This is a genomic window from Anaerolinea thermophila (genome assembly GCF_020723905.1).
GTDB classification, from domain to species: domain Bacteria; phylum Chloroflexota; class Anaerolineae; order Anaerolineales; family Anaerolineaceae; genus Anaerolinea; species Anaerolinea thermophila_A.
Map to the genome: position 1 here is coordinate 57,672 of NZ_DYHZ01000001.1, position 54,829 is coordinate 112,500.

The 54,829-nt window shown below is 52.6% G+C and carries 43 protein-coding genes and 2 pseudogenes (1 of these 45 running past the window's edge); 19 read left to right on the top strand and 26 right to left on the bottom strand.

Annotated elements, in window-relative coordinates; genetic code table 11:
• The 4 genes in view from coaE to LHF31_RS00280 are tightly spaced (at most 19 nt apart) and all read left to right on the top strand, a layout consistent with a single transcriptional unit that may run on beyond the window.
• On the top strand, window positions 1–509 hold the final stretch of the coding sequence (gene coaE / locus LHF31_RS00265; protein WP_298008080.1) for a dephospho-CoA kinase. It extends 637 nt beyond the left edge of the window; only the last 509 of its 1,146 coding nucleotides appear in the window; its start codon lies beyond the left edge, outside the window; the stop codon is at window positions 507–509.
• Window positions 510–515: 6 nt separating this feature from the next.
• Window positions 516–1,388 carry a diadenylate cyclase CdaA gene (gene cdaA / locus LHF31_RS00270; protein WP_298008077.1) on the top strand — a complete coding sequence of 291 codons (873 nt, stop codon included), beginning with the start codon at window positions 516–518 and terminating at the stop codon, window positions 1,386–1,388.
• The gene (locus tag LHF31_RS00275; protein WP_298008075.1) at window positions 1,385–2,638 is read left to right on the top strand and encodes a YbbR-like domain-containing protein; all 1,254 of its coding nucleotides are present in this window, start codon (window positions 1,385–1,387) and stop codon (window positions 2,636–2,638) included. The genes cdaA and LHF31_RS00275 overlap by 4 nt, the downstream gene beginning before the upstream one ends.
• 19 nt (window positions 2,639–2,657) lie before the next feature.
• A complete protein-coding gene (locus LHF31_RS00280) occupies window positions 2,658–3,575 on the top strand; it encodes a hypothetical protein (RefSeq protein ID WP_298008073.1) in 918 nt (305 codons plus the stop codon).
• On the opposite strand, the gene LHF31_RS00285 is transcribed toward LHF31_RS00280, so the two are convergent.
• On the bottom strand, window positions 3,544–5,427 hold the full coding sequence (locus LHF31_RS00285) for a U32 family peptidase (protein ID WP_298008071.1): 1,884 nt from the start codon (window positions 5,425–5,427) through the stop codon (window positions 3,544–3,546). The two genes, LHF31_RS00280 and LHF31_RS00285, sit on opposite strands and share 32 nt — an antisense overlap.
• Window positions 5,421–6,494, bottom strand: a complete 1,074-nt coding sequence (gene selD / locus LHF31_RS00290; protein WP_298008069.1) for a selenide, water dikinase SelD — start codon at window positions 6,492–6,494, stop codon at window positions 5,421–5,423. The genes LHF31_RS00285 and selD overlap by 7 nt, the downstream gene beginning before the upstream one ends.
• 77 nt (window positions 6,495–6,571) lie before the next feature.
• Between selD and LHF31_RS00295 the strand changes: the two genes are divergently transcribed.
• From LHF31_RS00295 to LHF31_RS00305, 3 genes are read left to right on the top strand one after another with little or no spacing between them, the layout of a single operon-like run.
• The gene (locus LHF31_RS00295; RefSeq protein ID WP_298008067.1) at window positions 6,572–7,258 is read left to right on the top strand and encodes a hypothetical protein; all 687 of its coding nucleotides are present in this window, start codon (window positions 6,572–6,574) and stop codon (window positions 7,256–7,258) included.
• Window positions 7,255–8,028: a PIG-L deacetylase family protein gene (locus LHF31_RS00300; protein WP_298008065.1), complete on the top strand. Its 774-nt coding sequence runs from the start codon at window positions 7,255–7,257 to the stop codon at window positions 8,026–8,028. The genes LHF31_RS00295 and LHF31_RS00300 overlap by 4 nt, the downstream gene beginning before the upstream one ends.
• Window positions 8,025–8,765 carry a hypothetical protein gene (locus LHF31_RS00305; protein WP_298008063.1) on the top strand — a complete coding sequence of 247 codons (741 nt, stop codon included), beginning with the start codon at window positions 8,025–8,027 and terminating at the stop codon, window positions 8,763–8,765. Before LHF31_RS00300 ends, LHF31_RS00305 begins: the two co-directional genes overlap by 4 nt.
• Here the strand turns inward: LHF31_RS00305 and dtd are convergent.
• Window positions 8,762–9,199 (bottom strand): D-aminoacyl-tRNA deacylase, encoded by a 438-nt coding sequence (dtd, locus tag LHF31_RS00310; RefSeq protein ID WP_298008061.1) that lies wholly within the window; start codon window positions 9,197–9,199, stop codon window positions 8,762–8,764. The two genes, LHF31_RS00305 and dtd, sit on opposite strands and share 4 nt — an antisense overlap.
• Window positions 9,200–9,378: 179 nt before the next feature.
• Between dtd and LHF31_RS00315 the strand changes: the two genes are divergently transcribed.
• Window positions 9,379–10,365, top strand: coding sequence for a hypothetical protein (locus LHF31_RS00315; protein WP_298008059.1), 987 nt, complete (start codon window positions 9,379–9,381; stop codon window positions 10,363–10,365).
• A 68-nt stretch (window positions 10,366–10,433) separates the two neighbouring features.
• Here the strand turns inward: LHF31_RS00315 and LHF31_RS00320 are convergent, their stop codons facing one another.
• From LHF31_RS00320 to LHF31_RS00360, 9 genes are all read right to left on the bottom strand, one after another.
• Window positions 10,434–11,546 carry a M23 family metallopeptidase gene (locus LHF31_RS00320; RefSeq protein ID WP_303773103.1) on the bottom strand — a complete coding sequence of 371 codons (1,113 nt, stop codon included), beginning with the start codon at window positions 11,544–11,546 and terminating at the stop codon, window positions 10,434–10,436.
• Window positions 11,543–12,820, bottom strand: a complete 1,278-nt coding sequence (rho, locus tag LHF31_RS00325; RefSeq protein ID WP_303773104.1) for a transcription termination factor Rho — start codon at window positions 12,818–12,820, stop codon at window positions 11,543–11,545. Before rho ends, LHF31_RS00320 begins: the two co-directional genes overlap by 4 nt.
• A 356-nt stretch (window positions 12,821–13,176) precedes the next feature.
• Entirely contained in the window at window positions 13,177–14,811 is a 1,635-nt protein-coding gene (locus tag LHF31_RS00330; protein WP_298008055.1) for a trypsin-like peptidase domain-containing protein, read from the bottom strand.
• Window positions 14,812–14,833: 22 nt separating this feature from the next.
• On the bottom strand, window positions 14,834–15,007 hold the full coding sequence (locus LHF31_RS00335) for a hypothetical protein (RefSeq protein ID WP_298008053.1): 174 nt from the start codon (window positions 15,005–15,007) through the stop codon (window positions 14,834–14,836).
• Window positions 15,008–15,163: 156 nt separating this feature from the next.
• Entirely contained in the window at window positions 15,164–16,579 is a 1,416-nt protein-coding gene (locus LHF31_RS00340; RefSeq protein WP_303773106.1) for a cell wall metabolism sensor histidine kinase WalK, read from the bottom strand.
• Entirely contained in the window at window positions 16,576–17,280 is a 705-nt protein-coding gene (locus LHF31_RS00345) for a response regulator transcription factor (protein ID WP_298008049.1), read from the bottom strand. The genes LHF31_RS00340 and LHF31_RS00345 overlap by 4 nt, the downstream gene beginning before the upstream one ends.
• Window positions 17,281–17,437: 157 nt before the next feature.
• Window positions 17,438–17,857 carry a hypothetical protein gene (locus tag LHF31_RS00350; protein ID WP_298008047.1) on the bottom strand — a complete coding sequence of 140 codons (420 nt, stop codon included), beginning with the start codon at window positions 17,855–17,857 and terminating at the stop codon, window positions 17,438–17,440.
• A 4-nt stretch (window positions 17,858–17,861) separates the two neighbouring features.
• Complete coding sequence (locus tag LHF31_RS00355; protein ID WP_298008045.1) at window positions 17,862–19,475, bottom strand: NAD(P)/FAD-dependent oxidoreductase; 1,614 nt, start codon at window positions 19,473–19,475, stop codon at window positions 17,862–17,864.
• On the bottom strand, window positions 19,462–20,409 hold the full coding sequence (locus LHF31_RS00360) for an SDR family NAD(P)-dependent oxidoreductase (RefSeq protein ID WP_298008043.1): 948 nt from the start codon (window positions 20,407–20,409) through the stop codon (window positions 19,462–19,464). Before LHF31_RS00360 ends, LHF31_RS00355 begins: the two co-directional genes overlap by 14 nt.
• 259 nt (window positions 20,410–20,668) lie before the next feature.
• Between LHF31_RS00360 and LHF31_RS00365 the strand changes: the two genes are divergently transcribed.
• Window positions 20,669–22,231: an FGGY-family carbohydrate kinase gene (locus tag LHF31_RS00365; RefSeq protein WP_298008040.1), complete on the top strand. Its 1,563-nt coding sequence runs from the start codon at window positions 20,669–20,671 to the stop codon at window positions 22,229–22,231.
• Here LHF31_RS00365 and LHF31_RS00370 read toward each other — a convergent pair.
• A complete protein-coding gene (locus tag LHF31_RS00370; protein WP_298008038.1) occupies window positions 22,228–22,917 on the bottom strand; it encodes a response regulator in 690 nt (229 codons plus the stop codon). The two genes, LHF31_RS00365 and LHF31_RS00370, sit on opposite strands and share 4 nt — an antisense overlap.
• Window positions 22,914–25,475, bottom strand: coding sequence for a sensor histidine kinase KdpD (locus tag LHF31_RS00375; RefSeq protein WP_298008037.1), 2,562 nt, complete (start codon window positions 25,473–25,475; stop codon window positions 22,914–22,916). The genes LHF31_RS00370 and LHF31_RS00375 overlap by 4 nt, the downstream gene beginning before the upstream one ends.
• Window positions 25,476–25,564: 89 nt before the next feature.
• Between LHF31_RS00375 and LHF31_RS00380 the strand changes: the two genes are divergently transcribed.
• The gene (locus LHF31_RS00380; RefSeq protein WP_298008035.1) at window positions 25,565–27,010 is read left to right on the top strand and encodes an MATE family efflux transporter; all 1,446 of its coding nucleotides are present in this window, start codon (window positions 25,565–25,567) and stop codon (window positions 27,008–27,010) included.
• Here the strand turns inward: LHF31_RS00380 and LHF31_RS00385 are convergent.
• From LHF31_RS00385 to LHF31_RS00405, 6 genes and pseudogenes are all read right to left on the bottom strand, one after another.
• Complete coding sequence (locus tag LHF31_RS00385; RefSeq protein ID WP_303773110.1) at window positions 26,994–28,853, bottom strand: hypothetical protein; 1,860 nt, start codon at window positions 28,851–28,853, stop codon at window positions 26,994–26,996. The two genes, LHF31_RS00380 and LHF31_RS00385, sit on opposite strands and share 17 nt — an antisense overlap.
• A 9-nt stretch (window positions 28,854–28,862) precedes the next feature.
• Entirely contained in the window at window positions 28,863–29,585 is a 723-nt protein-coding gene (locus LHF31_RS00390; protein ID WP_298008031.1) for a hypothetical protein, read from the bottom strand.
• On the bottom strand, window positions 29,582–31,801 hold the full coding sequence (locus tag LHF31_RS00395; protein ID WP_303773112.1) for a cache domain-containing protein: 2,220 nt from the start codon (window positions 31,799–31,801) through the stop codon (window positions 29,582–29,584). Before LHF31_RS00395 ends, LHF31_RS00390 begins: the two co-directional genes overlap by 4 nt.
• Before the next feature lie 119 nt (window positions 31,802–31,920).
• A pseudogene (locus tag LHF31_RS14590) lies at window positions 31,921–32,865 on the bottom strand (sigma-70 family RNA polymerase sigma factor); the annotation flags it as partial.
• A 327-nt stretch (window positions 32,866–33,192) separates the two neighbouring features.
• Window positions 33,193–33,552, bottom strand: a pseudogene (locus LHF31_RS14595) (sigma-70 factor domain-containing protein); the annotation flags it as partial.
• A gap of 37 nt (window positions 33,553–33,589) precedes the next feature.
• Window positions 33,590–34,315 carry a tetratricopeptide repeat protein gene (locus tag LHF31_RS00405; RefSeq protein ID WP_298005549.1) on the bottom strand — a complete coding sequence of 242 codons (726 nt, stop codon included), beginning with the start codon at window positions 34,313–34,315 and terminating at the stop codon, window positions 33,590–33,592.
• Between the two features lie 20 nt (window positions 34,316–34,335).
• On the opposite strand from LHF31_RS00405, the gene LHF31_RS00410 reads away from it, so the two are divergent.
• Window positions 34,336–35,562, top strand: a complete 1,227-nt coding sequence (locus LHF31_RS00410) for an O-antigen ligase (RefSeq protein ID WP_298005557.1) — start codon at window positions 34,336–34,338, stop codon at window positions 35,560–35,562.
• Between the two features lie 5 nt (window positions 35,563–35,567).
• Here LHF31_RS00410 and LHF31_RS00415 read toward each other — a convergent pair whose 3' ends face one another.
• Together LHF31_RS00415 and LHF31_RS00420 are read right to left on the bottom strand one after the other, a co-directional pair.
• The gene (locus tag LHF31_RS00415; protein WP_303773117.1) at window positions 35,568–36,107 is read right to left on the bottom strand and encodes an HD-GYP domain-containing protein; all 540 of its coding nucleotides are present in this window, start codon (window positions 36,105–36,107) and stop codon (window positions 35,568–35,570) included.
• Window positions 36,016–38,982 carry a PAS domain S-box protein gene (locus LHF31_RS00420; RefSeq protein ID WP_303773119.1) on the bottom strand — a complete coding sequence of 989 codons (2,967 nt, stop codon included), beginning with the start codon at window positions 38,980–38,982 and terminating at the stop codon, window positions 36,016–36,018. The genes LHF31_RS00415 and LHF31_RS00420 overlap by 92 nt, the downstream gene beginning before the upstream one ends.
• Before the next feature lie 229 nt (window positions 38,983–39,211).
• On the opposite strand from LHF31_RS00420, the gene LHF31_RS00425 reads away from it, so the two are divergent.
• Together LHF31_RS00425 and LHF31_RS00430 are read left to right on the top strand one after the other, a co-directional pair.
• On the top strand, window positions 39,212–42,085 hold the full coding sequence (locus LHF31_RS00425) for a diguanylate cyclase (RefSeq protein WP_303773121.1): 2,874 nt from the start codon (window positions 39,212–39,214) through the stop codon (window positions 42,083–42,085).
• Window positions 42,069–43,274, top strand: coding sequence for an acyltransferase domain-containing protein (locus LHF31_RS00430; RefSeq protein ID WP_298003531.1), 1,206 nt, complete (start codon window positions 42,069–42,071; stop codon window positions 43,272–43,274). The genes LHF31_RS00425 and LHF31_RS00430 overlap by 17 nt, the downstream gene beginning before the upstream one ends.
• 98 nt (window positions 43,275–43,372) lie before the next feature.
• Here LHF31_RS00430 and LHF31_RS00435 read toward each other — a convergent pair whose 3' ends face one another.
• Window positions 43,373–43,840 (bottom strand): carboxypeptidase-like regulatory domain-containing protein, encoded by a 468-nt coding sequence (locus LHF31_RS00435; protein ID WP_298003560.1) that lies wholly within the window; start codon window positions 43,838–43,840, stop codon window positions 43,373–43,375.
• A gap of 10 nt (window positions 43,841–43,850) precedes the next feature.
• Window positions 43,851–44,699, bottom strand: a complete 849-nt coding sequence (locus LHF31_RS00440; RefSeq protein ID WP_298003563.1) for a Flp family type IVb pilin — start codon at window positions 44,697–44,699, stop codon at window positions 43,851–43,853.
• Between the two features lie 244 nt (window positions 44,700–44,943).
• On the opposite strand from LHF31_RS00440, the gene LHF31_RS00445 reads away from it, so the two are divergent.
• Genes LHF31_RS00445 through LHF31_RS00455 form a run of 3 tightly spaced genes read left to right on the top strand, consistent with a single transcriptional unit; the run spans window position 44,944 to window position 47,295 of the window.
• Window positions 44,944–46,167 carry a response regulator gene (locus LHF31_RS00445; RefSeq protein ID WP_298003566.1) on the top strand — a complete coding sequence of 408 codons (1,224 nt, stop codon included), beginning with the start codon at window positions 44,944–44,946 and terminating at the stop codon, window positions 46,165–46,167.
• Entirely contained in the window at window positions 46,160–46,840 is a 681-nt protein-coding gene (locus LHF31_RS00450; protein ID WP_298003568.1) for a family 16 glycoside hydrolase, read from the top strand. Before LHF31_RS00445 ends, LHF31_RS00450 begins: the two co-directional genes overlap by 8 nt.
• Before the next feature lie 17 nt (window positions 46,841–46,857).
• Complete coding sequence (locus LHF31_RS00455; RefSeq protein WP_298003570.1) at window positions 46,858–47,295, top strand: carboxypeptidase-like regulatory domain-containing protein; 438 nt, start codon at window positions 46,858–46,860, stop codon at window positions 47,293–47,295.
• A 4-nt stretch (window positions 47,296–47,299) separates the two neighbouring features.
• Here the strand turns inward: LHF31_RS00455 and LHF31_RS00460 are convergent, their stop codons facing one another.
• A complete protein-coding gene (locus LHF31_RS00460; protein WP_303773127.1) occupies window positions 47,300–47,653 on the bottom strand; it encodes an Hpt domain-containing protein in 354 nt (117 codons plus the stop codon).
• 155 nt (window positions 47,654–47,808) lie between these two features.
• Between LHF31_RS00460 and LHF31_RS00465 the strand changes: the two genes are divergently transcribed.
• The 3 genes from LHF31_RS00465 (at window position 47,809) to LHF31_RS00475 (ending at window position 53,603) form a co-directional block, all read left to right on the top strand.
• Complete coding sequence (locus LHF31_RS00465) at window positions 47,809–48,900, top strand: hypothetical protein (RefSeq protein WP_298010739.1); 1,092 nt, start codon at window positions 47,809–47,811, stop codon at window positions 48,898–48,900.
• 257 nt (window positions 48,901–49,157) lie between these two features.
• The gene (locus tag LHF31_RS00470) at window positions 49,158–50,753 is read left to right on the top strand and encodes a S1C family serine protease (RefSeq protein WP_298010736.1); all 1,596 of its coding nucleotides are present in this window, start codon (window positions 49,158–49,160) and stop codon (window positions 50,751–50,753) included.
• Window positions 50,754–50,861: 108 nt separating this feature from the next.
• Entirely contained in the window at window positions 50,862–53,603 is a 2,742-nt protein-coding gene (locus tag LHF31_RS00475) for a PEP/pyruvate-binding domain-containing protein (protein WP_298010733.1), read from the top strand.
• Here LHF31_RS00475 and LHF31_RS00480 read toward each other — a convergent pair.
• Window positions 53,600–54,802 (bottom strand): MFS transporter, encoded by a 1,203-nt coding sequence (locus LHF31_RS00480; RefSeq protein ID WP_298010730.1) that lies wholly within the window; start codon window positions 54,800–54,802, stop codon window positions 53,600–53,602. The two genes, LHF31_RS00475 and LHF31_RS00480, sit on opposite strands and share 4 nt — an antisense overlap.
• Between the last annotated feature and the right edge of the window lie 27 nt (window positions 54,803–54,829).

Consider the following 54,829-nt stretch of genomic DNA (forward strand, 5'->3'; position numbering starts at 1 on the left):
CACGCCGCGCTGTTCCTCAGGGGGAAATCACTGTATCTCGCGGAAAGCCAAAAGATTCCGAAGAAATTGCCGGTCTGATCAACCGCCTGCGGAAACCTGCCAGACCTCTCACAAGGGAAGACGTGATGGCGGCGTTTGGTGAAAAAGCATTCCTGATTCTGCGCGTGGGTAATCAGCCCGGCGGTTTGCTGGGCTGGCAGGTGGAAAATCTGGTTGCCCGGACGGTAGATATCCTTCTGGATACATCTCTTCCTGCCGCCGAAGTCTTACCCCCTCTCATTGAAGAAATGGAGCGATCTTCCCGCAACCTGCAATGCGAAGCCTCGCTTATCTTTGCGCCACCGGAACTGGCTTCAGAGGCTTTGTGGAAACCATTGGGTTATGAAAAGCGAACCCCTCAGACCTTAGGCGTTTCGGCATGGCAGGAAGCCGCTGTAGAATCCCTGCGACCGGGGACAACCCTGTTCTTCAAACAACTGCGTGCAGACCGTGTTCTTCGTCCGATTTAAAAAACCGTGACCGACCTTCTGGATCAGATTTATTTTCTTATTGAGCGCCTCACCTGGATGAGCGTGCTGGATATTGCTCTGGTCACTCTGATTATCTTTGTGGTGTTAATCATGGTGCGCGAGACTCAGGCGCTCATCCTCTTGCGCGGGGTCATTCTGCTGGTCATCTTCCTCAGTTTGCTCACCAGTCTGGTAAATCTACCCGCCTTTTCCTGGTTGATCCGCACCATCATGCCTGCCCTGTTATTAGCCATTCCGGTCATCTTTGCGCCGGAGATCCGCCGTGGACTGGAACGTCTTGGGCGGGCCAGTTCTACGCCCATACTGGGAAAGGCACGCCCCTATCCCGGGTTAGAAGATACCATCCGCGCCATCGTCACCGCCGCCATCCGTCTATCCAATCGAGGACATGGTGCATTGATCGTCATTCAGCGCAACGACTCTCTGGAAGAATTCATCTCCACGGGCGTACGGCTCAATGCCCGCGTGACCCCTGAACTGCTATTGCAAATTTTCTACCCCAATACCCCTCTACACGATGGCGCCGCCATCATTGTGGATGATCAGATTGCCGCCGCCGCATGTGTCATGCCGTTATCCTCCAGTGGAATCCTGAACCGCTCCCCCGAACGTCAGATGGGATTGCGGCACCGCGCAGCACTGGGAATTTCTGAGGCGACTGATGCCATTGCTGTGGTGGTTTCAGAGGAAACCGGATTGATTTCTCTGGCGCACAACGGCAGAATGATCCGCCGGCTGGATAGCGAACGGTTGGAAAACATCCTGATGGCGTTTTACATGCCCTCTCAACCTGCACCGACTTTTCTGGACTGGATACGCGGCTTGCTGGGTCAAAACCGTCCTCGGGAGGAACGGTGAAACTCATACGGCAAATCCTGAAATACCTGCCCACTTTTTTCCTCTCGCTGGCTTTAGCCATCGCGGTGTGGATTTCTGCCGTCACTGCCAATGACCCTGTGGAAGTCCGTACCTATCCCTTCCCCATCACCATCGAATACGTCGGGCTGGATCCTGCCATGATTGTCAGCACGCAGGAGTCGCGCTCCCTCACCCTGCGACTCAGCGCTCCGCGTTCAGTATGGGAAAAACTCACTCAGGAACAGATCAACGTGAGAGGATTTATCTATCTGGCAGGACTTTCCTCTGGACAGTACACTCTTCCCGTCCAGGTTCAAATTGACAATGCCCCCGTGCGCATTGTTTCTTATTCTCCTCAAACCCTTTCAATCCAGTTAGACGAACTGGCTACCGTTACCCTACCCATCGGGATTGTACAGCGCGGCGAACCTGCAATTGGCTATGATGCAGGCATTCCGTCTCTCAGTGTGGATCGGGCGACCATTTCCGGCCCGAAATCGGTGGTGGAACGGGTAAAAACCCTGCGGGTGGTGATTGACCTGAACAAAGCCGTCGAGACGATCACTCGCAATTTAACGATCCAGGCTGTGGATGAAAACGGACTGCTGGTAAGCAACCTGACCATCTCCCCCGCTGAAGTCACCGTGGTGCAACCGATTACCCAAAGAGGCGGGTACCGCAATGTGGTAGTAAAGGTGGTCACGACTGGACAGGTCGCCAGCGGATACCGCCTCACCTCCCTCACGGTCTCCCCTCCGGCGGTGACAGTCTTTGCCAGCAACCCGGCGCTGGTGGAGAATCTACCCGGGTACGTGGAAACCAACCCGGTTGACCTGAGCGGGATTACCGATGATCTCGAGGTACGGGTAGCACTCAACCTGCCTGAAGGCATTACCGTTGTAGGGGATCAAACTGTCAGCGTGATTGTGGGTGTCTCCGCCATAGAAGGAAGTCTCACCTTGAGCGACCTTCCGGTAGAAATCATTAATCTCAACCCGGAATATTCGGCACAACTGGCGCCCCGGACAGCCACCATCATTCTCTCCGGTCCCCTCCCCACACTGGATAACCTGAAACCCGGAGAAGTTCGGGTGGTCATTGATCTGGAAGGGGTTACTCCCGGAACCTATAAACTGGTACCGCGGGTAGAAGTACTGGTGGAGTCTTTACGGGTTGAGTCGGTGTTACCGAATTCCATCGAGGTCATTATCACCCGGGGAACACCTACCCCGCGACCGCCCGGACGATAAAAGGGGGACCCTGCACCGCATGAAGCGCTTCATTCTCATCATCTGGGGGGGATTCCTGCTCACGGCTTGTGGTCTGGTGCCGGGGTTGCCTGCTCCAGCAGCGGCACAGGAGCCAACTCCAACACCCCTGCCCACCTCAGTTGCCCCTGCATTCCCAACAATTCCTGATCGTTCCTGTCTGCTGGCAACCCTTGATCCTGTGCGAACGAATCAGGAGCAGGGAAACCTGCTGGCATGGCATCCGGAAGAAAAAACGCTGGCATACGTCTCACCCAAAGGGCGTTCCATCTGGTTTACAGGGAGAGTCCTTCTGGCTCAAGAACCGAATTTTCAAAAACCCGAGGTGCTTTTTGAAAACATCAGCGTGTTCGGGGATTTAACCTGGTCACCCTCCGGAAATCAACTCGCATTTGTAGCCCTGCGCCTGCCCGAGGATGTGTACACCGTCATGGTGACCAACCTGGAAAACGGGCAAACTGTGGACTTGCTTCCGGGAGACCAAGCCACTGCCACATCTGGAAACGGCAGTAAAGGGATTATCGGATGGCTTTCAGAAAGCCAGATCCGCATCATTGCCTCCTGCGGCATAGACTGTGATGTCATGCTGGACATTGATATTCCCAGTGGCAGGGTCGTCCCATATGGGGAAACCATGCGCCACCAGACTGACCGGCTCTCTCCAACCCGTAAGACCATGCCCTTTGATGAAACGCTGTATCCTCCCATGCGATCTCCCAACTGGTCACCGGATGGAAAGAAAGTCATTTACTTCGATGATCTGGACCAGGCGTGGGTTCTCCTGACTGAAGAGAAGGCGCAATACCTTCTCGATATTGGATTGCAAACTCCCTACGAAAGCCACTGGGCAGGCGACAGCCGCACCCTGGCACTGCGTACAGACGACTTCATTTTTCTGTTTGATACGGAATGTCGCTAACGGTGCTTCCGTTGTCCCTGCCCTGATAAATCACTTCCATGACACATTCCTGACAGCGGAAGCGCAAAGTAAGACGGTTACCCAGTTCATCTTCCAGATATAGCGGTTCCTGGAGCCGCTTGGGATTCTTTTGCTTTGGGCAAGCCCCCAGCGCAAAGCGTAAACAAAAACGGGTGGTCATCACCTTTCGACCGCGAAGATCAATCCCGGACTCCGCGGCAGGCTCGATTTCTCGCACGCCATGACGAAGATAAAATGCCCGAGCCAGATGGTTCAGCACATTCCCCTCAAAAGATAGACGCTCAGATGGGAAAATTGCCCCTTCTTCCACCTGCCGCCGCGGGATACGCGGGAAGTTGCGCAACCGTTCCTGACGTAATTGCTCCACCACCTCACGGCGCAGAGCGTTAATGACCTGTACCGGCAGGAAAGGCACTGTCGAAAACCCCATCTGCACGCCTGCGCAGGAAAACTCACTCCCGCCAAGGCTGGCAATTTGCCGCCGGAAAGTTTCCATCATTCCGTCGGGTTTCAATGCTGGAGTCCTCTCGCCACGCCAGACAACTTCGGCACAGTTGCCATCCTCGTCCTCTGCGCGGAGCCAGATTCCCTGCGAGTCCTCTCGCAGGGTGAATTGAACGGCTATTTTGCGCTCTGTACGGCTTTTTTCCAGTTGCTGCAGGAAAACACGGTCATGGTTGCGGTACAGAAGCGTTCCGCGGCGGAGCGCCCCGGTATTTTCCAGCCAGAGTCGTTTCCCCTGCGCTTTCAAGACCACCATTCCCTGCAGGTTTCCACCCGAATCCAGAAAGCAAATGCCGTCACCGGCATGGACTTCGGGCGTGTTTTCTTCCAGCATACAACCATCCTTTGTCACCGCCACAACTTTACCAAGCGGCTCGCCAACCGATTTCGGAGTGAATGGCGATGCCATCTGCGGGTCTCGCCCTTTGAGAAAGTAGGTGGTAAATCCACGGTTGAAGGTCTTGCGCAAACTGGGAGAGAAATCAAAAGTACTTTTTCCTGAAGAGGCTTTGCTGAAAGTTTTTCCATCCAGCAGAGCATCCAGCCGCTGGCGGTAAGCGGCTACCACATTCATCACATAGGCGCGGTCTTTGAGACGCCCCTCAATTTTGAATGAGGTAATCCCCGCATCAAGCAAATCTTGAAGCGAGTCAGAGAGATTCAGGTCTTTCAGGGAGAGCAGGTAGCGATTTCGGACAATTGGCTGACCATCCGCTCCGTACAGGGTATACAGGCGTCGGCAGGGTTGAGCGCATTGACCTCGATTACCACTCCGACCGCCCAGTGCGTAACTGAGGTAGCACTGTCCGCTGTAACTCACGCACAACGCGCCATGCACAAACCCTTCCAGTTCCAGGCTGGTCTGGGCACGGATCTGGCGAATCTGCTCCAGAGAGAGTTCACGCGCCAGAATAACCCGCGAAAAACCAACCTGTTCCAGAAAGCGCACCCGTTCGGGAGTGTGATTGTGCATCTGGGTGCTGGCAAACAATGCCAGCGGTGGTAAATCCATCTCCAGTAAACCCACGTCCTGAATAATCAGGGCATCTGCACCGATTTCGTACAACTTCCAGATGAGATTGCGGGCTTCATCCAGTTCCTCATCGTACAGCAGGGTGTTCACCGTGACATACACCCGCGCCCAGTACCGATGAGCATAGGAAACCAGACGCTCAATGTCCTCCAGGGGATTTCCTGCCGCCTCGCGTGCCCCAAAACGTGTCGCGCCGATATAAACCGCATCCGCACCGCAATTAATCGCGGCAATACCAGTCTCGGCGTCCCGCGCCGGAGCAAGTAATTCCACCGGGGAAGGACGATTTACCATGTCACTTCAATGCCTGCACCCGGCACCACCTCACCCACTTCCCAGGCAGGAACATTCAACTTCTGGGCATCTTGCAGGAATGCTTCACTGCGATCCGGGGGTACAGCAAGGAGCAAACCACCACTGGTCTGGGGATCAAACAGCAACATTTGCTCATGTTCATCCAGACTGGGATCAAACTGAACCCATTGCCCGAAATACAGACGGTTATCGCTGGCGCCACCGGGGAAGATAAACTGGCGGGCATACTTATAAGCGCAGGAAATAAACGGAATCTGTGGATAGCGCAGGCGCATCCCCACACCAGATTCCTGCGCCATTTCCAGCGCATGTCCTAACAGACTGAAGCCGGTGATATCGGTGCCGGCTTTGAGGTCAAATTGCCGGGCAAGGTCTGCCGCCTGGCGGTTCAATTGCTTCATCCAGGTCACGGCTTCCTCGACATCCTGGGGGTCTGCCACACCGCGTTTCAAAGCCGTTGTCACCGTACCAAAACCCAGCGGTTTGGTCAATACCAGACGATCGCCAACCCGCGCGCCATGTTTGGTAAGAATCTTTTCGGGATGGACAAAACCCACAACCACCAGACCAAATTTGGGCTCTTTATCCTGCACGGTATGTCCGCCTGCCACCACCACTCCCGCCTCACGGGCTTTCTCTGCCGCGCCGCGGATAATTTCCCCCAGCAGTTCATGGGGTAACTGCGGGGGAAGCGCAGCAACGTTCAACGCGAGGAAAGGCTCTCCACCCATTGCATAGATGTCCGACAGGCTGTTGGCAGCAGCAATTGCCCCGTAATCGTAAGCATCATCTACAACCGGGGTGAAGAAGTCAGTCGTAATGACCAACGCACGATCATCAGACAGCCGCCAGATGGCAGCATCATCGGGCTGATCTAACCCAATCAGCAGATTGGGAAACTGTTGTGAAGCAAAGACATCCTTGAGAGGGCGCAACACGTGCGCCAGCGTTTCCGCATTCAGTTTGGATGCTCAGCCTGCACAACTGGATAGAGTCGTCAGCCGAATTTTTCGTCCGTTGGTGCCCAGAACTTCGCCTTCGCTCATAACACCTGGCCAGATTTCAATAATGATGAGTAAATTATAACCGTAATTTGACGTCAATTCAGCGTACAATTAAAACCATGGTCCCCATCGAGGCAGTTCTTCGCGAGATTCGTTATGACGGTCCTGGATCCATAGCCTGCCTGGAATGTCCCCGAAAACTGCACGCTCTACCGGGGCAATACTTCCTGGCAAACAGCACTGACGATGAAAGGGAGATCATCCCCTTTGCTCTCTATCCCACCACATGCACTGAAGACTGGCTGTGCCTGGCGCCCTGTCCTGCCCACTGGCAGGCAGGCGATCGCATCCTTCTTCGCGGTCCTTTTGGGAAAGCCTTCCACCTGCCCGCAGATACCCGTAAAGTGGCGCTGTTTGACTGGGATGGGCTGGCATCTTTACTGATGCCGCTCATTCATCAGGCGTTATACCAGCGCAGTGAGGTGGTTTTGTATACCCACACAACGCCCTCAAACCTGCCCCCTGAAGTGGAGGTCCTGCCCCCTGGGCAACTCTCTGAATCTTTTGGGTGGTGCGAAGTCCTTGCAGGCGTCTTATGCCGGGACTCTCTGAGAGACTTTTTCCAGATGACCGGCTGGAGGAACCATTTGCATCTCCCCAGTCATGCTGAAGTGCTGATTCATACTCCCATGCCCTGCGGGGGAACAGCAGAGTGCGGCATCTGCGCCATTTTACTAAAGCAGGGCTGGAAACTGGCTTGTAAGGAAGGTGCGGTATTTTCCATCCATGATCTGGAGGTTGAATGAACATTCTGGCTTTCTTTGCTCATCCGGATGATGAAACCATGCTGTGTGGAGGGACATTAGCCCTGTTAGCCCGTGCGGGCGCTCAGGTGCATTTGCTCATTGCCACCCGCGGCGAAGGCGGAGAAAACGGAGAACCGCCGGTTTGCTCCCGTGAAGAACTCGGCGAAGTCCGTGCAGAGGAAATGCGCTGTGCCGCAAAGCAATTAGGCGCCGCCAGTTTGCGTTTTCTTTCTTACATTGATCCTCTGGTAGGACCAGACAATACCCTCTATGCCTTTACCGAGGACGAAGAAACCCTCACCGCTGAACTGGTAGAAGCCCTCCAAGCCGTGCACGCGGAAGCGCTCATCAGTCATGGAAGCAACGGTGAGTACGGTCATCCCGCCCACCGGTTGTGTCATCGCGCGGCACGCAAAGCCATTGAAAGGCTGGGAACTCAAGCCCCGCTATTCTACACCATTCAGGCAACACATCCGGAACACCCCCGTGTCCGGCTTGCCAACCCAGAAGATCCCGCCCATTTGATTCTGGATACCCAAAGCGTGCATGACATAAAAGTTGCGGCGGCACTGTGTCACCGGACTCAGCATGCTCTGTTCATCCGCAATACCAGCCGTGAACTGGGACGTCCAGTCACTGTACCGGAAGTGATTCGCGACTGGGAGAGTCTGCATCGGGTGTATCCACCCGTCCACAGACTGCCAGTCGAGGACGAATTGACAAATCTTCTGCGGGCAACCGGTTCTGCCCGCGACCCCGTTGAGACATGAGGCGCCAGACATTATCCTTTCCTACCCCCTGGATGAACGCGGCAGGAACGCTGGGGTTTTTGCCTGCCAAAGGGTGGAGCCTGCCAGAAGAGCAGGGCGTTTTTGTCACCAATCCCATCTCCATGGCTCCACGAATGCCTGCCAGCCAGCGTACCGTGCTTTCCGACAGAGGAAGTCTGCTCATGCACAGCGGCTTACCCAACCCGGGATTGGTTTCTGCTCTGCGAAGATATGGGAAACGCTGGGAAAAAGCCCCTCTGCCGGTGTGGATCCATCTCATTCCCCAGTCCCCGGCAGAATGCCGTCAGATGATTCAACAGGTAGAGAATTACACAGCAGTCGATGCTATTGAAATTAGCCTGCCGCCTCACCTTTCTTTAGAGGACAAACAGGCATTTTTTCCTGCGCTGGACAGTGAATTGCCCATTATCCTTGCCCTGCCCCTGAACGAAGGTGAAAATTTTCCCATTCCGCTGGACCGCATCGACGCTGTCACGCTCACCACCCCACGCGGGTTGCTCCCCAGCCCCTCTGGTAGTTTACTAGAAGGCAGGTTGTACAGTTCCGCAATCTTTCCGATGATGGTATATGCGGTAAGGCGTCTTAATCAGCGCGGTGTTCCTGTGATCGTCGGAGCCGGTGTGTACCGGCGCATTCACGCCCGGCACCTGTTACAGGCAGGCGCGCTGGCAATTCAGTTTGATACCGTCCTCTGGAAAGGCTTTTTGAATGATTAAAGTTCCAGCAGGATGGTCACAGGACCATCATTGAGGATTTCCACCAGCATCTCAGCGCCAAACTCGCCCGTTTGAGTGGGAACCCCCTGCTCAGCCAGCGCCCGGGCAAAACAATTCACCAGCGGACGTGCCTTCTCCGGCAATGCCGCATCTGTAAATGAGGGCCGGCGCCCCTTGCGGGCATCTGCGTACAGGGTGAACTGGGAAACAACCAGCGCCTCACCGCCTATATCCCGCACCGATAGATTCATCTTGCCCTGCTCATCTTCAAAAATCCGCAGGAAAGCCACTTTTTCTGCCATCGCCCGGACGGTTTTTTCATCGTCCTGATGCCCAATGCCCGCCAGAATCACCAGACCTTTGCCAATCTGGGCAATTTTCCGTCCATCAACGGTTACGCTCCCTTGTTTTACCCGCTGTAAAACTGCCCGCATACTTTCCTCCAGGGATGAAACAAAGTAAACATGGATGGGCTTAATTTTACCCGAGCAATTCTCAGAAAATGCCGAAAAATCCGATTTCAGGTATACTGATTGCAACTCATGAACTTTAGGTAAAAGGAACTTATTCTTTGCAAAAACCGTCTTGGGAAAAGATTACAAGGAGAACATCCATGAAACGCTGGACCATATCCATCATTCTGCTGGTTACTTTCCTTCTGAGCGGGTGCGTGCTCCCTTCCAGCACGCCGCCCGCCGGTGAAAGCGTCAAACCCACTCTTTCGGACGTGGAGATGCAAACCCAGATCGCTCTGATGCTCACCACCATGCCCACTGCCACACCGGAACAGGTATCTGCGCCAACGGCAACTTTACCAGCGGTGATAACCGCCAGCAAACCTCAACCCACATCCATTCCAACCGCAACGCCTGTGTCTGAAGCGCCTACTCCCACCCCGCTTCCTCCTACTCCGACAGAACTTCCCACCCAGACAGCACCAACCCTTACGGCGACCCCGGCGGGTCCCACGCCTACCATTTCACCGGATGACCCCCGCAACCGGCTGGGTAGCCCTACAGACACTGATTCCATGGACGATTCGACCCGATGGAACTGGCCCACAGGAAGCAGCGAATTCACTTCCATTGAGTTTCGGAATGGACAGATGATTTTAACCGGTTTACAGACTAAACTGGGCTGGCGGATCGCCAATCCGCGCGGAGAAGCGTTCTCTAACCTGTATCTGGAAATGGTGGTGAAAGCCGATTCCTGCACGGGCAATAATCAATTCGGTATGATTGTCCGCGTTCCCGTACTGAAAGACGCCAATCAGGGGTATCTTTTCAGTATCCGCTGTGATGGGAAATATTCCTTACGAAAATGGGATGGTACTGTGGGAGAAAAAGGCACACTGACCCGGTTGAAGGACTGGACAACCAGCACCGCAATAAATACCGGCGCAAATGCCACCAACCGTCTGGGGTTAATGATGATTGGCAACCGCCTGATCATGTACATCAACGGTACGTTGCTGGGTGAAGTCAGTGATGACTCCTTCCTCAGCGGATATTTTGGCGTGTATGCGGCAAGCGGTTCCTCGGCAGAATCTTTCTCCATTGCCGTGGATGAGATGTCTTACTGGCTAAACCCGCAACCTTAATCCTGCAGAATGATGAAAAACAAGCCCCCGCCAGAAGCGGGGGCTTTGTTCCTTCAAAACATGCAACCTTATTGTAGATAATCCAGCGGGTTGACAAAAGCGCCCAGATAACGGATTTCAAAGTGCAGGTGCGGTCCGGTGGAATTACCAGTACTTCCCGCATAGGCGATAACCTGTCCCTTGCTGACGCCCTGTCCGCAGCGCACCAGCAACTGACTGTTGTGGGCATACAGGGTATGGAATCCGTTCCCGTGGTCAATCATCACCATCAAGCCATACCCTCCACCAATAGGACCGGAATACACCACTACCCCGCTGTCGGCGGCATAGATGGGCGCTCCCTGGGCAGCGGCAATATCAATCCCCAGATGCCCGGACCAGAACGTGTTACCGGAGATGGAATGATTGTCAGCGGGCCACATAAAGTATCCTGTTCCATATACATTGACTCCGCTGGTGTCACAGGCGGCGTTGACGGTCTTGTTTGCGCCGGAATTCGCGCGCCAGATGGTTGGCACCACCCACGAACGCATTTCCCGCTGACCGTTGGGAATCATGACCGGTTTACCGGCAACCAGTTTAGGGTCAGCAACATCAATGCGATTAGCGGGCCAGGAAATGATATCTTCTGGAGTGGCTTTGAATTTTCTGGCAACTTCTTCAATGGTTTCTCCAGGTTTTGGCTCGTACAAGACACCATCCACTGCCGGGATGATGAGTTCCTGCCCAATTGAGAGCATATTTGGATTATCGTTCAGCAGGTTGTAGTTTGCCCAAAGCACCGTCTCCGGTTTCAAGTTGAACTGTTTGGCAATGCTGAAAACCGAATCTCCCGCCTGCACCACGTATTTTTGCGGCTCAGTGCGGGGACGAGACGGCACCAGCGTATCCAGTTCTGTTACCCGGGAAACAGACACCGGTTGACGAAAAGTCAAATCCGGTAACGCGGCTTCCGACTGGGAACCAGCGGGCAGAACCTTTGCCAGGTCCATTTGACGGTCTGCGCTGGTACGAGCCGCTTCCACAACACCCACTTTGAGTAAAACGACATAACCCAGCCACGCCACCATCAGTACAGCCAGGATCCAGGATAACCAGTAAGTAAACCCCAGACGAGAAGGATTTTCCTTTTCCGGAGTTTCCGGCAAGGAAGAAACAGAACCTGTCATTTTATGAATCATAGATCCTCGGTCAGAGTCTCCAGGAATTCCATGTTATTGCGCGTTTTGATCATGCGCTGTAAGATGGCTTCCGTTGCCACAGCAGGATCCATTCCCGCCCCCTGAGGAGGATTGCCAATCATTTGCAGATACATGCGGCGCATCAGCCAGACCCGCTGGAGTTCATCGGGACTGAGCAACAAATCTTCACGGCGGGTCGAGGATCGTTCGATATCCAGGGCAGGGAAAATGCGCCGTTCTTGCAGACGCCGCGAGAGGTGCAGTTCCATGTTACCGGTACCTTTAAACTCCTCGTACACGACATCATCCAGACGGGAACCGGTGTCCACCAGGGCAGTTGCAATGATGGTCAACGAACCGCCTTCCTCAAGGTTGCGCGCCGCGCCAAAGAAACGCTTGGGAGGATACAACGCAGATGGATCCATACCCCCGGAGAGCGTGCGCCCGGATGGGGTGACGACAAGGTTGTAAGCCCGCGCCAGCCGGGTAAGCGAGTCCATCAAAATCACCACATCACGCCCGGTTTCGACCAGGCGTTTGGCGCGCTCCAGCGCAATTTCGGCGGCGCGCACGTGACTGGTCACCGGTTCATCGAAGGTAGAAGCAATCACTTCGCCATCTACAGAACGATCCATGTCGGTGACCTCTTCAGGACGCTCACCGATCAAGGTAATCATCAAATGCACTTCCGGATAGTTCTTAGAAATGGCGTTGGCTACCTGCTTCAAAATGGTGGTCTTGCCGGCTTTCGGGGGAGAGACAATCATCCCGCGCTGACCACGTCCAATGGGAGCGATGAGGTTTATCAAGCGGGTCGCCAGGATATTGCGGTCTGTTTCCAGGTCATAGCGCTTGTCGGGGAAAATAGGGGTCAAATTCTCAAAATTTGGACGACGGCGGGCTTCTTCAGCGGGCAAACCATTAATGCTTTCTACTTTGACCAGCCCGTAATGCCGTTCGCCTTCCCGCGGGGGACGTACATGCCCGATAACCAGATCACCGCTACGCAATTCGTACCGGCGCAACTGAGCCTGAGAGACATAGACATCATCAGGACCCACCCGGTAATCACTGCGAAGGAATCCAATGCCTTCGTTCATGATTTCAAGAATGCCCCCACGAACTTCCAAGCCTTCCCGCTCGGCTTCAGCCTGTCGAATTTTAATCAACAGCATTTCCTTTTTGAGACGGTTGGCATTAGGAATATTCAACTCCTCCCCCAACTGTCTCAGCCTGGACAGGGGTTCTTTTTCCAATTCAAGGATATTCATCATAGTTGACGATTGTACTGAACTCCGTTCGATGAGGTTTTAACAGGCGTTTCGACCTGCCAGCGCAGGAAGAGAGGTTGAATTGTCAGGATGGTTCGGGATCAGCGCAGGCTCCTGCCCCCCAATAACCGACAGGGAATGCCTTCAACGAAGTAAAGAAGAAATACTTTGCTCTGAGCGCATTATAGCAAGGATTTATCATTCGCGCAAGTTCCGAAACCACCAAAATTGTACCAATGAGAGGTTTTATGCCAGAAAAAGCCTTTTTTTTCACTGTTGAAAGTTTTTAAGTTGCCGCCCCCCTCCACCGGAAAGAGAGGGGCGGCTTTCTCAGGAGGAGACAGAAACCCTGTAACTGGTTATGGACGAGCCTCCAAAGTGACTTCTACTGTGCGCTCTCGACCGTTACGCAGGATAGTCACATTGACCACATCACCCGGCGAGTGTTGCGCCAGCACATCCTGCAAATCTTTCAAACTGGTTATGGCTTGATCGTCAATGGCAAGGATGACATCTCCGCCTGCCAGCACCATCCGCCCATTGATGGACACCGGGCGGGTTCCGCCCCGCAAACCGGCTTTATCTGCCGGGCTGTCTGCCTGCACGCGCTGGATAAGGATACCCGTGGTGTCTTTAGGCAGTTTCAACCCCTCAACCAGGGCTTCATCCAGCACAATGCCGGTAATGCCCAGATAGACTTCGCCAGAAGCGGCACGGGCGCGGCTGCTACCAGACGGACGAGCCTCCAGAGTCACCGAGATGGTCTTTTCCTTCCCATCACGCAGGATGGTGATGTCCACCGTATCGCCAACGCTGGCTTTTGTTGCGAGGTACGCAATCACATCCTCGATGGTCTGGGTAGGCTCACCGTTGATGGCAGTGATGACATCTCCACCCACCATGGCAGTAATGCCATCCAGTTCCACCCTCTCTTTACTCCCGCGTAAGCCGGCTTTATCAGCAGGGCTATCCGGGGTAACGTCAATAATCAACGCACCACGTTGCTCTGGATCCAGATCCATGGCTCTGGCTATGGATGGGGTGAGCGAAGTGCCGGTAATACCCAGCCAGGCATGTTCATATTTACCATTTGCAATCAAAGAAGGCACAACCTTGCTGACAATTACGGAAGGGATGACGAAACCAATACCTGCGTTGGAACGCGTGGTGGATTCAATCGCCGCGGTTACTCCCAGTACATTGCCCTGCGCATCCACCAGCACGCCGCCCGAGTTCCCCGGGTTAATCGGCGCATCGGTCTGAATAACTTCAGGGATGGAATAGCGTGTTTCCCCGGCGGGCAGAGTTCGCCCTGTAGCGCTGACAATACCTGCCGTCATGGTGTTGGACAAACCAAAGGGATTCCCAATGGCAATGGCTAACTGTCCAACCCGTACCTGTGACGAATCCGCCAGCGTGACCGGTACAAGCCTATTCGCAGAAACGTCCACCTTGATGACCGCAAGGTCGGTGTACGGATCAGCGCCCACCAGTTCAGCGGGGACGGTGTAACCATCGGAGAAGGTTACCTCGATTTTATCCGCCCCCTCCACAACGTGATTGTTGGTAACGATGTGCCCTTCTTGATCCCAGACAAAACCAGAACCCAGCCCTTCCTGAATTTGCGGCGTATCGGGCAAATCACTGAAGGGATCAAAGAAAAACGGGAAATCCGGGAACGAGTGCGGCACCACCGAAACCTCGGTGACCACACGAATACTGACCACTGAAGGATTGACCTTCTGGTACACCTGTTCGAGAGTGCCTTCATAGGCAGCCAGCACTCCACTTGCCCCGGGAGCCACTGCAACAGGTGTGGGGACAGTCTCCTGGGCAAGCGGCGTGGCTTCCTCCGTTTTTGAGGCTTGATTCCCGGTTTTCACGAAGGGAAGGGAATCCACAATTGAAGGAAAAGCATTACACGCTGTTAACGAGAAAACGACCAGGAGAATCAGACCCGTTTTGAAGATTGAACGCCATGATATCTTATCCATAAGCCCTCCTGTAAAGATGGGATTATCGGAAGAACCAGCCAAACACATAGAGCAGGAATGCTCCAAACGCCAGTCCCGCCAGCAGGACGGAGAACAACAGCCAGATCCCTTCCCGTATGCCGCGGAGCCACATGCGGGGACGCCACCATCTCCATCCATACCGCGGGATTCTCCTCCAGAACATCCGGCGCATCATCGTTTCTCACTCCTTTCTGGTTTTTCCAGTTCTGAATATACCGATAGATGAAACATCCGTCTTTAAGAGCCCCTCAAGTTAACCTTATGGTTTCCTTAAGAAAAACTCCCCCAAACGGTATCGTCTGGGGGAAAGAGACAAACCGGAGCAGATGCTTTATTCCTGAAGAGGCAACACAATGGTAAAGGTACTGCCTTCACCTACCTTGCTTTCCACCTCAATCCGCCCACCGTGGGCTTTCACCACGTCCCGGGCAATGCTCAACCCCAAGCCCATGCCTTCTACAAAGCGTTTACCCTGCGTGCCGCGATAAAAGGGTGTAAAAATCTTTTCTAATTCATCAGCCGGAATGCCAGCCCCTGTATCCCGCACAGAAATACGAACTTCGTCCCGGGTTCGAGACACTTCAAAACGAATTTGACCGCCAGCAGGGGTAAATTTGACCGCGTTACTCAGCAAATTCCCCACTGCCTGTCCCATCCGCACAGGATCAATGGAGAGCGGGGGTAAGTCCTCGGGGATAATGGTTTCCCATTGAATCCCCTGTTCTGCCGCATTCACCTGCCATGGAGCAATCAGTTCACTGAGCCACATCCTGAGATCCAGCGGTTTCCTCTCCAGTTCCAGATCTCCGAGCACCTGATCATACAGGTGGGCCAGTTCACTTAAGAGGCTTTGCAGACGTACCAGTTCACCCTCCATCCCATTCAATAACTCTCCCGCCAGGGCTGTGTCATTCACCGCCCCGTTGAGCAAGGCTTGAACCGCCGAGCGCAAAGCCCCTAAAGGACGTCCCAACTCATGCACCAGGTTTGCCAGCAGTTGACGGCGGGCTTGTTCCAGATTTTTCAGACGCTCCGCCAGCACATTCACCGCTTCTACAAGCATGCGGATTTCCTGAGGTCCTCCCATGGGCACGGCTTCGGATGGCTCTCCCTGCGCCAGTTGCCTGACTGCCCGGGTAGCACGACTGAGGGGGCGTTCCAAGCCAACCGCCAGTCTCCAACCGAGCAGGGCACCCACCGCCAATCCCAGCAAAAGGACTCCAGCAATCAGCAGACGTTGTTGCACGAACTGAGCACCAATATCCTCAAACAGATAAGTGATGCGAACCACCCCGATAACTACCCCAAACTGCGTGTCATACACGGGTTCCCATAAATCCAGGGCTTCCCCCCGCAATTGGCGGTTGTAATACACTTTTTGAACGATTTTTCCCTGTTGTGCTTCTTGCAGGGCAGGGTGAATCAGAAAATCAGTCAAATTCTTTAAATCCGCCGGATCGGTAGATGCCAGCAGGCGTCCGCTGGCGCTGAAGAGCATCACCCGCGCCGACAGACGCGGACTGACCTGTGCCAGAATAGTCTGAGCATAGAGAGGGTCGCTCCAGATGCGCAGTTGATCGCGGGTAATTTCCGCGACCAGCGCGGCATTCCCTGAATAGGCTTTAAGCAAACCGGGCAAAAGCACACGGGTTTCCAAAAAATAAATCAGGGCAATGCCAATCAACGGAACGACAATCAAGATGGGGAGCAAATGGCTGAGAATCATGCGAGAGCGTAAAGTTTTCATGATTCCTCCCCTGTTGCCAGTTTATAGCCTACCCCTCTGACAGTCAGAATATAACGCGGGTTTTGAGGATCGTCTTCAATTTTTTCCCGCAACCACCGGATATGGACGTACAGCACCTGTGGTTCGCCGATAAACTCTGCTCCCCAAACCCGTGCCAGAAGTTCATCGGATGGAATCACCTTGCCAGCATCCAGCGCCAGCGTGTAGAGCAAGTCAAACTCACGGGGAGAAAGATCAATGGCTCTGCCGGCACGGTGAACAGAATGACCCGCCGGATCAATTCTCAAATCACCAATTTGAATGGGGTGCGGTTCGACAGATCTTCGTTCCTCGCTACCAGAAACCCGCCGAAGTACGGCTTTAATCCTCGCCAGCAGGACGTTAAAATCGAAAGGCTTGGTAATGTAATCATCTGCACCCAGTTCCAGACCCAGCACCTGATCCAGTTCCCGGCGGCGGGCAGTGACAAAAATAACCGGCGCTTTGATGTCTTCGCGAAAACGACGCAGGGCATCCAACCCATCCATACCCGGAAGGTTGATATCGAGCAACACCAGATCAGGAGGAGTGCGTCTTGCCAGCGCCAATCCATCTTCAGCAGATGCCGCGGTAAGAACCTGAAATCCCGCCTGCTCCAGATTGAATCCCAGACTGCGGCGCATGAGCGCATCGTCATCAATTAACAGGATGTTCTTGCTCATACGATGTATCTTATGACGAGTGGCGTAAATCGTCAACATGCCCGGGTCAGCGAACGGATTGGGGAATGACTTAGCCCGTCCGCGTCAACGGTGAGAAATGGATCAGCGCAATCGTCTCTGGATTGAATGCCCCCAAAAGGGGGGTGAAAGGAGAAGGTTATACCACCGCTGCCAGAACAAACAAAACGATCAAAGAAAAGATCATCAGCCCCAGTCTGACGGAGTAATTCCGGGGTTCAATTTGTCCATTGCGATCCATTTTTCGGATGAGCGGGAACAGACGCCAGTAGAAGGTCAGTGTCGCTACTGCAAGCGCAAGCAGGCTGAAGCGCTGGAGGACAGGATCTCCCAACAGAGCAATTCCGATCAACAAAAAAATGAAGATAAGTTTAACCCCGGCTACCCAGTAAACCAGATACTGGATAAAATCGTGCATTTCCGGAACCTGCCTGGATTTTTCCCATGCAGAGAACACCCCTACTGCATTGGCTCTTTTCGACCCGGGGAAGAAATACAGTGCCAGCACATTGGACATTTCTAAAAGCACAAAAACGAAAATGACAATTCTGGCGATCAATGAATTACCCCTTTTTTGCTCTGGAAGATTTGATGATGCTTTGCGTGGCATACCACCCTGTCAGCATGGCAATGGGAACACCCGCCGGAGAATATGCCCACTGTCCTGCCTGATACACATTCGGAAGAGGGGTCAGCACCGATTTAGGAATATCTTGCAGGGTATGCACCACAGGCGGAAGCGTCTCAAACGACCAGCCTGTAATGGCGCCTTCAGAACTTCCGGCGATTTTTTGAATGGTAAGCGGAGTGGCAGAAAACTTAAAGAGAATATCCTGAGCAATATCCGGATAAATTGATTCTGAAAGAATGCGAATCGTCAGATTTTCACAGGTTTCTTTAAATTCCTCATACCAGCCGGCGCTTTCCACCTTCTTGAGAATCTGGTAATCGAACAGACAACTCACCATGACGCCGGTTTTTCCTTCCGGGGCGAGGGTGGCATCTCGCAAAGCCGGGACCGAAATTTCATAGGTATTCAATCGTAAAAATTTTTCCAGCCAGGCAAGGACTTCCTCTTTCGATTTCTGCTCGAAATCCTGCAAAAGGCAAATCCTTTCTTCCTGATTGGTCGTCCCCAGACCCTGCCGGGATGGCGTATAGAACAGGTGCTCTCCGCCGCGCTGCTGGAAATAAGCAGGCGGGCGGTCAACCCCCAGGTACAGGATAAAGACCGATTCAGCCCCTCTGGAAGCAAGTTTTCGTTGAGATTCGCTGTGAATTCTGGCCGTGGTTTCTTTGTCCAGATGGACTGGATTCAAACTGCGGTACATCGTTTTTAAATCTGCTGCCCAGATCAAATCATCATAGGGATATACATTTCCCCGGGAGTCCACCACTTTTGATTCAGCCGGAAGAATTTCCACAATGTGAGTATTGAGTTTAATCTTTCCGCCCCACTCGAGGACTTTCTCTTCCAGGAGACGGCTCAAAGCCCCGGTCCCGCCCTTTGGATAGAAATAATCCAGGTAAACATAAAAATATCCCAGGGCGAAATGGGTGGGTGTTTTTCTAAAAAAGTGTTGAATCAGGATGTCAATCAACGAGGAGTTGGATGTCAGACTCTGGAGAAAGTCCTCCATCGGCTGGTTGTATTGATTGAGTTTTGCAAGCGCATATAAAAACTTAAATGTCCAGGGAATCAATTTCCTGAAGATAAAGGCTTTATTCCGCTTGAGATCGACAAAATTTGGATTGTCAAATTCGTATAAAACTCTAGTATAGGCAGAGATTTGCGAGATGGTGGCAATGATTTTTTGAATATCCTCTTTGTTCTCCGGATAGAGATGGAACAGGATGCGTTGATATTCCTGTAAATCATCCATCGAGCGAATGGAGAGCAACTGATCCTCAATGCCAATGGAAATCCTGTTTTTCAGAAACTCCCATTCAATTCCCAAATCTTTGAGCATGGGCTTGATGATCCCCGAATTGACAAATGCCCTTGGACCGGAGTCAAAGAAGAAACCCTGACTTTCAAAAGTGCCCACCAGTCCCCCCACGTGGTCATTTTTTTCCAGCAACAACACATCCATGTTTTTGCGGGCTAAATACGCCGCTGCGGTCAAACCCGCCATGCCAGCGCCCACAATGACCACTTTCCTCTTACCTCTCTCCATCCAGACCTCCCAGTTCCATACTGATTTTCCATAATTTCCTGGCAGCATTTTTATCCAGCGCAGGAGGAGCAGGCTCTTCCATAGTTGTCAGGTTAAAAAATTTTCCGGAAATGTTTTCTACCTCTGAGGAAACCCCCAGATAGTAAAGAGACTCTGAGGCAATTTCAATCGGGCGGGCAAAGGGATCAATGAATAACGCCTTGAAGAGTTTATAAAGCCATCCATTGTTTTGGCCACTGTTTGTCTTTACATTGCCGGGGTGCATTGCATTGATGGTCACCCCTGTTCCCTGAAAGTACTCATCGAACACAAGCATGGAAAGCAACTGTGCCAGTTTTGCCGCACCATAACTCTTCAAGCCCGAATAACGGCGTTTGTTCCAGAATAAATCGTCAAAATCCAGCCCGGAAACGGCAAACCGATAGGCTTCAGAATTGACAAAAATAATGCGGCCATGGTTTTGCGACCTGAACTGTTCCAGTAAGGTGTAATTCAAAATAAAGGTGCTCAGGTAATTGGTCTGAAAGACCGCTTCCATGCCATCTTCGGTGAATCTCTTCTTGGTCAAATAAATCCCCGCATTATGGATGAGCACATCAATATTTTTTTCAAGGGCGGCTAACTGCCTGGCAATTGCATGGGTATCGGACAATCGGGAAAAATCCCCAATGAGATAAGAACAATTAACCTGAAATTCACGGCTCAGTTCATCGCAAATTTCTGCCGATCTTTTTTCATTCCGATTAATCAGCACCAAATCTGCGCCGTGAGAGGCATATTTTCTGGCAGTGGCATACCCAATTCCTGAAGTCGCTCCCGTAATCACCACCAGACGATGAGGAAAATCATCCGTACAAATTTTAGGATCTAAACCCAGGTTGTGAATCATGGCAAAGACGTTTGACCATTTATATTCTTTCCTGTACGGATTCATCCCACCTCCCAATTATCTCTATTAAAGGGTTTTCCACTTTAAAAAAAATGTGAGGATGAAGTTTCCCAACCAGGCATACCCCATGGACAGGAAACAAAAGAAACTCACAGTCAATATTATACTTTAGCCATTCATCTAAGATGAACCGATATTTCCTCATAAAAGAATCCCGATTCCAGGATAAATTTTTACCTTTTATCTTCTGTTCGTGAATCCGCTCCTGTGTTATATTTTTGACACATCCCAACAGGAGAAGGCCATGCCCGGAGAACACATCCTTGCCATTGATCATGGAACGCAAAGCGTTCGCGCGCTGGTATTTGATTTACGCGGCAACCTGCTGGCAAAGTCGCGCGTATTGATTGAAGACTACGACACCCCCAACCCCGGATGGGCGGAGAAAGACCCGCAAGACTTCTGGAACGCCGTTTGTCAGGCATGTCAGGCACTCTGGAAAATGCCTGGTGTGTCGCGCGATTCCATTGCTGGCGTGGCTCTAACAACCCAGCGTTCCACCGTCATCAACGTCGATCGCCAGGGAAATCCCCTGCGTCCGGCAATTATCTGGCTGGATCAACGCCGTACCTCGGGGCTGGAGCCGGTGCGCGGATTTTGGGGAGCCGCCTTTGCCCTGACAGGTATGACCGAAACGGTGGCGTACCTGCAATCCGAAGCCGAAGCCAACTGGATTCGCACACATCAGCCAGAAATCTGGCGTCAAACCTACAAATACCTGTTCCTTTCCGGTTATCTTACCTTCCTGCTGACCGGGAATTTTGTAGATTCGGTAGGATGTCAGGTGGGTTACGTCCCTTTCGACTACCGTCGTTTGAACTGGGCGCACCCTTCCGACTGGAAATGGCAAGCCGTTCCCATGGATCCAGCCATCCTGCCAGACCTTGTCCCCCCCACAGGGGTCCTGGGAGAAATCACCCGAAGCGCGTCCGAAGCAACCGGCATTCCTGCGGGATTACCCCTCATTGCTGCCGCGGCAGATAAAGCCTGCGAAGTAATCGGAGCGGGCTGTGTGGACCCCCACATTGCGTGCCTGAGTTATGGAACAACCGCTACGATTAACACCACTCACCGCCGATACATCGAAATTATCCCTCTCATTCCACCCTATCCTGCGGCGGTACCGGGAGCCTACAGTCTTGAATTGCAAATTTACCGCGGGTACTGGATGGTGTCGTGGTTCAAACGAGAATTTGCCCAAAATGAACAGCGCCTTGCTGAAGAGCGCGGCATTGAAGTGGAAGCCCTGTTCGATAATCTGGTCAATTCCGTACCGCCGGGCTCTCTGGGCTTGATGCTTCAACCCTTCTGGTCTCCAGGGTTGAAAGTCCCGGGACCGGAAGCCAAAGGCGCCATCATCGGGTTTGGTGATATTCACACCCGCGCACACCTGTACCGATCCATCCTGGAAGGCGTGGCTTATGCCCTGCGAGAAGGTGCGGAACGCACCTCACGGCGAAGCGGAGTACCCATCACCGAAATCCGTGTGGCAGGGGGTGGCAGTCAAAGTAACGCCGCCATGCAACTCACCGCCGATATTTTTGGACTTCCCGCCACCCGTCCCCATGTTTATGAAGCCTCGGGGCTGGGCGCCGCCATGGATGCCGCAGTAGGGTTGAAACTCCACGGGGATTTTGAAACGGCAGTGCGCGAAATGAGCCATCCGGGTGTGTTGTTTGAGCCTAATCCAGTACATCACCGGGTGTATGATGAACTCTATCAGCGGGTTTACCGGAAGATGTACGAACGCCTTAAGCCGTTGTATGAGGAAATCCGGGAAATCACCGGATATCCTCCGCGCGTTTAATCCTCTCTCAAACGGTATCCAACCCCCGGCTCGGTGAGGATGTAACGGGGTTGATCGGGGTTGGGCTCGATCTTTCGCCGCAGGTTGCTGATATTGACTCGCAACAGATGGGATTCATTTTCATACGCAGGACCCCATACCTGCCGGAGCAACTGGCTGTGCGTCAAGACCCTGCCGGCGTGTTGAACCAGCACTTTGATTAAGTCGTACTCGGTGGGCGTTAACGCCACCCGATTCCCCTGCACGAACACCTCACGCTTTCCTAAATCCACCCGTAAATCTTCCACTTCAAATACCGTATCCTGTTGACCGGGGGTGTGATGTCGGATTGCTACACGAATACGAGCAAGCAATTCTTTGATTCCAAAGGGCTTGGTTAAGTAATCATCGGCGCCTGCATCCAGCGCTACCACTTTGTCATCTTCGCGGTCACGGACAGATAGAATGAGAATCGGAACATTGCTCCACTCACGAATGCGGCGCACCACTTCCACCCCATCCATATCGGGCAGTCCCAGGTCGAGGACCAGAATATCGGGATGATCCGTCATGGTTGCCTGAAGGGCTTCGTTTCCGTTTGCGGCCTCCAGCACTTCGTATCCCAGCGCGGTAAGAGAAGTGCGTAAATAACGGCGGATCGCCTTTTCATCATCTACCACCAGAACACGCAAACCCGTGTCGCTCATTTTGATTCTCCCAACTTTGTAAGGGGTATCGTGAAGGTAAAAATGGCTCCACCCTCCGGGCGATTTTCTGCCCAGATGCGCCCGCCATGGATTTCCACAATGCCTTTGCAAATAGACAAACCCAGCCCGGTTCCTGAAACGCCATCGGGACGCTGAACACGGTAAAACTTCCCAAAGATCCGCTCCAGATCTTCCGGGGGAATTCCTTCTCCGCGGTCAGCAACGGATATCTGTAAGGCTTCATTTACAACCTCGGCTGAGACGGTTATTTCCGAACCGGGCGGAGAATACTTGACGGCATTATCGAGCAGGCGCTCCAGCACCTGTTCGATGAGAACAAAATCCATCTCCACCTCCGGAAGATTGGGGGCAATGCGCGTGAGCACTTTCCTGTCCTGTAATCGGCGCTGAAACTGGGTCAACGCAGTACCAATCAAATCCTGCACATCACAGGGTCTGCGCCGGATACGTAAAGCACCTGCCTCGATGCGGGTCATATCAAGCAAATTGCCAACCAGACGATTCAAACGCTCGGCTTCTTCGCTGGCATTTTCCAGCAGGTCCAGACGAGTCTCGCGATCCATTTCCAAACCGTTCGCCTCGGCTTCCAAAAGGCTGGAGAGCGAGCCTTCCACTGCAGAAAGCGGCGTGCGTAAATCATGAGAGATGGAATTCAATAAAGCAGTCTGGAGTTTTTCAGTCATCTGCAGAACAGCCGCCTGCTGGGCTTGCTGATTCAGACGCACCCGCTCAATTGCCAGCGATGCCAGCCCTGCCACCCCGTCGAGTATTTCACGCTGTTCGGGGAGAAGTGAATAACTGCTCTCTTCCGGTAAAACCACCAGTACACCGATCGGCAATTCATGCGCCATAAGGGGAAGAAATCGCATGGCGGAATCCGCAAAGGTATTGGTTGCCAGTCCTGCAGGGGCACGATGCTCTACCACCCAGCGAGCAATTTGCCAGTCCCGCTCGCTCAACAAGGCAGATCCTTCCACCCGCGCCAGTTTCAACTGCCCCTCTTCCAGGAGCAGAATCATCACCGTTCCACCCATCATCCCGGAGACATGCCGGACAATGCTGTTCATCACGGCTTGTAAATCCAACGCCCCTGCAAGTTCACGGCTCAGCGCATTCAACACAGCAGACTGCACCTGACGCCAGCGCATAGCGCGGGTCTGGCGGCGTACCGCTCTTGCCAGCGAAGCCGTTACCAGTCCCGCCGTTCCCCACCCCAGGAACGTGATCAGGAGGGGAAGATCCGAGCCGTTCAATGCCATTGAGTCGCCATTAAAGAGCCACGCAAAAGCCAGCGTACTTACCCCCGCCGCCAGCAAACCGGCGCTCCGTCCCAGCCAGAATGCCAGGGCAATGACCAGAAGCAGGTACATACCCTCCATACCAATGGCACCGGGTTGCTGACGCAGTCCCAGACCCAGCGCTGTCACCAGCAATACCGCCATGAAAACCACCGCACCATTGCGAAGGTACGCCCACCAGCGCGGCAGAGTTCCCCTGCGGGGGAGGGTCTGGCGTGGTGTATCTACCAGAATGACATCAACTTGAAGATTGGAGCGCAAAAATCTTTCTACGGGAGAAACTCCCAGGCGCATTCGCCACAGGGGATTGCGAGGTTTTCCCAACACCAATCGCGTTACCCCCTGCTGACGGCAAAAGGCTTCAATTCCTTCTGCAATGGACTCTGCAGGCATCATGAGGGTACTGGCGCCATTTTCCTCTGCAAGGCGCATGGCTTTCAACAGACTTGCCCGTTCCTCAGCACGTTCCCCTGCGGCGGTGGGCGTTTCGACATACAGAACAAACCACTCCGCATTTAAGGCGTCTGCCAGCATACGTCCTTCGCGCACCAACCGCTCGGCTTCGGGACGGTTGGAAATACACACACAGATGCGCTCTGCACTTAACGGAGATTTTACGCCCCCCAGTAACGCCCGCGCCTGATCTTCCATCCGCATGGCAGCCCGGCGCATGGTTAACTGGCGCAAAGCCAGCAGGTTGCTTTTATGGCGCAAGGTATCTGCCAGCGTAGCAGGGGTATGGGAATGAAGACGCTCCAGCAATTCCTCGGGCGGTAAATCCACAACTTCCAGTTCATCCGCACGATCCAGCAAACGATCGGGAACCGTCTGTTCGATGCGCTGCCCTGTGATCTCCTCAACGGTATCCTTGAGGCTCTCCACATGCAAAATATTGAGGGTGGTGTACACCGAAATACCCGCCTGGAGCAGTTCTTCCACATCCTGCCAGCGAACCTGATGACGGCTTCCCTCAGGGTTGATTCCCTCCAGTTCATCCATCAACACCAGTTGAGGTCGGCGGCGCAGGATTTCATCCAAATTCAGACCGTCAGGAGAAGGCGGCAATGCTTCCAACCTCTCCAGCAACTGTCTTGCCTCACTCCCATCGGGCAGGTTCACCCATGCCGCCAGCACATCAACCCCCCGGGCTTTCTGCTGGAGGGCATCGGAGAGCATGGCAGTAGTTTTGCCTGCTCCATCTGCGTAACTCAAGAAAATTTTGAGCCTGCCGTGGGTCATGGATTCAAACCTGTTGAATTATACCCACCAAATGCAGAGAAAAATGTGGTTTAATCCATGAAAACGTTTACTTTTTTGAGGAGTTTTCGATGAAGTCTGCATTACAGCCCGCTCTCCAGCGCTGGTTTCCTTTTCTCCAGGATAAAGCCTACCTGGAAGCGCTTCAGTCCATTGCTATCCCCATCATCCTGCAACAAGCCATTTCCTCTGTTCTGAACGCCGTGGATGTGCTTATGCTCGGACAACTGGGGGAAGTTTCCGTTGCTGCGGTCGGACTTGCCAACCAGTTGGGCTTTCTGATGATGTTCGTATTGTTCGGCACAACCAGCGGCGCGGCGGCTTTCATCTCCCAGTACTGGGGGAAACGGGACATTCCCAGCATCCGCCGGGTATTCGGAATCGGGCTGAGCATCTGTCTTCTGGCAAGCCTAACTTTCCTGCTGTTCGTCCAGATCTCCCCAGCCACCGCCCTGCACATTTACACCAGTGACTCGCAGGTCATTGACACAGGCATTCCTTACCTTCGGTTGATCAGTCTGACCTACCCGCTGATTGCCGTTTCGTTTTGTTATGGCATGGTGCACCGCAGTACAGGATGGGTACGTCTGCCCACCACTACGGGTATTATCGCCATTTTGATAAAATCGGGGCTCTCATTCGTGCTGATATTCGGACTGCTGGGTTTTCCCCGTTTGGGCGTTCTGGGAGCCGCCATCGCCACCCTGATTGCGCGAGGTTTGGAAACACTGATCCTGATTCTCTTCACCTACTGGAAACGCCTGCCAGCCGCTGCTTCTCTCAAGGAGATGTACGATTTTAACTTCTCTTACTTAAAAGCCGTTCTGGCGGTGGCTTTCCCGGTCATCCTGAACGAAAGTTTGTGGGCTCTGGGCATCAGTACCTACAACGCTATCTACGCACGTATTGGCACACAGTCCATTGCTGCGTATAACATCGCCTCCACCATTGAAGGCATGGCGTTTGTCCTGTTCATAGGAGTTACTGACGCTACCGCGATTATGATTGGCAATCGGCTGGGCGCCGGGGAACGCGAGACGGCATTCCGTTATGCTGGCTGGTCTTTACGGTTGAATCTCATCGGCGGATTTCTGGTCGGCGGGCTGATTATCCTTGCCTCGTTCTTTATACCCGCCCTGTACAACATCTCCCCCGAGGCAAAACTCTACGCCCGCAACCTTCTGTTGATTATGGGTGCATGCGTGTGGATTCGTACATCCAATATGGTACTGGTGGTGGGAATTTTACGAAGCGGTGGAGATACACGGGTTGGCGCTCTGCTGGATGTAGGCACGCTCTGGGTCATTGGCGTGCCCTCGGCATTGCTGGCAGCGTTTGTGTTCAAGATGGAAATCTACTGGGTTTATCTGCTGGTAATGAGCGAGGAACTGGTCAAACTTTTCATCGGCTACTGGCGCTACCGCTCCAGACGCTGGATGCATGACCTGACCATCATTCAAAAAGAACCACGCCCTCCCCTCATCCCCGCCGAGGAAATCCTTAACGAAGCGGAATGATCTCGTACAGGTACACCCCTTCCTGTTGATAGATGACCTTGAGACGCGGGCAATCTTTGAGATCCTGCGGCTGAAGACTGCCAACTCCTTCACGAAGATACACATGCGTCAATCCGGCTTCCCGTACCAGATCCCAGAATGGCGGGGAACAGCCTTTGAGGGTTTCGGCAGTTTTTGCCCAGCGGTTAAACCGTTCCTGCGTGACTGGATCCGTCCATACATAGGGGACGGGCGGAACAAGGCTGAAACGCCCGGTAAAGGGCAACAACCAGTACCCACCATCCACCCCACGGTAAATATTCCATGACCACAACGCCGCATTGATGTAAAAACGAGCCTGTGGTGGGGTATTCTTTTCTACCCATTCCAAGGCTTTTCGATCCGCAGAGGTGACAAACACCGTACCCTGATTCAAGATGGAGCGGGTCTCCCGAATGCCCCACAGGAAGAAGAGGATCATCACCAGCGCCCACAGGATGGGCTGGATCCATGGCACAGTCTTCCGACCCCATGCCTGGATGGCATCTGAAAGCAAAGCCCCCAGTAAAAGTACCGCAGGGAAAAACACCTGAATCAAATATAAATCGCCGCGAAAAGGACCAAAACGAGGAGCGATGGGCAAACCAAGAAAAAACACCAGGAATCCCCACAGCGCAAACCTTCTCAACAGGGGGTGGCGCAGAGCCAGCAAACCGGCAAATCCCGCCATGCCCATCACCCAGAGATTGTACTGGGGACCGAGATACTGCCAGACATACTTCCAGTCCTGCTGGTTCCATGTGAACGCTGGTGCAGAAATCTGAACATGATTCAGATTGAAAAGAAACGCTGGAATTAGGTAAGGGAAAGCCCCAACACCACCCAAAATGATCCAGCCCAGCCAGGTCCACCGGGAAAGGTCGGTTTGAGAAGGCTGAAGCGCCCCGGTTTCCACCGACTGACGGATCGGCTTTCCCAGAACATCCCCCAGGAAAAGCACCAGCACCCATAAGCCGAAGACCCACAGCGACAAATAATGGGTCAGTGCCAGCCCGGAAACCAGCAAAGCGGCTTTCCAACCGTTGAAACGAGATGGGAAACGCCGGTAGTCCAGCACAGCAGACATTGCCAGCGCCTGCACCAGCAAGCCCATCAGCAAGGTGGTACGCCCCCAGGTCAGGTAATAAGCCGGCATCTGGGTGACAAATCCGCACAGCAAAGCCGCCATACCCGCTGCCAGAGGCGGGATTCTCAAAGCACGCCCCAGGCGATAGATTGCCAGCGCCAGCAAAGCACTGATAACCTGCCCCAATACCAGAACAGCATCGGCAGGGTGCATTCCGGTAATCCAGGCAAACAAAGCCGTAATTAAATGAAAGGGAAAGTAATAATGAAATGGCGCATCCAGATAGGGCGATAATGTTCGCGGCACTCCACCCTGTTCCAGAATCATTCGCACAAAGAAAGTATGATGAACCGAATCGACCCAGGCAGGAAGAACGAGCGGTTTTGCCTGTTCCAGACGGAAAATCAACAATCCCGTAAAGAAAGCCAGACCTGCCAGCACTTTCACGCCATCTTGCCAGAAAACACGCCAGGAAAAAGCCTTCTCTCTCAGCAGTAATGCCACAATCCAGAAGACCAGCGCCAGCGCATACCCGATCAGCGCTCCCCAGGCGCCGGGGAAAAGATTCAGTGACCAGAGCACCATGGCAATCAGAGCGGTCAGGGCAATGCTCAGTCCCACTGCATCCATCATCCGGCAGACCGGATCGGTGTCTTCTGATGGTTGCCATGCCAGAAACGCCGCTCCGGGGAGCAGGAGAATCATCCCACCTGCAAGGATTTCCATCCAGGGTATCATGGTACGTCATTATGGGTATGGAGTGGGTGGCGAAGGTTCAATCGGCGGTTGATATGGGGTTGGCGTAGGAGGCAGAGGTGTGGGTGTCGGGGAAGGATTGGTCGGCACACGGGTGGAGGTAGGCGGCAGCGAGGTTGGGGTTGGAGGAAGAGGAGTTGCCGTAGGTATTCCAACTGTAGAAGTAAAGACAGGCGTGCGGGTCGGAGAACTCACCGGCAAGGTAGAGACAAGGGTGCGGGTCGGGGTATAACTCACAGCCAGCGTAGCCGTCGGAGAAAAAGCCAGCGTGAGGGTAGGCGTCACCAATGCGGTTGGGCTTAAGTCCAGAGAAAACTGCGTGGGTGTAAGAGAAACCAGCAAGGTAGGGGTTACATTTTGTGAGAAAAAGGCTGTCGGGGTAATCGTCGGTACAGGGGTTTGCAGGAAAATACTCAACGTGGGCAACATATTCCCGCCCACAGGCTCACCCAGACGTTCGCGATCCCGAATGGCTTCTTCAACAACTCCCATTTGCAAAGCGCGGAAAGAATAAGCCCGTAAATCAGCGCTGTAGTCGGCACGCAAACCCGAATGCAGGGCAGCAGGGAGAAACGCCGAGGCTTGTACCCACTCAGAAGAAAAGACAAACAGCCCCAGTACGAGCACTCCTGCAAAGAGAATCAGCAGGAATAACAGAATCCAGAGAAGCCACTGACGGCGAGGCTGTTGCTGGGAAGGTGCCAGCGCAGTCATAGCATCGCCTCCCATTTTCCACCCTCTCTGGCTGGGAGCAGGTGATAGACAGTGAGTTTCTCACTCTTTCCACGCACACTCTGCTCGCCCATGGAACGCAGGTGGAATTTCTCGCGGTGCTCCGCCAGAGCCAGGTAAGTGGCTTCGCTGATCAGCACTGCAGAGCCATCAAACAGTTCCCGCGTGAGGGCTTCAATACGTTGGGCAGTGTTCACCGTGTCCCCAATCACCGTGTAATGCAGACGGTCAGAGGTACCCAAACCTCCTGCCATAACCACGCCCGTATGGACACCAATGCCTGTGATCAACTGCGGCTCGCCGCGGGCGCGCCTTTGCAGATTAAATTGCTCGATGGCTTCCAGCATTTCCACTGCCGCCTGACAGGCAGAGAGCGCAGACTGCTTGGGACTGACCAGACGCGGCAAAATGCCAAAGAATGCCAGCACAGCGTCACCATCGAACTTATTGACCACTCCACCATAAGCGGTAATTACAGGCACGATATGCTCAAAATATTCGTTCAACCACTGGAACACCGTGGCAGGATCAACTTTCTCCGACAGCGAGGTAAAACCGCGAATATCGGTCATGAGAATGGTCGCAACCGCCTCCTGCCCTTCCAGACGAAGGTTTCCAGAGGTGAAAGTCTGACGCAACTGTTCGCGCACTTCAGGGCTGACCGTACGTCCCAACAAATCGCGGTAAATTGAGCCTTCCTGCAGTCCTGCCACCATCGTGTTGAACGCCTGAGCCAGCACGGCTAACTCATCGTTCCCCGCGGCATCCACTTTGACTTCCAGATTGCCCTTTGCCACCTCTGCCGAGGCATCCAGCAGGCGGACAATTGGACGGGTGAACAGGTTTGCCAGGAATAAACCGACGAGGATGACCAGAAGGATGCCCGCCAGAACCAGAGAGAAAATCTGCACCTGAGTGGCCTGGCTGGTGCGGATAAGGAAGGCTTTTGCCAGGGAAATTCCCAGAACACCAAGGTCAGAACCGCCACGCACTTCCCAGGGACCCAACACTTCAGTGTAATCCAGCGAAGAAAGGGTGAGATCGCGGGTTAAACTACCCTGTTCCTGCAGACTCAGAATCTGCTGAACCAGTTCTCCCGAAATGGGAGACGACATCCCCGCCGAGAAAAGGGAAGATGCCAGCACCTCCCCATTCAGATCATAAAACGTTGCCGCGCTGAGAGTATCCGCAGACATTTCACGCGACAATGTGGTCAGCGTTTTTCCAACAAGCACCACGCCAACCTGAACGCCCTCCGCATTAAAAACCGGACCGCTGACGTAAAAGGTTTTCCCGAGGGGACCTTCCCCCACGCCGGCAAATTTATCGCCCAGTTCGTCTGTTTCACCGCGCAGGGTGCGCTGAACAAAGTTCCAGGAGGCGTAAACTGCGCTCCCTCTGGTCGATTCATAACTGGCGCCCATGCTTCCGGGAGTCACCATCAGAGTAAGGATGCTTTCGCCGGACAGGTTAAGCAGCGTAATTTCTTCTTCTCTGGCATTCACCGTCACAGGCAATACCAGCAATCGCAATGCCTCAGCATCTCCCTGCTGCAGTGCCGCCGCCACCCCCTCCGTGTTGGCAACCTGACGAAGCGTCCCCAACAGACGATCTTCTTCCTGAACAAACCAGTCCTGGGCTTGCTTCCCTGTGGCATAGAGTTGATTGAGGAAACGGGACTGGTTCGACTCCATGAGGATACGGCTGACGATATACGCGCTTGCCAGCGCAAAGAGCAAAGCCAGCACCAGATACGGGAAAATGATCTTCACCCGCACGGGGACGCGCACCTGAAGCGTGCGCGGAGGAGCAGGAGGTTGCTCAGGGCGTGGTTGCGTCTGTTCGTAAACCCGCTTCAGCGCCTCTTCAATCCACCGCTGAGAAAATGGCTGCCGCAGGAAAACCTGTACCCCTTGCTCGCGGGCTTTTAACTCCCGCTGCAGATCGGGGTACTTGTTGGTCATGATGATCTTGACCTGAGGGTGAAACTGGCGCAAATTCCGCAGAAAAACCCACCACTCATTGCTGGGAAAATGCAGGTCAAAGAAAATCAAATGGGGTTTAACCTGTTGAATCAGCGCCTGGGCTTGCCCCAAATCCCATGCCTGCCAGACTTCATCGCCGCGTTGTTTGAGATAACGCGCTAAAGGCTGTGCAGGGCGCATATCGGATTGGATCAACAAGACACGATTCGCCATAGTCCGCCCTAATTATACTGAGACAAACTATTCTCTAACCTTATAAATTCCTTTCAATTAGGGATGCCAGAAATGTGCCACCCTGAAAAAGGCTGTGCAAGTGCACAGCCCTGAATGATCTAGAGGTACTCCCGAAGATGGCGACTGCGGGTTGGGTGACGCAATTTTCGCAAGGCTTTGGCTTCAATCTGGCGAATGCGCTCACGGGTAACGTTAAAGTATCGGCTGACTTCTTCAAGCGTATGATCTTTGCCATCAATGAGCCCAAAGCGCAATTCCAGAACCTGTCGCTCCCGCTCCGAAAGGATACTCAGAGCGTTCTGCACCTGCTCACGGAGCATCTCCCGAGCGGCAGCGTCCATTGGCTCCAGGGCTTCATCGTCTTCAATGAAATCCCCCAGTTGACTGCTATCCTCATCTCCTACAGGACGTTCCAGGGAGACCGGCTCTTCAGCGGACTGCAATACCCGCTGAACTTTGCTGGTAGCAAAATTCCACCGGCGCATTAATTCGGGATCAATGGGTTTGCCTTCGGCACGGGCTTTGCGGATGGCTTGCGCATCTTCATCAGAGAGAAAACCCGCTTCCAGTGCCAGTTCTTCGGCAGTGGGTTCGCGTCCCAACTGTTGAATCAGCGAGCGTTGAACCCGCAACAGACGGGTGATGGATTCAAACAGGTGCACAGGGATCCGAATGGTGCGGGCTTGCTCGGCAATGTAGCGGCTGATCGACTGGCGAATCCACCATGTGGCATACGTGGAGAACTTGTATCCCCGGGTAGGGTCAAACTTGTTCACCGCACGCAAAAGTCCCAGATTGCCTTCCTGAATTAAATCCAGGAAGGATACCCCCCGCCCCAGATAACGCTTGGCAATGCTCACCACCAGACGCAGATTTGCCCGAATAAGGGTCTGGTTGGCTTCTTCGGCTCGCCGCCGCACGCCTTCAATTTCCTCCGCAAGCACCTCTTCGGAAGGCATATGTTCGGTGAAAAATTCCAACCGCGGTAATTCACGAACTTCCCGAAGATAAGTCATCAGCGGCTGTGCCAGTTGCGGAGGCAAGACATACAGGTTGATGAAAACACTGAAGGCATGTCGCACCAGCCCTTCCCAGAGAGGATCTTTTCCCCATAAGCCATTATCGAGATACGTGCGCAGATAACTGGGTTCACTGGCTTGCCAGTGAGAACGCAGCAATTGGGCTTCCGCCAGAATCAGGCTCAAATCGGGTAATTCTCCTTGCTGGAGGGTGTGGGCATCTTCTTCCAGACGTCCCCATTCGGTCAATAATTCCTTTGCAATCACCTGATAGAGGGACGCATAATAACCCGAGCCATCTTTGGGAGCAATGTGCTTTTCCAGCGCTTCGATATGCCGCAGGGCTTCAATGCGCGCCGCCAGTCGGAACTCACTATCGGCATCCAGTAAATTAATTTGCCCGATTTCCTTCAGGTAAAGCCGAACGGGATCCTCAGAGAACTCCAGCGTTGTCAGCGACTCGTCCAGTAAATCCGCAGGTTCCTCGAGGGCTATTTCCTGCCAGTCTTCCACCAGAGGCTCAACCTCACTGTCCTCCATGAGATCTTTTCCAAGCAAGACCTCTTCTTCCGGTTCCTCGGATAGAGGAAGCACCGCTTCCAGTTCATTTTCATTGGACTCTTCAGGCAGGGGCACCTTCGGGGGTTTGGAAGAGGGACGTTTGACTTTAGAAGAATGCTTGGCACCAGATTTTTGCTCAGACATACGCATAAATATACCACAATTGTCTAAAAAGAGAATTTGAAGGTTAATCCTGTCCCGGAGCGGAGATTCTTTGTTGCAGGTCTTGAGCACGCTTCAGGGCACTGGAAAAACGGCTCTGGTTATACCAGAAAATGGCTTCTTCCAGATGCCCTTGCTGCTCTAAAATCCCGCCGGCGCGCCAGCATCCATTTGAGCCAGGGTCACCATGCACACAGCATTCCTGAAACGCCGTAAGCGCTCTGTCCAAATCGCCCTGATTCTGGCGCTGTGCCCCCAGGCGGCACCATGCCAGTCCATTTTTGGGATCCACACGGGTGACGATTTCGTACAACTCAGTCGCCTGAACCCGATCAAAGCGCTCTTTGACCTCTGCCAGCCACATTAAAGCACTCGGGTTTCGCGGGTACAGCCGGACAACTTCTTCTGCGAGAGACACATCATAGGGCGCCAGTCCTCGCAAAACTTCCAGATATCCCGGCTGACAGCGAATGGCGCGTAGAAGCACCTCATGGCTGAGAAGCGCCCCCTGAGATGACACTGTGGACACTGCCGAAAGCCATAACAGGCGGCAATCCTGAGAGGATGAATCTGCCCACTGGACGGAAAAATGCTTCAACGCTTGGGGATCCTTCTGGACAAGTGTGTGAAGGACTTCCATCCCTGCCCGATTTACCCGCACGGCTTGAGGTAACACCCCACTGATCATCAAAGCCAGAAACAAAAAGAAGAGGAACGTTCCAATGGGGTTTCGTTGAACCCATTTGAGCAATTGGTTTATACTAAATTTTGATGCGCGTCTGGTCTTCTCTTCGTTCAGCATTGCTCTTTCTGGAACTTCCCTTCTTGATGGCATGCGCCGGGTTGGGATTGTTCAACCGATCTGCGCTCATCCTCTCCGTGATTTTTATTCCGATTTTCTGGTTATTGCATGAGCGCGAAGACCGCAAAACCCCTCTGGATGCGCCTGTCTTGATTATTTTACTCACCTTTGCCATTTCGTACTGGGTCAGTCCGCTTCAGGATTGGACAGCCGAACAAATTGCCCGCGCCCTCAGCGGAATTGGGGTTTGCTATGCCCTCGCCCATCAGAAGAAATCATTTGATGGACGGCTTATCCTGTATGGTATGGCGGTTCTCAGTGTCATCCTGGCAGGCGCAGGTTTGCTCACCATTCAATGGGTACCCAACAAAATCCCCATGCTCAATCCCATGGAATGGGTGGGCAATCTCCCCCGCCTGGACGAAGTGGTACACCCCAACGTGTTTGCAGGCAACCTGGCATTGCTTCTGCCAGTCTCGGGAGCCCTTTTCCTGTGGGGCAAAGGATGGCTTCATGTGATACGCGCCCCACTTGCTCTGCTGACTGGAGGTCTGGTGCTTTTCGTGCTGATTCTCACCCTTTCACGAGGGGCGCTGCTGGCGGCAATATCCAGCCTGTTGTTGCTTTTGATCTTGCGCTGGAAATTCCCCGCATTCATCGTTCTGGTTTTGCTGGGGCTGATTCTCTGGCAGGCCTTCCCTGCCATAGAGACCTTTATCAAACCCATTTACTGGTTCAGTTCTGCAGAAGCGTCACTCAATCTCCGCCAGTCTCTGTGGCAACGCGGGCTCTGGCTGGTAGAAATGTTTCCACTGAGCGGGATTGGCATGGGAACCTATGGGCTGGCGGTAAACCACCTTTTTCCCATGCCTTCCCCACTGATACCCACATCTCATGCACACAACCTCTTTATCCAGATCGCCCTGGATACCGGTATTCCCGGACTGCTGGCATGGCTGGCATGCCTCTGGCAATGCATCCAATGCGCGTGGCGTGCCTGGCGCGCACCCTCCACAGTCCCATGGTGGATCCCGGCTTCAGGTGCGGCGGGGCTTGCCGCATTCTGGGTATTACTGTTTCACGGCGCAACCGATGCAGTCACATGGGGCACACGCCCGGCCCTGCTGCTGTGGGTGATCTGGGGATGGATGCTACTGCTGAAGAAAAAGATTGCGGAGCCGTCTCCGTCCGCATAAAGGGGTCAGATCATTTTCAGAAAAATTTCTACGATATGTGGATCGAACTGCTTCCCACTGAGCGAGCGAATGTATTCGATGACTTCTGCGCGGCTCCAGGCTTTACGATAGGGTCTGTCAGAACGCAAAGCATCCCATACATCTACAATGGCAAATAAACGAGCCGCCAGAGGAATCTTTTCCCCCTTCAATCCAAAGGGATACCCGCTCCCGTCCCAGTGTTCGTGATGATAGTAAGGTATTTCCATCGCCTTGCGCAGAAAACTGATATCCGACAACATGCGGTACGCCAGCACCGGGTGCATGCGCATGATTTCGCGCTCTTCTTCGGTCAATTCGCCGGATTTTAAGAGGATGGAATCGGGAATCCCCATCTTGCCAATGTCATGGAGCAACGCCCCACGGCGAATGTGGGCAATCTCTTCTTCAGGAACGCCATAAGCCCGCGCCAGTTCAATGGTCATCTCGGTGACCCGCTGGGTATGACCCTCGGTTTCCTGATCGCGCAATTCCAGCGCGCGACCAGCCTTCGATGGTTTCATCATAGGCTTTGATTAAATCACGGTTGCTTTGTTCCAGTTCATGAAACAATCGAGCATTATCAATCGCAATTGCCGCCTGATGTCCAAAACCTGCCGCCAGCGCCAGATGCTCCTGATTGTAAAATCCCACCTGATGATGATCCAGATTGAGGATACCAATCGGGCGCCCTTCCACCACCAGAGGAATACCCATCCAGCAGGCAACATATTCCGTACCCTTGAGCACCTGCCAGCGGTCAGATTTGCTGGTATCGGGAATAATCATCGGACCTTTTTTTGCCTGTTCGATGGAAGACGTACTCAACTGGTTTAAGTACTTGGGCAATTCCTGTACCAGAGAGGCTGGTAAACCTCTCTGCGCCGCCAGGACAACGTTTTGATTCACAAACAGGAAAATCGAAGCGCTGGTATATTCCACCACCTCGCGGAGATTATCCAGAATGCGTTCCAGTACGGTATTTAAGTCTCGCGTTGCGGTAAGGGCAGCCCCCACCTCGCGCAGTTTTTCCGACTCCAGCCGGCGGCGGCGCTCAGCGGCAACGTAGCGCAAACGGTCAAATGCCAAACTCAAAACGCCCACCAGCGCAGTCATTAAATGCTCATCGGTTTCGGAAAAGGCATTCACCTGATAACTTTCAGCGTTCACCACCCCGATAACTCTTCCCCCCAGTTTAATCGGCACACATAATTCCGAACGCACCTGCGGACGTACTGCTAAATAGTCCGGGTCAAGGCGCACATCGGAAAGGCGGTAAGGGATACCTGTGCGGGCAACCTTTCCTGAAATTCCCTGATCGATGCGGATGGTTTCATAGCGGATATTCTCGTCGCCAGAATACGAAGCAGGATGAACCATAATGGCATCCCCAGCCTCGTTGAGCAATCCCACACCCAGATGATCCAGATGGAAAGCCGTGCGGACAATCTGCACAAAGCGGGTGATGAGTTCATCTTCGTTCTCGCTTTCCACTCCTGCCACAGCCACTGCATACAGGGTTTGCAGTTCAACCAGATTGCGTTGAAGCACCCGCTCTGCCGTCTTGCGGTCGGTGACATCATACACCACCACCAGCACCGCTTCGCGCTGTTCGAATGGCAGAGAGTGAGCATGTTCTTCTACCGAAAGGATGCGACCGTTTTTCAGAACATGACGGCTTTCGCCAGAATGCAACTGTCCAGGAATGCGCTGATTCAGCAAATCTCTTAATGATTTTGCCTCATCTGAATGGTACAAATCCGGCAGGCGCATACTCAGAAACTCATCCCGGGTGTATCCATACAATTTCAATGCAGCAAGGTTGACATCCACAAACTGAAGAGATTGCTGATCATATACATACATGGGCAGAGGATTGTTGAAAAACATTAAGCGAAAACTTTGTTCGCTCTGCCGTAAGGTCTCCTCAGCCAGTTTTCGCGAAGTGATATCAAAGGCAGTGCCCAGACCGGCGGGCTGTCCCTGATATTGAATGAGTGTAGAAGTAAAGTCCAGCCAGCGGGTCTGCCCGCTTTTGGTGAGAATACGAAACTCGTAATGATTGGGCACCTGCTCCCCACGCTGACGCGCCAGGCCGCGTTCTCGCACAACGGCTCGATCATCAGGATGCACGATCTGCCAGAAAGGAATCTGACGCAGTTCCTCCAGCGGGTATTCGGTCAACACTTCACAGGCCGGGTTGAGATAAACAAACCGTTCCCCCCGGTACACGAAAATGGCTGAAGAGGTGCTGAGCGCAAGCGACCGGAAAAGGGATTCGCTTTCTTCGAGAGCACTGAGCGCTTGCTGAATTTTGCGTTCACGATCCATAAGCGCCTGCGCCATGTCGTCAATTGCGCTTCCAAGCCCTCCCAATTCTCCCCATTGATTTGCCATTCCTGTGCGGCTGGTGAAATTTCCAGCCGCAATCTGCTGAGTGGTGCGCACCATCTGACGAAGGCTTCTTAACAAAACCACATCGGAACCAAACCAGGCAAGCAGTGCACTGATCAAAACCACCAGACCCATCAGGAAAGCATCCCGCTCCAGTGTCCGGCTGGCTTCCTGATAAAGGCTGGTTTCCGGAATTCCAAGCAAAAAATAGCCGATCAGTTCACCTGTGGTGTTATAAAAACGCTCCACCCCAAACACTCTCGTTACCTGGTCCAGCGACTGCCCCCGGATCGTGACTTTCGTTGGGTCTTCCTGAAGAGGCGTGAAAATCTGTTCGGGAATGGGACGTCCAACAAAACCGACGGGATCCGGCAGGCGCAGGAGAACAATTGACGAATCATCTGTCAGGGTCATCACGGATTGCGCAGGAAGAGAAGAACGCCGAAACACCTCTCTCATCCAGTCCATGTTCAGGGCGGCAATCATCACCCGGAGAGAACCATCCGAAGTTTTAAAAGGATATGCCACCAGCAATTCTGCCAGTCCGGTAAAAGGGCTGATTCGATACTCGCCCACGGTAAATTGTTTACTGCTCAGCGCATACTGAAACCACTGGCGGTTATGCAGGTCCTCAAATTTCACCTGCATGATATTGCACGTGACCTGACTGTTTTCATCTACCACAAGGAAGAAGTTGTACTGACGGAAGCGCGCCAGTTGATTGGCTAAGACTTGCCGACAAAATTCCGGATCGCCATTCCCCTCCCGTGCCAGGTCGGAGATCACCGCCAGCACCTGACGGGAAGCCTCAACCTGTCGCTCCTGGGCAAGGCTGAGCATTCTAACCATGGACATCATCTCGACAATGGCATTTTCTTCTGCTTTGTGCCGGTTTTCCATTGCACTGAGCAAATTTAACCCAAAGGCGGGCAAGGTCAACACCAGAGCAAACAGAAGGAATGCCAGCCGCAAACGGGAAATGCGAAAAAAACGCTTAAAAATAGACATTAACCCGAATTCAATGTATGGGAAGGTGATTCCATTTTATACTATTTTGACGGTATTCTAAGACTTAAAATCGTAACGAATCACGGAATAATGTTTCTCAGGAAATCCCATCCTGAGAATGGACTCAACCTTTCGTTTATTTTTTAGAGAAAGATATTCGTTGACTTGAATCACTCAGAAATCCATTAGAATTGGATCAGGTTTTGTGTGAATCGAACCGGATGCCGGAATGATTGCCTTTGTCTTTGGTTTGGTGGCTTTTTTATTCTACGCGCTGCTCGCCGCACTGGTGTTGTGGAAGCATTCCGAGCGTACCATCAACAGGTGGTTTTCAGTATATCTGGGCGTAATGGCTTTCTGGAGTTTAGGAATTACGTCTCTGATGCTCCCGGGCCATCCCATCAGCCTCCTGTTTTGGGATCATTTTGCCATTGCCTGCGCTTCTTTTGTGCCGGTGGCATTTTGGGAATTTGTGCAGGTGTACACCGGGAAAAGCCGTCCCGGTTTACGTGGACTGTTTTACAGCGGATATGCCTTTATCCAGGTGCTGAACCTGACCAATCAACTGGTCAGGGGGATTTCCTTTCGATACGCTTTTCCCGTATTTGAATTCACCTGGGGATACTTCCCTCTGCTTGTTCTGGCAGGCTCTGCCGTGAGTATTTCCACACTGGATCTGGTAAAGACTTACCGGGATACTCAAGATCCGCTACAGCGCAATCAAATTAAGTACCTGATGACGGCATCCCTGCTGATCTTTCTGGGAAGTCTGACCTACTTTCCCGGGATGCCCATTCCTTCTATGGATTTCGCGGCAAACTTACTGGCGGCAATTTTGATCGCTTACGCTATCCTGCGTCATCATCTCGCGGATATCAATATTCTCTTTAAAAAGGCTATATTTGGTGTTATTGGCATTATCCTGCTGGCACTCATTTATCTGGTGCTAATTCTAATTTTTACTCTGGTTTTCCGTATCAACTGGTTTGAATCCAGCGCAGGGAGACTTGCCATTGCCCTGCTGGCGGCTGTCGTTGCCATGCTCTCTTACCCGGTGTACATTCAACTGGAGCAAGGGCTGGAACGAATCCTTTATCCACGCCGTTATCGATTTCAGCAATGCCTCAAGGAACTGGAAACGGATATTCAGAACCTGCTGGATGTGCCTGCGCTGTGCCAGAAAGTTGTAGAACAACTTTCAACGGCACTGGAAGGAAACCCGGTAGCCTTCTGGATTCTCAACCGCGCCCAATCGGAATTTATCCTTCAGGCAGAGACAGGGATCAAACGGATGCGCATCTCCCTTCCAACTACCCATCCCTTAATTCAGCGCCTTTCGCAAACAGAAACTCCTCTGTTCTCAAAGGAGTTTCTCCCTCTGGTCGAAGAGACTCCCGCCCTCAAGGACTGTCATCTGGAAGTCCTGTTTCCTCTGAAAAGTCAGCAAAGACTTCGAGGCATGATTGGCATTGGTAAAAAAGAGAATGGGAAAGCCTATTCTCAGGAAGAATTTTCCATCCTCAGCCAATTAATGGAGAAGATTTCTTCCGCCCTGGAAAATGCCATCACACTGCAAGAAGAAAGCCGCCGCCGAGAAGTGGCGGAAATCCTCCAGGCGGTTATCCTGCAAATTACCCCTAACATTCAGTTAGAACAGGTGCTGGATAACATTCTTCTCCACCTTGCCACTCTGATTGAATATGACAGCGCCTGCATCTTTCTGCTTCAAGGAGATCAACTGGTTGCAGTAGCCGCAAGAGGTTTTGCCAGCACAGAAAAAGTACTGGGAAAATCTTATTCTGTCCTGGATGACGCTTTATTTACCCAGATGATACAACTCAGACGTCCGCTTCTGATCCCAGAAGTAAATGAAAGAATCCCTTTTAGAGGATATGGCGGGACACAATCTGTTCGATCCTGGATTGGCGTACCGCTCATTGCTCGCGGGGTGGTGATCGGCTGTCTGACTCTGGATCATTACACCCCCAATGCCTATCATAATCCGGAACAGGCAAGCCTGGTACAGACCTTTGCCAACCATGCCAGCATTGTGATCGAAAATTCACGGTTGATGAAAGTAGAGCGGGAACAACGTCTTCTTGCCGAATCGCTGAGGGAAATTGGCTCCGTTCTAGACAGCACCCTGGACATGGAACGCCTGCTAGACTTGCTGGTAGAGCAGGTTGGAAGGCTTGTCCCCTACTCCGCTGTATTCCTGTATCTGATCGAGAAAAACACCCCGAAGTTGGTGCGCACCCGCGTTCACGAGACCGTCCCTCATGAATTTGCTCAATCACTCCAGAATACCGTGTTTCATCTGGAAAAATCTTCGTATTTTTCGGCACTTTTAGACAGTCATGAGCCGGTAATTCTTCCCGCTATTGAGGAGCATCACACCTGGATTAAGAGTGCCATACCATTAGGCGCATGGATGGGCGCACCCGTCGTATCCAAAAACAAAGCCATTGCCTGCTTTTCGTTCGTTTCTTTGAAACCCAACATCTACACCCAAAACCATGCCAATCTAATGGCGACCTTCTGTAGCGAGGCAGCGCTTGCCCTGCAAAATGCCCGCCTGTTTTCCGAGGTACAGCAATTGGCAACACTGGATGATCTCACCGGAATTCTCAACCGCCGCCAGTTATTTCTGGAAGGGAAAAGAGAATTTTCGCGAGCCAGACGATACAAACGCCCTCTCTCTTTACTGATGATTGATTTAGACCGCTTTAAGGAAATCAATGACACCTTTGGTCATCCGGTGGGCGATGAAGCCTTGAAAACGCTTGCCCACATCTTGCGCAAAGCCATCCGAGAAGTAGATATCTTCGGGAGGTACGGGGGAGAGGAATTTGTGCTGGTTCTACCGGAAACGCGCCGGGAGGAAGCCATCGCCATTGCCGAACGCCTGCGCAACATGGTCGAACAGACTCCCATAAACACCTTATCCGGAGAGTTGCGCATCACCGTGAGCATCGGCGTGGCAGAGCAAACGGAAAATACTCAGACCTTTGAAGAACTGGTGGCACACGCTGACCAGGCTCTGTACCGCGCCAAGCAATCCGGTAGAAATCGAGTGGAGGGTGAGGATGAAGGAAATAAATGATCCTTTATCAGAACAGGATTGGTGGAATGCACCCGAACGGTTAGCCTGGTGGAATTTTTTAGGGTTCTCAGAAGGCGCCATCCACGCACTGGAAAGCATGGCAGAGAGTATTTGCAATTCCCGACAACTAATGGAGGCTTTCAACGCTTTTCACCAAAAAACGGCTCACCAGGGAGACTGGCACTTCGACTGGACTCCCCTCCCCTTTGATCCGCTCATTCAAGAACAGTTAGGGGAAGATACCTCTCTGTTTTACCTGCTGGCATATCTGAGCGCCCTGCCTCACACCTTACAAGCCTATCGCCGCAGGGGAATCCCCATGGAAACCTTTGCCGAAACCATGGCAGATATCCAGTTTTATGTGGAATGGTATGCCCAGCGGCATCATCGCTGGGGGTTTGAACATTTCCCCTGGATTGCCCGTCATCTTTCCGGAAGATTGTTCTCGCTGGGAAGATTGCAGTTCATGCTTCTGCCTTTTCCCGGAAAGGTTACAGCACTGCGGCATCGCCATGACCACCGGATTATCCTTCTGGCAGATCCCCGGCAGCCTTTGCGAGCCGATGGTTATGCGGCTGGTGCAGGCACATCAAACACTCTCATCTCGCCCGAAGAAGTGTGGCATCCTGAGTGGGAAGAAGACACCAGAGGATGGAAAGGTCATCCTGTCTCTCCGCAGGGATACGTCCTGAAGCGTTCTGCGTACTTTTCGCGGGAGGAATGGGAAATCGCCCTGCAGCACGGGGACTGTGTTCTGGATGTTCATATCCCCCAGGGGAAGAGCCTCACTCCGGAAGATTGTCAGCGTTCTCTGGAGAGGGCTTATGAGTTTTTTCCCACGTACTTCCCTGAACAGACTTTTCGGGGGGTATACTGCCACACCTGGATGTTCACTCCCCAACTGGGTCATCTCCTTCCTCCAGAGAGCCGCATTTTGCAGTTTCAACGAGAGTTTTACCTGTACCCTCATCCTGGAAATGAGGGTTTTCTGCTGGAGTTTGTCTTTGGAAGGCGCGAACGTCCCGAAAACAACGCCCCACGGGACACGTCTTTGCAGCGCGCCGTCCTGGACTGGCTTGACCGGGGAGGCGAACTTTTTGACCTGCCGGGGGTGTATTTATATCCTCCCAGCGCATGGGGAAAGCAGTCCCACTGGAGAGACTGGGGAACCTTTGCGCTGGAAGAGTAAATCTCAGCAAATCTTCATCCTTTTTATTGAAACGACCAGCCCCCTGCGGGAGTCTCTGCAGAGGGCTGGTTCTTTCCAGATACCTGTAATGTTTATCTTTAAGGCACGGCGTTCACTACCTGACTCCATCCATGGTCGAAATCGCCCGGCAAGAATCGCAAAGTTCCGGCATCGTTGGAGCGTCCGCTGAAGACCTGCACAGGATATTCCCGCCCTGCCACACGGTAGGCAATCAACACGGTATGTGCGCCCGCCGGAACCCCCTCAAAAGTAAAACGCCCGTTCTCATCGCAGCGGGTGCTCCGATCCAGATCAAGCAAATACACATCAGCAGGAACAGGACGGTGGAAATCATCCACCACCATTCCGGTCAGCGTGCCCTTTCCGGCAAGCCAATCCAGCGCGCCGCTTTGCTTCAGGCGCACCCCACCCAATGCCATCACCACAATCACCAGCGCAGAAATGATGCCCCACAGGATTTTCTTCCTGCGGTGAGGATCGGGCAACTTTTCTGGAATGCCTTTTTTATATAAATCCAGCGAAGGTGACTCTTCAAAAATCATCATGGATCACCTCCTAAGGTTTCCTGCCAGGGGGCAAGGTTTCTATGGGCTGTGGAGGAAGCGTTTTAACGACCGCAGGTGTTGAAGTAGATTTAGACGTTGGGACAGAGGTTGCCGTGGAGACACTTCCACCCTGTGAGGACTGACAGGCAGGGTCCTGTGTGGTAAGGTCCTTGAATTTCAGGGTGGTACCGTTTTTCGTCGCCACCCCTACTCCTCCCTTTTGGTAAGTGGTGTCTTTCACCGTGAGAATGGGTTTGCCGTCCAGATAGGCGGTGAAGGTGTCTCCACGAACATCAATTTGAATGTTGGGAGAGGTAGTCCAGTCATAACCCGCCGGCAATTCGACTTCTCCCAGAGCGGGATTAACACGCACCCCATTCACCCATTTGGTAATAGAGACCACCGGTGGCTTGGTCTTATTTTGCTGTTCGATTTCGAACATGTACCCGCTCAAGCCCTTTTCCGTGCTTTCCGCGCGGAATGCCATGCCAAATCCATTGTTGGCAGGCAGGACATTTTCCACCTGAACACCGGACAGGTCAATGAGATAATCACTTCCGGAATACCCACCCAGCATTCCTGCGCATAACTGACAAACCTGAAACCCGTCTACGCCGGGCTGAATCCCGCCGCGCCAGTTTCCCTCCAGCGCCTGCCAGTTTGCCAGTTGAGCAGCGCTCACCCCACAACTGGCAGGAGAGGTCTTTCCGCTGAGCGCATTGACAATCCGGTCATAAACCTCTCTAAGAGAAACGCCACTGACTGCCAGGACTAACCCTGAGACCACGGCAATCAGCAAAATAATCAAGGCATATTCCAGCAAGCCCTGCCCTTTTTCTCTCGCGCGTCCTTCTCTCATGGTTACCTCCCCAATTCTCCTTCACTAAAAATATATCAAGAAGAAAAGCCCTGACAAGGATTCTTCAAGAAGTGATAGGGAACTGTAAATTCAGAGCAAACGTTTTGAAAGGAGTGTGCTGTGCTTTACGAGCGGTTAACAAAATGTTTTCGTTTGTTCCAACTGGTAAAAATAGCCGTAAAATAAAAAAAACATTTTCCACGCACCATCACGGAACAAATCCTGATAGGGAAAGGTAATCGCCATGCCCGAAAAAATTCTTGTGGTGGATGACGATCCATTGATGCGTCTGATGGTCGTCAAGACCCTTTCGACAGAAGGTTTTGAATTTCTGGAAGCCGAAAACGGGGTACAGGCAGTGGAAAAAGCCATCAGCCACCAACCCGATCTCATCATCATGGACGTTAACATGCCAGAACTGGACGGGTACGAAGCCTGTCAACGCATCCGCTCCAATCCCGTCACCGCGGCAATTCCGGTCATTCTGGTCACTTCCCTTTCCACCGTTGAAGACAAGATCAAAGGATTTGATTCCGGCGCTGACGATTACATTCCCAAGCCGTTTGATCCCAAGGAACTGACCGTACGGGTGAATGTTCTGCTCCGCCGCATTGCCCGCATTAAAGCCACAATCAAAGCACCTGAACCACAACTGGGTAAAGTCATTGCCTTCTTCTCATTAAGGGGAGGTACAGGCACAACGTTGATGGCAACCAACACAGCCATTGCGCTTTCACGACTGTGGGGGATGTCCACGGTGCTGGTGGACCTGGTGCTGGCATGTGGTCAGTGCGCTTTGATGATGAATATCCCTCCGCGCAACTCCTGGGCAGATCTGGCGCGTATTCCGAATGAGGAAATTGATATTGATGTGATCCGGAATGTGCTCCGCCCGCACGATAGCGGAGCCGTGGTACTGGTAGCCCCCAATCACCCTGAGGAAGGGGAATTGATTGATGGTCCCAAAGTGACCCATGTGCTGAACCTCCTAAAACAGGAATATCCTTATGTCATTCTGGATCTACCCCATGAGTTTTGCGATAAAACCCTTGCCGGTCTGGACGCTGCAGATGAAATCTGGCTTTTGATGGCACCGGAGTTAGCCTCGGTGCGTGCCACCCTGCTGGCAATGGAGACCTTCCAGATGTTGAATTACCCTCTGGATCGGGTGCGCCTGATGCTCAACTGGACCTTTGAACGGCATGGGCTGGCACGGAAAGCCATTGAAAAGACACTGAAGCGTGAAATTGATGTGGTCATTCCATATGCATCTGAACCTCTGGTCAAATCCATCAATCTGGGCATTCCCGCTGTGCTGGACGAGGCAAATCCACCTCTGGTTGCCATCTTTGAAAACCTGGCATATTTACTGAGCCGGGAAGACCACAAAAAGACCCCACCTGCAAATCCCACGCCAACCTATCAGCGGGTGATGGAATATCTCGCGGAGAAGAACAGCCATGGATAAAAACAAATTACGAGAACAGGGACAGGGAATTGTCGAATATGCTCTGTTTGTGGCACTTTTGCTGGCAACCATTTTCCTCAGTTTGCAAATGCTGGGAATCAGCCTGCGGGATGCCTTTACCATGGTGTACTGCGGAATCAGCCGTTCCAGTGCCTGCCAGTCGCTGTTCAGCGATGATTTCAACAATCTGAATGCCTGGACCATCGTGAGGGGAATCTGGAAGACGGAAAATGGGAAATTGCTCGCCGGACCGGGGGAAGGACGTATTTTCCGTGAATTGTCTCAGAAAGATTATGTCATTTCGTTGAACGGCGCGCAGTTGTTTCAGGGAAATGGTTACGGCATCTTCTTCCGCGCCACCAATCCCGGCGCAGTCAATGGATATTCCTTCCAGTACGACCCGGGGTACGGCGGGTTTATTTTCCGTAAATGGGTCAATGGAAACGAAATCAGCCCGCCGTTTGCGATTGCCAGAGCGCCCTCTTTTGACTGGTACAGCAAGGCGCGTAACGTGCAGGTGGTTGTTCAGGGCGACACCTATATTGCCTACGTAGATGGGGTGAAAGTACTGGAAGCCCGTGACAGCACCTATCTGGAAGGGGGCATGGGATTGCGCACCTGGGACAATTCCACAATCAGTGTCGATCAGGTCACAGTGAATTCTGTGAAATAGGTTGAGAGGAGCACATTATGCCGCAGGAACAATCACCTTCTCTGGAAGAATACCGGAAGGGTTTGCCCTCAGAAAAGAAAGAACTTTCTACCGCCGGGAAAAAGCGCTTTCGCCTGGTACTGGTCCTCATGATTGTGCTGGTTGCCGCGCTGGGACTTGCCAATTTTCTTCAGAGTCCCACAGCAAAAATACTTGCCGGGACCGGCACCGTCCAGGGAATCGTGGTCAACAAAGAAGGAAAGCCCTTAAACGCCGACATTTTCATTACCGGCACACAGTGGCAAACCAGTACCAATCCCAATGGCGAATTTGAACTGAACCTTCCTGCAGGAAATTATTCTCTTGTAGTCGCACGGAATGGCATGGGGAACGAATATCCGATTACCGTACAGCGAGGAAAAGTGCAAAATTTAGGGAAAATTGTTCTGGTTTCTACTCCCAGCCCTGGAGATTAAGAATCTAAGAAGCATCCTGCTGAAGAATTTGTTCTAATTCTGCTTTTGCAGTCACAAAAGCCTTGCGGAGCAAAGGAATTTTCTCAGGAGCACCGCTCAGATCACCGTTCCTGCCCATTATTTCCAGGTCTGCCGCCAGTTGAGACACTTCATCTGCTCCTACAGAGGCACTGTTGCCTTTCAGTGTGTGCGCCACCCGGATAAACTGGCTGATATCCTGCTGTTGACAGTAACGCTCGAGGTCATTCAGCATTCCCTCCGCTCCCTGAAGATAACGCACAATAACCTCACGAACAAAGGAATCCCCTTCCGTTCCAAAAAACTTGCGCAACTTTTCTAACGGTGCAGGATTAATCATTGCTTCCCTGTTTTCTAAGGTTTCCTTTAACCCTTAGTCTATCACAGAATAAATTCCAACGGACCTAATCCATTATAATATTCAAAAAACGGTATCTTTTTTAACGGAATTGCATCAAAAAGATAAAATTCAATAAAAGGAGTGTTCCCAAAACTATGCCCACATCCCAACCCCGTCAAGAAATTTTACGCACGCTGCATCCTGGCTGGTTTGGTGCCGTCATGGGCACTGCGATTGTCGCCACGATTTTATCCCTCAATCCAGGAAATTTACCTGGATTCAAACCCGTCCTGCAAGCGGGTGCAATCGGGTTTCATGTTTTTGCTCTGCTGGCAATGACAGGGCTGTTGATTCCCACGGTGATTCGCTGGTTCAGGTTTCCTAAAGAGAGTGTACAGGATATCATCCACCCGGTCTTTGGAGCCATGTTTGCCACCCTGCCCGCGGCTTTGCTGGTGTTAGCCAGCACAACCGCAAGCGTAGGGAAATTATGGCTTTCCCCATCCTTAACAAATCTTCTGTTGATGATTCTTTCCGTGACGGGCACATTGCTGGGTTTTGCAATCAGTATCCTGTTCACCTATGCCCTGTTCCTGAATACAGAAGTGCGTAAAGAACATGCCAACGGAGCCTGGTTCATCCCGCCAGTGGTAAACATCATCATCCCTCTGGCGTTGCTTGCGCTGATTCCACTGGTGCCGGAGGCCTGGAGGAGTTCAGTGTTCGCCCTTTCTGTTGCCTTCTGGGGAGCAGGGTTTTTCCTGTTTCTCATGGTAGCAGCAGTTCTGTATGAACGACTGATCTTCCATGCACTTCCCCCCGCCGGAATGATTCCTTCCCTGTGGATCGGGCTCGGTCCCATCGGTGTGGGCGGCCTGGTGCTTTTGCGTCTGGTTCAAACAGGTGCTGCCTTTCTCAACGAATCCACCCCCATTCTGATGCAGGGCGCTACCATGGCGGCTCTATCACTCTGGGGTTTAGGTATCTGGTGGCTTGGGGTGCTGATCCTGGTTACCACCCGGGTAGAAAAGAACGGGGGAATTCCTTACAGTCCCGGCTGGTGGGGGTACGTCTTCCCGGGCGGGGCTTTTACCGCATTAACGCTTTCGCTCGCACGTACACTGAACTCTTCATTCTTTGAAATCGTGGGGGCTCTATTTACCCTTGGTTTGCTGTTCCTGTGGATAAGAGTGTTCTGGAATACCCTGAAAGCCGTCCAAAACGGGATGGCATGGAAAAGAGGATAACCCGGCAACCCCTGCCCCAAAAGCAGGGGTTGTTTAAAAAAAATCACTCCCTTTTCACTTCTCATTTACAGTAAATTAGATGATAATCAATCTGTTCTCTCTACTGGTCCCCCTTTCAGAGAATTAAAGACAAGATATATCACCTCTGCTCCAGGTAGAAAGGAGATGTTCATTTCTTTTCTATTACAAATTGTTAAATTTTTGCGTAAATTTATTCTAATAAGGTAAAATAAATAGTAATACCCAAGGAGAAAAACATGAAATCGTTCCGTTTGCTTGCTGTTGTTGTGATATTCGGGTTATTGCTAGGCGCGTGTACTCCCTCAGCGCCCCAAACGCCTCAGGAAACTGTCCCACCCGCTACCCCAAAGCCCATCGAACCCACTGCCACTTCTGTGCCAGAAGGATTGGTGTCCAGCGTAGAAGATGTGCGTAAAGCCACCATTCAAATCGAAGCCCAGGGCACGTTCATGGATCCGGAATTTGGCACACTGTACAATGTGGCTGGACGCGGTAGCGGCTTTATCATTGACCCTTCCGGCATCGCTGTCACCAACAATCACGTTGTGACCGGTGCGGCGTTGTTAAAGGTTTTCGTGGCTGGTGAAAGTAAACCCAGAAACGCCAAGGTACTGGGGGTGTCAGAATGCTGGGACCTGGCAGTGATTGATATCGAAGGGGACGGCTATCCCTACATGGAATTTCACAAAGGGGATGTCAATCCGGGGTTGGAAGTATATGCGGCAGGTTTTCCGCTGGGTGATCCTGAATACACCCTGACCAAAGGGATTGTCTCCAAAGCCAGAGCCAGCGGCGAAGTTTCCTGGGCATCGGTGGATTCGGTCATTGAACACGATGCCCGCATCCGCCCGGGAAACTCTGGAGGACCGCTGGTGAATGCTGAGGGGAAAGTGGTAGGCATAAACTATGCAGGCAATGACCGGTATGACTATAACTTTGCCATCAAAGGACAGGATGCTCTTTCGGTGATCGAGACCTTGCGCTCGGGTAAGGATTTTGAATCCATCGGCATCAATGGACAGGCGGTGGTCTCCGAAGATGGCAGTATCAGCGGTATCTGGGTGGCTTCTGTCAAATCCGGATCTCCTGCAGATAAAGCGGGACTGCAACCCGGTGATATCCTGACCCGTATGGAAGGGCTGATTCTGGCAACCGACGGTACCTACTCGGATTACTGCGACATCCTCCGCAGCCATCAGCCGGAGGATACGCTTTCGATTGAGGTCTTGCGGTTTTCCACGGGTGAGGTGTTAGCCGGACAATTAAACGGACGGGCACTGGAAACCAGTTTCTCATTTGCCAATACCCTGGAAGATGATGTATCTGGACAAGGCGGCAGTTATGACCAGTTCGTCACCGTTACCGACAATTACAGCGCCATTCAGGTCAACATTCCCAGCGCGTGGAGCGAAGTGGACGGCTCACCATGGATTTCTGATGGAGATGTGATCGGCGCTTCCATCACCGCTGCAGCAAACCTGGATGCATTCAACAATTCTTTTGATGAATCCGGGGTTTTCTTTGGTGTTTCGGATGACATTGCCAAACTGGGTGGATACATTCAATTGCTCGATGTCTATCGCGGTTCGTTTAAATCCAGTTGCGAGTACGGTGGACGCTACGATTATAAAGACAGTGCATATGAAGGCGCTTATGATGTCTTCAAGAAATGCAACGGCTCCCAAAATGTACTGGTTGTGCTTTCTGCACGTCCGCAGCAATACAAGACGTCCATGCTGATCACCGTAATGGTCAACATGACCAATGATCAGGACGCCGCTGCCTTCGACGAAATTCTACGTACATTTGATGTCATTGGGCCACTTCCATAACTTCATGGAAAAGGTCGTTCAAAAAGCCGGGGCTGGCCTCCGGCTTTTTGATTCCCGTAAATATGACATAATGAAGCATCTCAACTTCTTGATGGAGGAAAACGCTCCATGACAGCGGTATTTCCAACCCAAATCTCCTTTTTCGATCCCCGGGCAACCCTTCTGGAGATAAGCGGAGGGAAGGGGGCGAATCTGGCAAAACTGGCACAGGCAGGATTACCTGTGCCCTCCGGGATTATCCTGACTACCGCAGCCTACCGGCAGTTTGTTACCGCCAATCAACTCGAAGAGTTTATTCGGAACACTCTCAGCGCACTCGCCAGCCCTGTGCTGGAGGATCTGGAACGGGTCTCAAACGCTATCCGGGATGGATTCCGGCAAGGTCGTTTTCCCTCCAGTTTAGCAGCAGAGTTGATGGCATGGTATCGGCAAATGAGCCAACCACCGGTTGCCGTACGCTCTTCTGCCACCACAGAAGATTTACCCGATCTGTCCTTTGCCGGTCAGCAGGACACGTTTTTGAATGTTTTGGGCGAAACCGCGCTTCTGGAAGCAGTGGTGGATTGCTGGAGCAGTCTGTGGACGGCGCGCGCCATAGGTTACCGCATGCGCAATCAACTTCATCAAGACAATCTGGCACTGGCAGTGGTGATCCAACCTATGGTTGAGAGCGAAGTCTCCGGCGTGATGTTCACCGCCAATCCGCTGACCGGTCTCCGGCGCGAGGTGGTGATCAACGCCATTTTTGGGCTGGGCGAAGCCCTAGTCTCCGGGCGCAGTGAACCGGACGAGTATGTCGTTCGCTGGATGGCAAACCCCTCTATTCATTCCAAGCGGATAGGCGCTAAAGCACTGACATTGACAGGTTCACAGGAAGGCGGCTTAAGAGAAGAAATTGCTGAACGTTCCAATCACCCGGCATTAACGGATATACAGGTCCTTACCCTGGCAGAGATGGGTAAACGCATCGAATCATTGTATGGCTTCCCTCAGGATATCGAATGGGCAATCCAGAACGACCAGGTTTTCATTCTCCAGTCGCGTCCCATTACCTCCCTGTATCCCCTCCCTGAAAACCTGCCCGAAGATCCTCTGCACATTCTCTTTTCACTGGGTGCAGTTCAGGGAATGCTTGACCCCATTACACCGCTGGGCAGAGATACGTTTACGATGCTTCTTATTTCCGGAGCCCGATTATTCGGCTATCGCCTTACCCCCAAAAGCCAGCAGGGGCTTTTTACGGCTGGGGAGCGCCTCTGGGTAAACATCACCCCCATGGTGCGCGTTCCATTTGGAAGGAAAGCACTTCACGGCATGCTGGGTATGGTTGAGCCTTCTACCCAGAAACTTCTCGATCTTCTTTTTCAGGAACAGGGACTGCAATCCCCCCATCCCGTTGTGCGTCCTATCACCCGCCTGCATCTGGCACGCTTCTTTCTTCCCGTAGGCGCCAATGTTCTGCTCAATTTGATCGCGCCTCACCTGCGACGCCGGCAGTTAATTTCCACTACAGAGGCGCTTCTTGAAAACCTGGAAAGGCAGTTTCAAGCGGTTGAAGGGTTACCGCCCCAGCAGGCACTGGAAGCCATCCTGAAAATTGCCTCCGGCTACATAGATAGGTACCTGCCCCGCGTATTTATCAGACTGGTTTCAATGGTTGCTACCGGTGTGGGTTCGCTAAACCTCATCCGTATCCTCTGCAGGCGAATCCCCGAAGGTGCCGAAGGTCTTTCCCGGGAACAATGGGCTGATATCCCCCTGGAATTGACCCGCAGTCTTCCCTACAACCCCACAACTGAAATGGATTTGCAGTTGTGGAAAATCGCCCGTCGGGCAAAAGAAGATCCGTCATCGAACCGGGCACTGGAACAGATGTCTGCCAGCGACCTTGCCAGGGCTTACCGGCAAAACCTTCTTCCCGAAGAGTTCCAGAATTTGATTGACCGGTTCTTGCAGCGTTATGGAAAACGGGGATTAGCCGAAATTGACCTGGGAAGGGAACGCTGGAAGGAAGACCCTACCCATATCTTTGAAGTTCTGAAAAGTTTCCAGAAAATCAACAACCATGACCTGACTCCAGAAGAGATTTTTACCAGGGGTGAAGAAAAAGCCCACAATGCCATGAGGATGATTCGGCGCGGTATTGGTTACACCCGGTTGGGCTTTCTTAAGAGACCCCTCATTCATTTTCTTGAAAGCCGATTGCGTGCTTTAATGGGGTTGCGGGAATACCCTAAATTTTTTGCTGTGCGCGTGATGGGCACAATCCGCGAGGCTCTGCTTCATGCAGGCAAGGCATTTGTACTCGATGGATATCTGCATTCCCCTGACGATTTGTTCTTCCTGACCTATGAGGAACTTGCCGAATTTGCCCGTCAGCCAGAAGACCAGAGATGGGGAGAATGTATCCAGCAACGCCGCCAGGCTTATCAGCGCGAGAAACGGCGCAGACAAATCCCCCGTCTCTTGCTCAGCGATGGGCGCGCCTTTTACGAAGGGATTGCCACTACCGAAAGCACCCATACCCGCATTCCGGGCAGTCCGGTTTCTCCGGGTGTGGTGGAAGGCAGGGTGAGGGTTGTGTTGAACCCTCGGGAAGCCAATCTACAACCCGGCGAAATTCTGGTGTGTCCGGGGACAGATCCGTCCTGGACACCATTGTTCCTCTCTGCCGGCGGGCTGGTCATGGAAGTCGGTGGGATGATGACGCATGGAGCAGTGGTTGCCCGGGAATACGGCATTCCGGCTGTAGTGGGTGTCAATCAGGCTACCCGGCGTTTGAAAACCGGTCAGCATATTCGAGTGAACGGCTCCACCGGATGGATTGACCTGCTGGATGAAACACCTTAATCGGCTGAAACGGGCGTTGTTTCGCGCACCGGCACCCGAATCTGGCGGGCAACGATGAAGTTAATCACCGCAATGAATGCCCCGAACAGGAATACGTACTGATAACCAAAGGTGTTCCAGATCACCCCGCCCAACAGAGCAACCGAAATGGAAAAGACGTGATCAATGGTGACGCCAGCGGTGAGGGTGGTTTGCACATGTTCTGGTGTTTTGGCAATCTTTCTCATGTAAGTAGCCCGCGCCATCGTTACCGACATCAGCATTTGATCCAGGAGGAAACACACAATGGTCACCAAAAGGGCAAGGTTTTCGGGCAGGAAAGAGCGCGAAAAGCCATAGCCAACGCAGACAAATGCCAGCAACACTGACTCAGCGGTGATTACAAAACGCTCACCGAAACGATCAATGAGCCAGCCCAGGAAAGGCTGAAAAATAATGCCAATAATCCCACCGATGGTGAAAAGCGTTCCCATCAACTGGGTGGGTTGCTGGAAAATAGACACCAGCACCCAGGGCGCAAAGGTGACAAAAATTTGTTTGCGCGAACCATACAGTACAGTCAATGCGTAGTACAGACGGTACTCTTTGTGTAATTTGAGAAACACCCCCGAAGGCTGGGGACGTCCCTTTTCCATGGTAAACATGAGCAGTGCCGCAAGGAACAGGGCAACAGCAACAATGGTAAAGGTGACCTGAAAATTAAAGTTCAGAAAACGAAATCCCAGCGCCACCAGAAAACTTCCCAAAATAGCGGCAAGGTTGCGGATCGCGTTCAACTGTCCCAGGCGACGGCCAATCTGCCCTTCCTGAGCCAGTTCCATGCCAATGGTAGGCGAAAGCGGCAGGAAAAGATGCATGCCCATGCTGTAAATAAACAGCCAGAGGGACATCACCGCATAACTGGTGGTGAAATATCCCAGCAAAAGGGCACCAATGGCGCTCAGCAGGAATGAGAAAGCGCTCAGGCGGCGACTGCACAGGAACCACAGCAGAGCCGAAACAAAAACCACCAGAAAACCGGGCAATTCTCTGGGAAATTCCAGAAAAGAACGTTGAAAGCCCGTCAACGAAAAACGTGCATCCAGGAAATTATTAAAGGTGGAGTCGTAAATACTGTACGCCATCCCTGCCAGCAGGGAAACGGTGGCAAAGATTTTCAAATTTTGCGGTGTTTGTTTGAAGCGAGTCAGCAAAGACATATGGATGAGCCTCTCCATCACAAACCT

Excerpts from the sequence above, each read along its gene's own strand:
- LHF31_RS00280 (WP_298008073.1), top strand. The coding sequence starts at position 2,658 with ATGAAGCGCTTCATTCTCATCATCTGGGGGGGATTCCTGCTCACGGCT.
- LHF31_RS00285 (WP_298008071.1), bottom strand. The coding sequence starts at position 5,427 with ATGGTAAATCGTCCTTCCCCGGTGGAATTACTTGCTCCGGCGCGGGAC.
- LHF31_RS00295 (WP_298008067.1), top strand. The coding sequence starts at position 6,572 with ATGGTCCCCATCGAGGCAGTTCTTCGCGAGATTCGTTATGACGGTCCT.
- LHF31_RS00300 (WP_298008065.1), top strand. The coding sequence starts at position 7,255 with ATGAACATTCTGGCTTTCTTTGCTCATCCGGATGATGAAACCATGCTG.
- LHF31_RS00305 (WP_298008063.1), top strand. The coding sequence starts at position 8,025 with ATGAGGCGCCAGACATTATCCTTTCCTACCCCCTGGATGAACGCGGCA.
- dtd (WP_298008061.1), bottom strand. The coding sequence starts at position 9,199 with ATGCGGGCAGTTTTACAGCGGGTAAAACAAGGGAGCGTAACCGTTGAT.
- LHF31_RS00315 (WP_298008059.1), top strand. The coding sequence starts at position 9,379 with ATGAAACGCTGGACCATATCCATCATTCTGCTGGTTACTTTCCTTCTG.
- LHF31_RS00320 (WP_303773103.1), bottom strand. The coding sequence starts at position 11,546 with ATGATTCATAAAATGACAGGTTCTGTTTCTTCCTTGCCGGAAACTCCG.
- rho (WP_303773104.1), bottom strand. The coding sequence starts at position 12,820 with ATGATGAATATCCTTGAATTGGAAAAAGAACCCCTGTCCAGGCTGAGA.
- LHF31_RS00330 (WP_298008055.1), bottom strand. The coding sequence starts at position 14,811 with ATGGATAAGATATCATGGCGTTCAATCTTCAAAACGGGTCTGATTCTC.
- LHF31_RS00335 (WP_298008053.1), bottom strand. The coding sequence starts at position 15,007 with ATGATGCGCCGGATGTTCTGGAGGAGAATCCCGCGGTATGGATGGAGA.
- LHF31_RS00340 (WP_303773106.1), bottom strand. The coding sequence starts at position 16,579 with ATGAAAACTTTACGCTCTCGCATGATTCTCAGCCATTTGCTCCCCATC.
- LHF31_RS00345 (WP_298008049.1), bottom strand. The coding sequence starts at position 17,280 with ATGAGCAAGAACATCCTGTTAATTGATGACGATGCGCTCATGCGCCGC.
- LHF31_RS00355 (WP_298008045.1), bottom strand. The coding sequence starts at position 19,475 with ATGGAGAGAGGTAAGAGGAAAGTGGTCATTGTGGGCGCTGGCATGGCG.
- LHF31_RS00360 (WP_298008043.1), bottom strand. The coding sequence starts at position 20,409 with ATGAATCCGTACAGGAAAGAATATAAATGGTCAAACGTCTTTGCCATG.
- LHF31_RS00365 (WP_298008040.1), top strand. The coding sequence starts at position 20,669 with ATGCCCGGAGAACACATCCTTGCCATTGATCATGGAACGCAAAGCGTT.
- LHF31_RS00370 (WP_298008038.1), bottom strand. The coding sequence starts at position 22,917 with ATGAGCGACACGGGTTTGCGTGTTCTGGTGGTAGATGATGAAAAGGCG.
- LHF31_RS00375 (WP_298008037.1), bottom strand. The coding sequence starts at position 25,475 with ATGACCCACGGCAGGCTCAAAATTTTCTTGAGTTACGCAGATGGAGCA.
- LHF31_RS00380 (WP_298008035.1), top strand. The coding sequence starts at position 25,565 with ATGAAGTCTGCATTACAGCCCGCTCTCCAGCGCTGGTTTCCTTTTCTC.
- LHF31_RS00385 (WP_303773110.1), bottom strand. The coding sequence starts at position 28,853 with ATGATACCCTGGATGGAAATCCTTGCAGGTGGGATGATTCTCCTGCTC.
- LHF31_RS00390 (WP_298008031.1), bottom strand. The coding sequence starts at position 29,585 with ATGACTGCGCTGGCACCTTCCCAGCAACAGCCTCGCCGTCAGTGGCTT.
- LHF31_RS00395 (WP_303773112.1), bottom strand. The coding sequence starts at position 31,801 with ATGGCGAATCGTGTCTTGTTGATCCAATCCGATATGCGCCCTGCACAG.
- LHF31_RS00410 (WP_298005557.1), top strand. The coding sequence starts at position 34,336 with ATGCGCGTCTGGTCTTCTCTTCGTTCAGCATTGCTCTTTCTGGAACTT.
- LHF31_RS00415 (WP_303773117.1), bottom strand. The coding sequence starts at position 36,107 with ATGATGAAACCATCGAAGGCTGGTCGCGCGCTGGAATTGCGCGATCAG.
- LHF31_RS00420 (WP_303773119.1), bottom strand. The coding sequence starts at position 38,982 with ATGTCTATTTTTAAGCGTTTTTTTCGCATTTCCCGTTTGCGGCTGGCA.
- LHF31_RS00425 (WP_303773121.1), top strand. The coding sequence starts at position 39,212 with ATGATTGCCTTTGTCTTTGGTTTGGTGGCTTTTTTATTCTACGCGCTG.
- LHF31_RS00430 (WP_298003531.1), top strand. The coding sequence starts at position 42,069 with ATGAAGGAAATAAATGATCCTTTATCAGAACAGGATTGGTGGAATGCA.
- LHF31_RS00435 (WP_298003560.1), bottom strand. The coding sequence starts at position 43,840 with ATGATGATTTTTGAAGAGTCACCTTCGCTGGATTTATATAAAAAAGGC.
- LHF31_RS00440 (WP_298003563.1), bottom strand. The coding sequence starts at position 44,699 with ATGAGAGAAGGACGCGCGAGAGAAAAAGGGCAGGGCTTGCTGGAATAT.
- LHF31_RS00445 (WP_298003566.1), top strand. The coding sequence starts at position 44,944 with ATGCCCGAAAAAATTCTTGTGGTGGATGACGATCCATTGATGCGTCTG.
- LHF31_RS00450 (WP_298003568.1), top strand. The coding sequence starts at position 46,160 with ATGGATAAAAACAAATTACGAGAACAGGGACAGGGAATTGTCGAATAT.
- LHF31_RS00455 (WP_298003570.1), top strand. The coding sequence starts at position 46,858 with ATGCCGCAGGAACAATCACCTTCTCTGGAAGAATACCGGAAGGGTTTG.
- LHF31_RS00460 (WP_303773127.1), bottom strand. The coding sequence starts at position 47,653 with ATGATTAATCCTGCACCGTTAGAAAAGTTGCGCAAGTTTTTTGGAACG.
- LHF31_RS00465 (WP_298010739.1), top strand. The coding sequence starts at position 47,809 with ATGCCCACATCCCAACCCCGTCAAGAAATTTTACGCACGCTGCATCCT.
- LHF31_RS00470 (WP_298010736.1), top strand. The coding sequence starts at position 49,158 with ATGAAATCGTTCCGTTTGCTTGCTGTTGTTGTGATATTCGGGTTATTG.
- LHF31_RS00475 (WP_298010733.1), top strand. The coding sequence starts at position 50,862 with ATGACAGCGGTATTTCCAACCCAAATCTCCTTTTTCGATCCCCGGGCA.
- LHF31_RS00480 (WP_298010730.1), bottom strand. The coding sequence starts at position 54,802 with ATGTCTTTGCTGACTCGCTTCAAACAAACACCGCAAAATTTGAAAATC.